Origin of the sequence: Halobellus ordinarius, from assembly GCF_031823395.1 — an archaeon.
Classification (GTDB): domain Archaea; phylum Halobacteriota; class Halobacteria; order Halobacteriales; family Haloferacaceae; genus Haloquadratum; species Haloquadratum ordinarius.
Genome location: NZ_JAVQKJ010000018.1, coordinates 1 through 55,881, shown reverse-complemented (window position 1 = coordinate 55,881; position 55,881 = coordinate 1). Strand labels below are relative to the sequence as shown.

Here is a 55,881-nt window from a genome sequence, read left to right as displayed (position 1 = left end):
TTTTTCTCTTGAAATCGAAAAATTTTCTTTTCTAATCTATACTCAATATCCACTCGTCATTGTACTAGACCATCCTCAATAGTTAGATTCGATATATTCGATTATTTCCCAAATCCTGAGGAAGCGCACGCGCCCCTCGTAGTACGTGTTGCCGATCACACCAGCTATTGCTCGTTCCGCGTTCCGGTCGTCGAGTAGTATCCCCACAGTGTCGTGAGCTGTCGAACCCAGAAGCATCACCGCGGCTGCAGGCAGTTCTGAGTCAGTTTTTCGTAGTTCGTCAGGGTTCGTCTTTTCAAACTCCGCCAATCGTTCGTGTACGCGGTCCATAATTTCGCCAGCGCGTGGGCCGTCGTGAACGCGTACACCCAGTTGCACAGTGTCGATGAGTGTGATCCACGGTGTCGTGTCTGCCCGATCGACCCAGTCGATGCTGAGGTACCCTCGTTGTTCTCGTAACTCCTCTACGACGCCGGGAGTCAGATATAACTCAACTCCCTGTTCCTTGACGTACTCGATGAACGTTTGGTACTGGGACGTGTCTGTCCCCCCGATCGTTCGGAGAAAACTCGTATCGAGAATCAGGGCGGTTGGAAGTGGCGAGGGATGCTCGTCACTCATCGATCAGTTGGTAGGGGCCCTGCTCAATCGCTCGCTCGTGAACATCAACATCGAACGCCTTGTCAACGAGTGTTGGATCGTACTGCTGAATCACAGCGACAATCCGTTCGATGGCTTGTGTGACAGCAATCGCTTCGACGGCTGGGATGCCGAGATCATCTGCTACACCGCGGCGTGTCGTCTCTCCGTGTAGATACTCCAGTGTCGAAATCACTGCGGATGCGAGTGAGGCCTGCCCGTGACGGTCAACAAAGAGTTTGAGATCCTCATCAACACTGACTGCCCCGTAGACGGCAATAATCGTAGGTCCGATTTCCAGAGTCATCTCACCGGTCCAGTCACCGCTCACAGGCTCAGCACGCCACCGTGCTGAGCCCTCATCATACTCGTCAAGTTCTTCCGCAATCCCGAGTTCAGCCAGCGTGTTGGCGTATTTGTACGCGGTGCTTTTCGAGAGGTGCTGTCGCTCCCGGACCGAAGGAATCGTCGTAGGGGAGTGAATCAACAGGTCAGTGTAGAACCGAGCGAGTTCGGGCGTACTCAACAGCTCCTGGACAGCGAAGAACTGGTGTGCCGTGTCTCCGGCATCCGGAGGGCGAACCGACGTCGGAGCGTTCGACATAGTCTATAGTACACAAACTATAAACTAAAGTGTTCTGGGAGTCACGCTTGATGGAGAGGACTCCTGATATTGATTCATCGAATTATCTGACGGCTGGTAATGCGGAGATATACTGCGATTGTGATTGTTGAGAAGAAGGATGTGTCAAAACGAACTTGACGGGATTTGAACCCGCTCTTCTCGGTTCTCGCTTGCTGCGCTTCCGACTACTGCGGAACCAGCCTGCATCGCATCTCGGGCCCTCATTAACTCGATTCCTTCGCCAGTGGTTCACGTAGGTGTTCGCTCACGTGTTGGCAAAAAGTGTCACCGATAGTGGGGTTTCGGAGCGGGCGTCGTTGCGTGGGACGGCAGGGATGTTCGTGAATCGTGAACACCGGAATGTTGTTGCAGGATTGGGGTGTGTTCGTGAAACAACCGGTGTTTTTTACCGCTGTTGTTGCAGGATTGGGATGTGTTCGTGAAACAGCGGTGTTTTTTACCGCTGTTGTTGCAGGATTGGGATGTGTTCGTGAAACAGCGGTGTTTTTTACCGCTGTTGTTGCAGGATTGGGGTGTGTTCGTGAAACAACGGTGTTTTTCACTGGGATGTTATTGCAACACCGGGTGTTCGTGATTCGTGGATCGTGAACATCTGGGTGTTATTGCAAGATCGGCGGGTGTTCGCGTTAACACCAGTGGGCGTGAACGTTAACATCCGGGTGTTTTCGGGCCCTGTCGTGAACGTTCAACGTTTTTGCTGCGAAAAAACGCGTGTTGATACCCGGGGTCACGCCGGGTCGGGTGCCGGGACAAGAGTAAGATCGGACCCGAGTCGCCCGCCGGTCAGTACGTGCTCGTACGCTTCACGCCGATCCAAAATCGTGCTCACCGTCGGGTGCGTCCAGGGCGTGTGCGTAGCGATCGATCGGATCGACTCATCACCCGCCGCGTTCAACACGCGTTCAACGGCGTCACGAACGTCGTCGTCGATTATCAGGTATTTGCCCGCCTCGTCGAACCGGAGACCGGCTGGCGTCGCGCCGTGGTAATACCCGGCATCGATCCGGGACTCAGTCTCCTCCCGGCTCTTAGCGATATATCGCTGTTGAGCTTCGTGCTCCGACGCGGCCTGGATTAGCTCCACGGCGACGCTCACTGGATCGTCTAGATCAAGTTGTTCACCCGTCGACGCGTCGTGGATCTCAACGCCCTGGGATCGGCACTTGAGGATTAACCGTGTGACTGAGTCAAAGTCCCGTGCGAACCGTCGCACGCCGTCTGCCTGGATCGCGTCGGTGATCCCAGCATCGATCCGTTCGATGAGACTCTGCCATTCGCTCCGATCGTCGTCGAACCCGCTCGACCACCTGCCGTCGTTGAAGATCGTGAGTTCCGGGTCGTCGAACGTCTCCTCGGCATACTCCCGGTTCCGTTCTTTCTGCCGTTCGATACTCCGATCCGATTCTTGCGATAAGCGTGTGTACACGTCAACGATCATCGGTCAGTCATTCACTGTGAGTTCGATTTTGTTGCTCGCGCTCCCGGCGGACCATTCGATCTCGTCCCCCTGGGAGAGGTCGAAGAACTCGGCCATTTGCTTCGGAACGGTGATGCGGTACTGTTTCGTCTGTCGGGTCTCCCCGTCGGCAGTCGTTACCTCTGATTCGGTGACTTGCACGGTTGTTGAGGGCATCTCTTAGTTAGTATAACGTGTTGTACTAACTATAGCGTTACGAACGGATGGTAAAGGAACACCCCTACCGTTACCGCTCACCGAGACGTGTACACGGGGTGTCCAGAACTACTCAGAGTGCGGTCACACTACTGTGCGCTTGGTCATTTTTTCAACCTGATCGCTGATTCCGTTACCCGACCATTAAATAATTTGTTTGTCACATCATAATAGATTGGTAGGTGTGAAACGAACGGTTATCAGCCTATTTGAACCAAAGACCGACCGCCGTCATTCGATTTCGTACTTTGTATGTAGGTGTGAAGCGGGAATCGGAGATATTCCGGTGCTGTACATCGATTTTCACACCTACCGTCTTGTGTGAAATTGATTTACTAGAAAATGATAAATTCGTGTGTTACTCATTATCAAGCAGGCTTACTTTTTTAAGTAACTGAGTATTTCCATTATCGTATGAAATACCGTCCACTTGACAACGGTTCCTGGCGTGTTCACTTCGACACCGCCGAGTACAACATTCTCCTGGACTCTGCTCCGCATCGAAGAGCCCGTATTGCGGAACGTGTGATGGCCCACTCACCCCGGGTCGGAACAGTGTCGGGAATCGCTCTCAACCAGTTCAGCAAAATACAGACACCACACGGTCCGATTTGGTTGCTTCACGTCGAAGCGAAAGATACGACTAACCGAGACGGTTCGCTCCTTCCACGTGAGGTGTGGATTTGTGAGCCTCTCATCCGAGAGATTGAGGACTTCACCGGCGTTGAGGATCTGGATGCCCATAATGAACCAACACCACTCTTCCGGGAGTCAAAACGAACTATCCAAAATTGGGTGACAGAGACAGCAGAGAATGCAGGAACCAAAACCGGTGACGAGGACTTCTTAAAGATCTCGTCACACGACTTCCGGCGCTATTTCGCGTCGCATATGCTGTATCGACACGGGGTCGATCCGGAGATCGTTCGCCAGCTCGGGGGGTGGCAGTCACCCAAATCAATGAAGGAGTATCTGCTACTCCCGAACGACGTGTTGGCCGAAGAACTCGGGGAAGTCGGTCTACTCGGAGCAGAAGCCGACAGGCGTCCAGCAAGGGGTACACCATATCGAGAAGGACTCGCGCTTCGAACGCTCGCCGCAGAGATTGAGGAGAGTGGCCACGAGGATCAGAAGCGTCTCGCAGAAGACATGGCGGAGCTATTCGATGACGTGAACGATGTGGATGTGGCAGTAGCGGGGTCAGCTGGAGCTGCAGAACGGGCGGCATCAACGATGGCTGATAATGCGCAATCTTCTTTTATGCAAATCGATGAATTACACTCCGACGAAAGCGGGACGATTGATCCGACAACGGTGGTTAAGACGGCCAAGGGGATGTATCTGACCGCCCTCTTTGGCGTATCCTGGACCATTTCCTTCGGCCCGATATTTTGATTACTGGTTTGCTCTTCCGTAGGTAATTATGAGGGTGTCATAGCACTATTCGCAGGACTTCTCTTCACACTGTTGAGTCTGAATCACCCATCGGAACGCGCTTGCGAATGTATCGTTGCAGACAACAACACCGCGTGTTGAAGAGAGCATAGTACACGTTCACTTCGCACTTAAAAAGCAGAGTGTATGTTGAAAACAACAACACCGCGTGTTGTTTTTGTGAGGAACGTGTGTTGACAAACTCGGTCACGTTGGGTCGAGTGCTGGGCTAAGAGTACGATCGGCCCCGAGTCGCCCGCCGGTCAGTCCGTGCTTGTAGGCTGCCCGGCGATCGATGATCGTGCTCACCGTCGGGAGCGTCCACGGCGTGTTGTCTGTGATCGCGCGGATCAACTCCTCATCCTCGGCGTTCAACACGCGTTCGACAGCGCCTCGCTCGCCCTCATCGATCACTAAGTACCGACCGTCGGCATCGAACCGGAGACCGGCGGGGGTCGCCCCGTGGTAATACCCGGCATCGATCCGGGACTCAGTCTCCTCTCGGCTCTTAACGACATAGACTGCTGAGGGGTCTGTGAGTCCGTGTGTCTACGAATCGACGGTCAGGCGTCCGCAAATTCAGTGAGCGAGTGGTTCGGACTGTCGCTGTTCCACTTACCGATCTGGATGAGCTCGAACGCTTCCAGAGGACCGTCGATCTCATCGGCTAGTTGGCTCTGAACTGCCGTGGAGAGACTCTCGACGGGGATGGCGGTGAGTGCGTGCTGGGTGAGGGCGTAACTGGTTGCGAGGCTCGTCGGGGCGACGACAATGACGTTCGACCCGTCAACCTCGTCCAGCGCGAGTTCTGCATCCCGATACTGGCGGACAGTCGCATCCAGGTCGTCGACAGGGAACAAGAAGCTAGCAGCCCCGTATTCGAGACTCGCTCCTGCCGACTCAAAATGTCCTTTGGGCATAATCAATTTAGAATATATGCTTTTCAGGCATTAGTTTTGTGGTGGAGAAGTATCCCTCTGTTTCACTGATTCATCCGCCGACTCGTATTTGCTTACGACACGACGGACAGAAGCCACAAGATCACTGCGACTCCTGTCGCCTCACCGCTTGCTCATTCTCGTTTGTGAAGAAGTCCGAATCCCCAAATGAGCGCGCTCCAGAGCGTCGTGATCTGTTGAAATTGGCAAGCCTGGACCGCTCAAGGCAGATTAGTAACCTATTACCACAGTCGCTGGACCGCTCTTGCTCTGAGTCGTTCGATCAGTACCCGTCGTAGCTGGTGCTGAGGTCACGCCGACCAATATCGATCGTAGCTGGAGATTGACTCGGTCGTTCGGTCTCTATCGGACGAACGTAGCCCACACGGAGATCGTCAGTCGCCTCTACCCAGAATTTCTCGACAGATGCTTGTCCGGCAAGAGGGAGTTCATTAAACGCAGTCCGTCGAGCCTGTGCGTGGAGATGGTCACCCGCCTCGTTCACCGGTCCTAACGCGATTTTGTAGTTCACGCTCCCTCGGACAACCGGGATCCTGTCCGTCGCCGCTCAGGATGAGGGTGACCCGCTCGACTCTACGGCGTCGGCGACGGTTTCCAACGCGTCGATCGCCGCTCGCACCGCTTCTCCGACGTCTGCATCGGGCTCCGACGCATTGTCCCCAGCGCCGTCCGCTGGGGCGGCCTTTGTCGGGGCCGCGTCACTCTCGTCCTCTCCGACCGCGTCGAGTCGCTGCTGGGTGTCGCGTCCGGGGATCGACTCACCGGCGCCGTCATCGTCACCGTCCACGTCACCGGTCGGTTCGCCAGCCGACGCTCGGTCCGTCTCCGTGGTCGTGTCGGGCCCCGCGTCCTCGGACGTCCCGGTACTGGTCGGGCGCCCACCCCGATTGGAGTACGCATCCGCAGGGAACCCGTACGCTCTGGCGCGTTTCTCCTTGTTGAACGTGGTACGGCGCGTGATGCCCAGCACCTCGGCGACGGTGCGGCGATCACACCCTCGGTCCAACGCTTGCCGGACTTGCTCGTCCTCCATTCGCTGCAGGAGTTCCTGCGGGTCCTCTGGGATGTGGCCGCGGGCCGAGGTTTCGATCTGCCCCACAAGCCCCCACTCGTTCGTTTCGACGTCCTTGTCGACGAGTTGCGTGTCGCGCTCATCGACGCGGTCGTCCAACCCCATCAGCACCCACAGACGCTCCCGCACCGACGAGACCGTTAACTCTCCGGTGACCGCCGCCGCCACATCGCCCGTTCGCGCCGGGCCGTCCTCCGCTAACACCCGGAGGATGTCGATGTCCTGCGGGAGCAACGCACTCACGTCCGCCTCCGACAGCTCAACCGGGGCGTCCTCGCGCGTCGCTTGCTGGTGATGCCAGATGTGACACGCCCGGCACAGCACTGTCAAATTCGCCGGGTCGTGCTCGTCGACATCCGTCCGCTCCCGATCGATGTGGTGAACCTGCAGCGTCGCTAACCCACCGGCCTCCGGGCCGCGCCGCCCACACACCTGACATCGATAGCCCGCGTCCACTAGCATTTCCTCCCGCGTCTCCTGCGGTAACGCCGACGCATCCGACTCCTGTGCGTTCTCGTCGGGGTCGGCCTCGGCATCGCGCTCCGGCTCCCGATCCGTCGCGCCCGTCGTCTGCGTGTCCGCATCCGCGTCCGATTCCGTCTTCGTGGTCGACGCCGACTCGTCGTCCGTGTTTGCGTTCGCGTCCGCATCGGTGTCTGTCTCCGCGTCGGGTGGTGACTGTTCAACTGGATCGTGGTCGTCGTTCGAGTGTGGTTGTTCCATTCGCTGGAGCAGTCGCTGAGTACTCGGTCGTTCACTCCGCCCGGCCCGCTCTTGCCTGTTCGAACCGCCGGTCACCCGGGTTCCAGCGACTCCGCCCAGCCACGCAGCTTCACTACGACCCCCGCAGGACGGCGGCCCGGCCCGACCGCGGCCACGCCGCTGTCGGTCATAATGTCGTGCCGTCTCATTCGGACCCCCCGCCCGACGAACTCGATTCACTGACACCGTTGCGCGCCGGGACGCGATCCGCATCCGGCGGTCGAACCCGGAACTCCCCGAACCCGAACCGTGAATGCGTGCCGATCCGCGTCACGCCGTTTTTCGCCGTTTCGACGATCCGGTCGGGATCCCCGGCGAACCCGACGCGTTGCCCGTGATCCAACACGTCCAGGTCGTACGTGGTGTCGTCAGCGACGAGGCGTGCCGCCCGCCGCCGCATCCCCGTCGCTTGCGAGTAGTTCCCCGGTCCCGACTGGTCGGAGGCGTCCCACCACCACGGTACCGGCTGGGAGTCCGCGTCCGGGTAGTCGGACTGGGCGACGTACGGCGTCACCAGTTCGATCCGGCAGGGGGCCGCGTCTCCCGCTGCCTCTCGTAGCCGGGTGTAGTCCAACTCGTCCAGCTCCACTACCTGAGAATCGACGAGGTCGAACAGCCCGAACCCGTAGTTCCGCGCCCCGCCCAGTCGGAGCCCGTCCAAGACCACCTCGTTAACGGGCAGGACCTCGTCGCGTGTCCCCTCCGGGACGTGCAGGTAGCACTGCACGTACCAGTCCACGGTGCGGCGCCGGTGCCGCTGCCCGTCGGGTCGCCCGAACGTCGTCGTCGGCGCCATCACCACCCGGTCCCCGTACGTTTGCAGCGGGACCGCGTTGTGCGCATCCCGAGGCCGAGAGTCCAGCAACCACCGCTGGGCCGCGTCCCGGAACACGAACAGATCCGCGTACTGCTCGACAGCCGGGAGCGACCCGCCTTGCTTGCCCGCGTATCCTGAGTCGGAATGGGACTCCGGGAACGACGCGTACTCCTCCGGGACGAACTGCCCGTGACTCACGTGCAGGTGCTTTCGAGTCTGGTCGTCCGCTCGTCGCGCGATCGCGTGATACAGGGCGTTCCCCGTCACGAAGTACGGATGCCCATAGTACGGTGTCTCCACAGCGAACAGGACCTGTTGGAGCGTCGTCACCGCCCGTCACCTCCCTTCTGGGTGTCCGCGCCCCACCCGCGCCACCGGTGGAAGTCTTCGATGTACTGGAGGGCTGTGGAGACCGCGCGGATCCGGCGCAGCTGCGCATCCAGGACCCGGGTCGCGTGCGTCGAGACATCCAGTGGGTGTTCGGGAAGGCGCCCCCACACGTCCGCACAGCACCGCGCCGGGGCCGCCCCCAGTCGGGCCGCCGGGCCCGACGGGTCACCCGTGACCGTCACGACCACGTCGGGTGTGGCGAGCACCGTTCGAATCGGTGTCACCACGTCGGCTCGGGCGAGCGTGCCCGGCGCCGGACACACCGCATCGATCCCGTCGCCAGGCTGGACCTCCAGGAACAACTCCGAGAAGTCGTAGCCTGCCCGGTAATTATCGAGCAGCGCCGCCGTCAGCAACGTGTGGATCTTCGCTGAGGTGTACGGATAGAACGGTGATTCCGAACAGCGACTCGCCGCCGCCGAGGCGAGCCACCGGCGATGCAGCACCTCGGGGTCCGTCGGCGTCACCAGCGGCGCGAGTTCTGCTTGGGAGAGCGTCCCTGAATCGCCAGCGAACTCGCCTGTCAAGAGGGACACGCGCCGCGGCCCCGCGTACCGGTCCAGGGTTTGTTCGGGCTCGCCCCGCGGGCGACTCAGCAACGCCGCATCCCGATCCGCATTTCGTGGCACGGGTTCGTTCACCGGGACGCCGCAGGCCTCGTCGTGGGCGTGGGTGTGCGTCCGGCCCCGCAGCTTGTGGACGTCGTGGCGGTACGCCGCCACCAGGGGCGGTGCGTTTAGGTCCGTATCAGTCGCCGGGTCCGAGGCCGTCGCGTCAGCGTCAGCGACAGTGTCAGTCACGCCTTCTCACCTCCCGCGTCGGTGTCGTCGTCGGGCTCGTCCGTCGGCAGCGTCGGGTCGGTCCCGGTCCGCGCAGCGATGCGGGCTCGCAGTGCGTCGGTGACCGCTGGCCGCACCGACTCGCGCCACCGTCGATCCTTCTCGTCCATCGCTTGGGTCGCGCCCTGCGCCCGGTTGAACACGCGGCGGACCTCTCGTTCTTCGTAGAGTGGGTTGATCACCCACACGTCAGCGATCCCTGCTCCGAAATTCCGCGCCCCACCAACCTGGAACGGGAACGCGTCACTATGGCTATCCAGGAACGCCGTCGCTTCCACGAGCAGCCCGACGAATTCGGGTTTGAGCGTGCGGCACGTGAGTTTCCACGTCCCCTCTATGTTGCCGAGGACGTCCCGCTCGGCGTGGCGTAACGGCTTTCCGCCGTCTTGGTCATTCCGGGACCGCACCTGATTCGACACTTGCCGGTAATGGGCTTCGGCCTCTCCCGACAGGACATCGACGTTCCGTCGAATCGGTGAGAACGACACCGGGCGGCGCAGCAGCTTCCCAGGGTTATCACCGAACCCGCCGAACACCTCGTACACGACGCATCCCTGGTCGTGGTCCTCGGTGCACGCGCCTTTCTCGTGATACCCCGCATCGAGATCCCGCTCATACACGGATTCGCGCATATAGTCCGCGTTCGGCTCGCCCGGATGACACACCGACACGCCGCCCGCACGAAGCGTCGCTTCACAGCCGTGGCGGAGCCACCCCGACAACGTGAACGGCGAAATCTGCCCTTCAATCTGATTCATCGGGTCGTCTGCTTCATAGTTGTCCGCCGAGGCGTGGTGTCTGTCCGTGACGACGCCGTCGCCCGGTGCGAGTAAGTCGATCTCCAGGCCGACGTACACGTCCGGCAGGTGCGTGTTCGTAACGTCGAGTGTGTCATCGATTTCTTCTTTCACGTCCGCTGGGAGTGCGCTCCAATCCCACTCGAACTCCGCTGTCATCGTGACTGCCCTCCCGTCACCGGTGTCGCGTCGTGTGTCGCATCAGCTCCAAACACCGGGTGGGTCTCCAGCGCCGCCCGCGCAATCGGACACTCCGTGACATCAGTAATGGTTACCCCCGGACGTGTCCGCACGCGGGCCGTAGTCGCTGGTGAGACCTCCTGGACTTCCGGTGCGAGTAGCACCGGCCACGACCGTTGTGACGCTTGGTCGCTGCACGTCCCTACCCGGCCCGTGACAACGACTTCACGGACCCCCAATGACGCGAGCGACGCAAGATCGGGTGGGTGCTCGGCGCACCGGCACTGCCCGACCAGCCACACCGCGTGCGGGCACCGGCGATACACGTACGCAACGACCGTCTCGCCTTCCCTAAGGGGAGACCCGCAAACCTGACACGTTGCGGCCCCTGCCCCGAGCGAAATCTCATTTATATGATATATGTCTTCAACTACTGTTCTGCCGCTGCCTTCTTGTGCTTCGGAATTTGATCTTTCCATGGGTTCTCCGAGCGTTATGGAACCCAGCCTGGGTGCTGCAACACCCGGGCACTTCGGCACCACAGTGCCCGTCGGCCCGGTTCCTACCCATTAGTCATACGTCTATGGGTAAAAGCCTTTGGACACTCGACTAATGGAATCCGACCCAGTAGTCATTTGTGAAATGGGACTAACGACTCTACTATGGCCGACCGGGACCGTGACGAAAAAAGCGGAAAATTTACCGAAGAGTATCCGCCTCAAGACTTTCTGGAAGCCTTATCTGAAAAAGGTCCGAGTGGGACTTCGGATATCTCGAATTATGTTGGTTGTGATCGTCGCACCGCCTACCTCAAATTGAAAGCGCTTGAGGAGGATGGAAAAATTAGAAGTCAGAAAGTAGGTAATTCGCTACTCTGGGAACTAAATGAGTAGTCATCTACCTATCGAAGTATAGTTAGTGTTCCTGCTGATTTATACTATCACCACTAAACAACTGGAGCCGGGTTATTATTCGAGAACTGATCCCAACACGTTAGACAATTCTTCATCGAGTTCACCGGCTTGTAGTATTGTGATTGGCTGCTCTTTTTGTTGATCGATAGATAGCGTTTCCCTTTCTAAGTCCTGTACAACTAGCAACCCGTTCCATCCGGATCCAAAACACGACGTTGAAGCAGCATCTTCTGTTCCGAATACATACTCCTCGTTCACACGGAGGAAGGCAAGATATTCTAACGTCTCTTTGATCCCTGTCCGAATGGTCTCTTCCCGAGTACTGTGCTTGACTTCAGCGATCAGATACTCGTATTCTATCGGATCATTAGATTGTACTTCAAGGATAATGACGTCTGGTCGGCCAGTATGATTCTGGAATTCCTTCTCGAAGTATGCGCTTGCAACGTTACGGGCCGATCGTTGGACCTGCTCTGATCGAGTGAGCTCACGATCTGTCGGATCCACGTCGGTCCTAAATGATAAGCCACGGTCTGAAGCTGACATATCGTGATAGAGGACGATATCTTGCCTCCCGTTGATGCGAGCGACTTCTTGCCGACCTGATTTGATCGTCTTGAAGACTGGCTGTGCTTCTTGGAGTTCCTCAAGGGTCGAGACGAAACGAAATAGAACGTATAGCTCGAAGAGTCGGGCCTGGTTGTCAGGTGTGATCGCAGTTTGGTTAAGGAGTGAGCGTAGCTCGTCGGGATGGCCGTCGAAGAGACGTTGTCGGGTTCGAAGTAACATTGCGGCATCTCGGTATATTGCTTGCCGTGAGTTTTCCGCAACCGTCAGCATCCTCTCGGTCGGTTCATAAGTTTCTGGAGAGCGGATCCGGCGGACGTGGACATTTCGATCCATAATTCGTTGGAGATCGTCGATCAAGTCCTCGTTGTTGCGCCATCGGTTAGTGACCCACTCGTAATCGTTTTTCAGGTACTCTTCCGAGTCTTGGAGTGTTGTGTATATAACCGAAAGTAATTTTTTAAGAACGAGATTTTCCGGAATATCGTACGTTTCTGATCTATTTTCGGTGACGAACAGCGATCGATCACGGGGGTTAGATACGTACCGTGTTTTGACGGTCGAGCCCCAGTTGATGTGTCCGTCGATTCCACCACGTTGTGTCCGAGCGGTGGTCTGCGTTTCCGTACGAATACTTCGGAGTCTTTGTGATAGTTGTTCGACGAAAGAGATGACATCGGGTTTGAGGATAAAGTGAAGATCCAGTAGAAGTTCATACTCTTCAAAGCGATCGTCAAGGGCTTCAGGTTTGAGTGACTCAGCGAGATGGCGCTTCGGGAACCCACCGTGCATTACGTAGGTTAGGATATCCTCAGTTAATCCGTCAAGGAGTTCCTGACGGTTCATATATCTCCGTCAAGCGTGATTTGTAACATTTCACGCGCTGCGGTCTTCAATTGTTCTACGTCGACAGCGTCGACAGTAGCGATGTGGGAAACGATTTGGTTCCGTTCTGGGACGCCCTCCAGTTGCGGAAAAATGTAGCTGATTATGGCTTCAGTGAGGGGCTTTGACAAATGATGATCAGATGTACCACGCTCAGTGACGTATGACAGAATGTCTTTGACGATAGCCGGGCCAATAGCACGCTCAGCCACCGCTTGATTCGTATGTTTCCAGACACGTCCAACAGCACGAAGCTCATCTAATGTTGGATCAACGCTGTCCCACGCAGAGACATACTGCTGCAGTTCTTTCTCTAATTCACTGTACGCAGCGTCGTCGTCGCCCTCTGGAAGAGTTGGTGCAGGGATACGGATGAACGCAAACCGACGCATAAATGCGTAACTCATTTCGTATAATGAGGTTTTGTCGTATGTGTTCATCGTTGCAAAGAGTCGCCAAGACTTTGGAACGACGTACTGATGTGTAGCTGGCAATCCGTCTAGGTGCTGAATTGGGAGTAATTCGACCTCTTGGTTGTTCCGAGTGAACGGAAGTTGTACAGCGTGCCCGGATAGTAATGTGAACAGTTGGCCGAATCCTTTGTCAATATCGGCACGATTCAACTCATCAATGACAAGCGGTTCATTTGATTGTACCTCTGTCTGAGGGTTCTTCAGCCGGTTCAAAACGATTCCAGGAGTAAACGCTAAGTCGGCCTGTGACTCACTCGCGTCGGTTTTTTCTGTTGGCATATACCCGCCGACAGTATCAAACGTAGACCAGTCAGCGGTAGCAGTCGTGAGTTCCGATCCAGAGAAGAGGTACGGGTACGTGTCGGCGAGGTAGGTAACAACCCGATTAGCGAGTTCGGTTTTCCCGGTTCCTGGGGGACCGGTCAAAATAATGTGGTCACCGGCCCGGAGAGCTGCTTCGATCTGCCCAATAATATCTTCACCAGTTGTGCCGGGGAAGTATAGGCCATCCAGAATTTCATTTGCCTGGAGTATGCCGTCGAAGTTTTTCTCGTGATTAACCGGTGGGAGTTCAGTTAACTGCGGGGCTAACTCGCTAATAATGGCTCGTGGACGATCGAGATCTTGATTGCCGCTAGGCGTGCGGAACGTGACGAATGTGTTCTGTGTCGGGAATCCGATCCCAGTAGCGTCCGTACAAATTTCTTTTATTGTATCGATGGAGATGCCATTGGCCGTTAACGCCGTTAGTTCTTGATTTCGTTTATTGATTGATTTGGTGTGTGCGGGTGTGGCGAGATCAATCTCTTCAACCTCGCTGGTGACGAAAATCCGGTCGAACTCGATCGCACGTGTATATCGGTCGTCAGACTCGGGGCCGTCTGGTAACCAATATTCTGTATTATCGTGCTTGTCACCGAGAATAGCGACGCCAAACACAACACCCTGCTGTGTTTCCAGCTCAGAATGTGATGGGCTTTGCTGAGCGTGGAAGATGGCTATATCGCCAGGCGAAGTACCCTGCCATCCTTCTAAGTGGTCGTGTTCGACGAGAAGGGCACGGTACTCCAGTGCTTTTCGCCAATAATCCGGCGGAGCAGTAAGTTTGTAGACTGTCGGGTCGTGGTCATCAATATATGTGAGGACCGGATGTTCCTCAGGAAGCTCGGCTATATCCTCCCCAGATTTCTTCCCTTGTTTGAGGAGATAATCGCCTGCCTCCGCGCTCAAATTGAACAGATACTGTTGATTTATGCCACCAGGATTGACTGGGTAATATCGGTCTAAACGATACTCCCAGAGCTTTGGAAATACCTCAGGGAATGCAAGCGGCCTTTCGAACGGTGTGAACTCAGTTCCGACGCGATATCGTTCGACAGTATCGGAATCGCTATTTCCAGAATTTGCTTCATCTGCAGAGACTTCGACAATACGAGCGGGTTCAACAACTTCGTGATATCCAACGACTTCTGCGTCTCTATAACTGAACACGATATCCCCAACTACGAGTTTGGGAAGATCATACTGGAACCGCTTATCAGTGGGTGCTTGTAGATACTCTCCGTCAATTTCTTTTTGTCCTTGGTTTACCCAGTAGTACGGTGCCGTTTCTGAGATAGTTTCAAAATTAGTCGAATCGGTAGCCGAATATTCGCCTTTCTCTCCAGAATCGATAATCGATCGACCGGCTGTAGTGAGACTGTTGAGTCCGTCTTCACGTTCAACGAAGCCGAGGACCTGTAACCATTCCCGGTGTCGAATCGCCGGTCCTGACGTCGTCATTTCTGCCTCGGCGAACCTGCTCACAAGAACATCTTTGATTTCCTCGTCATTCAACGGACCTTCTTCAAGTGCGTGAAGTATTGTTTCGAATCCTTTGACACCGGTCGTAAGTGCCTCGTAGAGTGTTTCCGGATCTTGGTCTTCGAGCCATTCCTGACCGTATGTGTCGAGTGCGCAGTTAGTATCGGATAGTTCTATGAGATCGATCGAATCTAGGAAAGCAAGATGGTGACCGACAGCATCCGCACTTCCTGCCTGTGTATTCGAGATTATCCAGTCGATGAGTTGCTCCCGAGAAGGGTTCTCAGCCTGGATGAATTTAAACATCCCCCGAAGATTTTGGAGACGATTCGAGACACCGCCGTAGAAACGATCTGTAGTCATTCGACGGTCATCAGACATTAGGACCGCTTTCCAACGCCACCCTTGTAAACGTATTCAGCGGATGACCAGAATTGAGAATATTATTTCCAGTTATCTACCTTTCCAACGAAAGGAGTTACAAAATAAAATAGCTAAGATCAGCTAGACTCTCCGCAGTATCGTCCCGATGTTCGGTGGGGGAACGCAGTACGTCGACACGTTAGACGCAATCTTGGCGTTCGTCGACGCGCATCACCTGACGACGGATGAGCTCGTCGGCTGGCACCGAGGGCCTTCACAAACGTGTCGAGTCGAGAGTCGATTCTGCGGCGAGTCCGGTATCTGCAACAAGTTGGGTTCCTCACGCAATCGGAGGAGCACTGGGAACTCGGTACGGCGGGGCGGGAGTACGTCTCCAACGACGACACGGCGACGTTGCTTCGGATTATGTGTGAGCGGAACGTCGGGCTTCGCAGTCTCCTCTATGCGTTAGTGGCGGGGCCGATGACGATCGGGGAGGTGAGCACCCAACAGTTGGAAACGCATCCGGAGTTCGGGTGGAGCCACGGGGAGACGGATATGGCGAAACAACGCGTGAATTGGCTGCGGAGTCTCGGCCTCGTCGAGCAACACGGCGACGAGTACGCGCTCACCGAGGACGGACGCGAGTTCGTCGAGACCGCGGTAGCGGAGTGGGCGGACTCGGCGTGGTCCCCGTCCGAGGGTGAGTCGGAGTACACGGCGGGGACATACGAGACGACGGTTCACGCGCGGGCGGTGGATCCGGAGTTCCGCGCGACAGTGTTGTCCAGACACGACCGGACGTGCCCGGTGTCCGGTTCAGCGTCGGCTGACTCACCGGATTCTCGACGCCCAACGACTCCCGGATGTCAGGGTCGTTGATGACGCGGGCTACGCCCGACTGGTTGAGTGCCGAGAGGTCGAAGAACAGATACAGACGCGTTGCGTCCTCTCCGTCCAGATTCTCCGAGAGGTCGTTGTTTTCCCCTTTCGACCAGTAGTAGTGCCGAAGGTGGACCTTCCCGAGTGCTTTTGCGAGGCGGTGCTCGGGCGTCCCCAGTTCGTCGTACCGATCTCGTTCCACCACCACCGGTAGACGCGGTAGGCCTCTGATTTGATGGCTTCTCACAGCGGCGGGATGATGTTGTTAGCCGGATTTCGGGTCAGGAGCCCGGTGTTTGCCCAGGGATCATCCCGCGGGTCGTCGGGTAACTTTCTCCCGGCTTCTCTGAACCGGCTTGAAACCTCCGCCTTCTCCTGCCGCCGCTGTGGGGTTCACCCTTCGACTCGGGATTACGTTTAGCGTCCTCGTCTTTCTCCTTTGCCATTCTATGAGTACACCTAATAGCAGTGGTTTTACTCAGGTTCTATATCAATATGAGGCGGTATTTCATTATATAGCGCAAAATGAAACTCATCAAGATGATACCAAGTGAATTTCGGCCCGTATACTCGCTTAGTTTCTAGAATCGATTCTGCTTGATCTGGATTGTTTGTTATTGAGAGTTCCGTAACTGCATCTAATCCCTTCTGTACGAACTCCTGATATACTGATTCAGGGTTTTCCTCTGTGAAGGTGACACCAATTCCTTCAACGTGACCAACCTCATTCCTCTTATATCGAGAGTCATCACCGGAGACTAGCGAAAATTCTCCTTCCCCCCACTTTTCGTCAACTTCTAGGATTATACCCCCCATCTTTAGTTGAAGCTCTTCGTGCTCGATTGACTGATAATTCCCTTCGTCATCGATACTATCGGGGTTTAGTATTGAGATCGTTGGGATAGTGACTACTGTTTCGTCCGTGAGTTCCGAAATACCGTCCAATAGCTCCTTTGCAACATCTCTAGTGAGATCACGTTCCTGTCGATAGTATTCAACAACTTGGGGAATACGCACAGGCCAATAGTATGGCACCCAAATTTCAGCATCGGCAGCTCGTCCCACATTTCGCATAAATTGAAGTAAATCTGGGAACTCTGGTTCAGGCAGTGAAGGAAGAGATATAGGTGTATCAGTATGTCGCGTTTCGGACTCTCCTGTACTGACAAACTCTAAGGTAACACTCTGGACGGGTTCTATCTCCGATAGAGATAGGAACTCTAGATACTGCCAGAGAGGTAGTTCATACAACTTGAAGGAGAAGTCCTGGGTTATTTTTATTCCTTGTAGGTGATCGGAATCGCCTTGCATTTCCGCATCCACTAGCAGAGGATACTCATAGGAAGGGCTGTGATCACCTTCCGTTTTTACCACCATCTCTCCTCCTTGTTCATATATTCCTACTGCAACCTCCCCACTAATGGGAAGTTCGTATTGATCAATACTCTCTGACAACACCTCTTCTGGAAGCCAAATAGTAGCATCTGGATTCTCTATACTTTTTAACGAAAACTGGCTCCCACCTCCAGAGGAATTCGATATTCCGTAGAAGTTAGGGTCTAAATTCACTTTTTCCCCTGTACGCTGGGATTCTTTCACTTTCTGTCTGATATCGTATATTTGTGTGTAGATGTTTCTTGTCAGTTTGACAATTGCGGTAGCTTGCTCCCGAAGTGTCCGAACTGGCACAGTGAATGTGTAGAGTTCACCCCCGCGGCGAGATCCAGTGGTTTTACAGAGAAATGATACATACTTCTCATCTATTTCTACTTCGATTTCTCCATCCGGCCCCTCAACTGTGAAGCTATGATTTGTTAATGGAGTAACGCGATTTCCATGTTTGATCGCGTTATATGGCTCTTCGAACCGGAGAAAGAATTCTGCAATCTCTCGTAGATGGGTTTTGATGGTTTCCAACGACACAGTAATCGCTTCATCTATGTTGTCGATCTCAGAGCTCAGTTCGTTCTCCTTATCAACTATATCTTCAAGTGAGACTTCATCAGTGCTTTCCTCTATTTTATCATACCCAAGTTCCTGTTTCAACCACTCATCAGCATCGACATCTTGATACTCTTCTATGATTCGATCAAGTTTCCCATCACGAATTGCTTCAAAATTTTCTTTTACTTGTTTTGGGCGTGTACCTGTGATAGCTTCAACAAAATCCACATCGGGATCTAGTCTGCTATAAAAGTAGATGCCGAATTCCTCAATATACTGCATTACCTCCCGAAAAACAGTAACATTGGCATAAATCTCTGCTTCATCTTGTTTTTCTTCATCAAACTTGTCTAGACCCGCCTCTAAACTTGCCAGAGATTTTTCAATATGGGTGTAACTCAATGAGGGCGTGTGGATCGACTCAAAGTGCTCACTGGGAGAAAGCTCGCCGTCATCGCCGATAAATTCTGACTGGTCAAACCCATCTGCCATATTCGTACAACTGAAAGGCATTCAATTTATATTCTGCCCAGGTAGGTGACCGAATCCGTATCTTCAAATTATTTGTTTTCGCAGACAGGCTCTTGAAGATCCTCAAGTAGGTCTTCTCGGTGCTCAGCCAGAATCTCGGCATCCACACCAACGTTTTCGACTTTCGCTTCAATGACGGTGACCGGAGTTGATGCAGCTTCAGCATTCAATACTTTGAGCGTAGGCATCCCGACGCCGAGGAGATCCGGCTCACCGTCAGTGAGCCGAATAGTGTTGAATGGTGCGAGGCGATGACGGAGCTCGTCAGGAATCTCCCACCCGCCCCACGACGGCGTCGTGAACTGCGTTTCCGTGACGGCGTACTGCGCTGGACTCGCGTTAAGATCGGTACTGACCGATTCTTGATCGGCTGTGGGAACTCTTGTATGACTCCCTCTGAATACAACTAGATTCTATCCAAAGGAAGTCTGTCAGACTTTCACCAAGAAGTATTAATCAAGGGCTCAGATTGATGTTTATGAAGCGGAGAACGTTCGTCGCAACATCTGGAACTGCATTACTTGCTGGGTGTAACAGCGGAGGAAACGAGGCACCAGAGGGCACCCCTGCCACAGAAGTGACCGATTCGACAAGCGTGAACGAACAGACAACGTCTAGTGGTGAAGTGGGGAAAATCGACATAGTCGAGACCAACTGGGTTACCGAGAGTGAATCGGCTGAGTTTTTGATTCAGAATATCGGTGAGGGTCCAACTGGCTCATTAACCTTGGTCGCCCGATGGTATGATGACGAAGGAATTTATATCGGGAACGACCAGATCTCGTTACCGACGCTTCATAGTGGAAAGAGCTGGTCCATCAGGGTGGAGAATACGGTTCCTTTTAAGGTAGCTGATTACGATGCATACGTAGATTACGAGTCTCAATATACCTACGACGAACTCGACACCCGCTCTGTAGACATAGATGAGGAGATTCCCGCCATTACCGGAATTGTCAGTCACGAACAGGAGGGAGAAACAGCCATCAATATCCTGGCTGTGACGTACAATTCAGGTTGGATCACTCATATTGGATCAGTCACCGATACCAGAATCCCTGATCCAGATTGGCGTTTTTATATACCGCTGAGCCAAGTAGGGGTTTACGAAGATAGCGTTGGCGACGAACTAGAACTGATGTTCACGGTAGGTTGACTCGGTGTAGTGATGTATTCCTGTTTTGCTGGTGGAAGGGTTTTATGACACCCTCGTACGGTCGCTGAAAAAGAGAATGTCAGTCTGAATCCTCCTCTATCAGCTCTCCTGAATAGTGACCACTCTGATCACAGCCGTTCGTTGTACCACGCGAGCGTTTCGCCGTAGCGGAGTCCATCAGCCGGTGTATCGATCGTAATCGTGGCGTCAGCGTCGTTCAGAAGTGGGATGAGTTCGTCGTAGTAATCGCGTCCAGCGTGGAACACGAGCCGTGTGCCGTCTGTGAGCACCCCGTTGTCGTGGAGTTGCGTGGAGACGCGTCGGGACCACTCTCGTTTCCGTTCGACTGACGCACCGCTTAGCGTCTCGTCATACGGCTCGATCGGGTCGCCGTCTGGGGCGAGCACTCCGTGTTTGGCGGACAGGATGTACCACGCTTCGTGATTTTCCTCAACGTACGCTCGGGCCTTCCTGAACAGTGCTGACTCGTCGTACAGGTCCTTCGGTGGGGCCGCCTGATCCCGTTTGCTCTTCGTACAACTCACGAGGCCGATGTCCATACCCGAACCGAGAGCGCTGGACGGACATAGATCTAGGTGGTGACAGAGCTTGAGTACCAGAGTAACACCAGTTGGGCAAGCAAGGAGTTTCCAAGCTAACTGCTGGGGTTCTTTTTTGTTAGCGTCGCGTAGCCGACGTATGGATGTACACCAGTACGTCCGTGAACAGGAACAGCCCGAACTCCCGTCGGAATCGATGCGAGAAACATTTGAGCTGTGGGATACCGAATACACCGTCGAAGCACTAACGAACCTGAGTAGTTCGCAACTCGACGCAAAGAAAGCGGACTTCGAAGGTGAGGTACAGGTACTCTTAGCTGAACATCGTCCAGGACGGCTCATTGCTAACCGTCCTGCACTCGCGTCGGCCAGTGGGAAGCCACCGTACACGGCTGCGGAATGGCGTCGGGCACGGGAGATGATTCGAACCGAGGCGAAGAAGATTCGGTTCCGGTTTGACCAGGCAGCTGGGAAAGTGGCTGAACACGAAACAGACGCGAAACGAACGTGGATTGCGGAACTCGTTGAGGCGCTCCCGACACCAGTCAGTATTCGACTGTAAGAGACCCGCTGAGGGTGTCTTTGAACGATTGATAAGTAATTACGTTCACGGATGAACTAGGCGTCACTGCCGGTAGATTGACCAACGTATCAATCGGGGGTACGCCTCAACAGTAGTGCGAGCCCTGTAAGTGATACCGATATCCCAAGGAGAATGAGACCAAGATATGCGATGGCTATTGACCCGAGATCCTGAATGGCTGAATGATACTGGTTGGTCGTATGCGAGAACAGCAACAGTGTTCCGACGATACTGATGAGAAGTCCGACCGCGTTCGCCCACAGTCCTGCCTTTGGCATACTATCTCCTCGTAGTCTGTTGTCTACAGTGGGGAGGTGTGGCAAATTTAACGCTTTGTCTCGTGTCTGTGATCCACTGTACGGTCTTATTCGATTTGATGACCACACTCCCTGTAGTGGACGGGAGAAGTACAAAATTAGCAATCGCAGAGAATATCAACTGTAATATGTGTTCTTATTCCAACCAGTAAACGAACGACATAAAGTTTATAATACTTCAAAATATGCGTTATTATGTTACAGACCGTTCCTTTGTGGGCAGCAGTCTTGCAGTAGTCGCTACTACGTAGTGATGAGACGATCGGATGGCAAGACTGCTACAAATCGATAGCTGACCGCCAGACGAACTCCAGGTAAGCATATGACGCTAAAAACAACGATTTCGGTTGAAGGTACAGAAATCGAAGTAGACCTTGATGAACTCACTCGTTATGGGGCATACTTCATCGATTCAGACCGAGGCCTCATAATCAGAGCTAGCGTGTACACGTGTGGGACGAAAGACAGTCGCACAGTCCGAGAGACAGAAGTTGGGACAGGATACACGTTCCGTCCGGTTGAGGTTGACACGACTAAACTCCAAGAAACACTTGAAGACTCCTTAGACATCGAAATAACTGATTCCGAAGCCGATCGAATCGCGTCCTATTACGGAACAGAGGGAGTTGAGGTGATCGGTCACTGGACAGGAGACTTCGATGGTGACCGGATACTCAGTCGAGCATCCGGGAAGTACATCTCGACTGACATTGAGGAACCACTTCTCGGTTGGGACCATGAATTTGAAGCGCTAATAGACCGCGTGACTACAGCGACCGATCACACCCGTCGGGAAGTTATGTGGGCATTGTTGAACGCTGCGCAGGATGCGACACCTGGAAACGCGGAGTACACCGCGCAGGTTAAATTGAAAAATGAGAAAGAGTCAGCAATGCCTCACTCGTAAGCAGTCCACGTGAGTGGAGTTAGCGCTCACCACTCCGATTTCATTTTTGTGTGACGTCCGTGTTTTGCGGACAGGATGTACCACGCATCGTGATTCTTCGCAACGTACGCTCGGGCTTTCCTGAACAGTGCTGATTCGTCGAACAGATCTGAACTAACCGATCTGACTCACTGAACTGTACCCCAGTGCCTGTAATTTACCCGTATGGCGGGACGAGTTGGGTATACCTCGGTTCATATGAAGTCAATAAATAGCACTCACCAATCTCCGGATGGTGTTCACACTCCGGCTATCCAGTGTGATGCGTGCGAGTCCGCTCTCAATTCTCAGGGCGACCACGAGATCACCGTGCTACTACTGGATCACCTCACCGTGCCCGTTGTCGGTTGCGACGATCATATTGAGCGATTCTCAACTGTGTGCGGGTACACGACTGAAGAGTCAGCTACACTCTTGGACCACCGGCCAGCTGGTGGGATCCGTTGTCCAAGCTGTCAACTCTCGGTGTACAATGCAGAACAGCCTGTCGTTCCGGTCCAAGACGGAGCCGTTGCCATCCTTGCGTGTCCCGAACATCAAGCAGAGGTCGTCACTCGGTTTCAGACAGGACTCAACACGCAGTCCCAGTTAACAGCGCCTCTCGATATGTCATAGTAGGGTGTGAGCCCCCTTACAGAACTTCGTTCCGCGTGGGTAGAACAGTCCCGGCACGACCGGACGTGCCCGATCTCCGGCGTGGATCATCCGCGGCTGTTGGACGTCGCACACGTCTTATCGTGGCGTGATTACCCGGATCGCCCCGGCGGATCTTACGAATGTGCTCGCGCTCAGTAAAACGCATCACGCGGCGTTCGACCGGGAACTGTTCACGATCGACCGGGACTACCGGATACGTGTGAACCCTGCGTTCGACACGCACAGCGACGTGTTACACCGGACGATCATCGACCTCGTGCTCTAGGTTCGCGTTGGCGTACTCCTCGGCCCCCACAGAAGAGGTACGATAGCGGGTAGATACTTTTGTTACTCGCGTCCATCGGCACACATAGTACGGATACAATAATGGGACGACAAAAAATTGTTCAGCATATCGAGGCAGAGCTGTCGGGGCGTTCGGACGAAACCACCGAACCACAGGAAATTACCGAAACGTTGTGCCAGAACTGCGGGTTCGTGATCGAGACAGAGGGAAAACAGCCGGACGACTATGTCGTCCACGGTATTCCCTCACACGGCGGATCGGGCCAGAGTTTCGTGTTCTATTGCAGCCCAGATTGCTTCCAAGACGCGATGGACGAACTCCTAGACGTGTAGCCGCTGGCAGTCGTCTCTATCGGTAGAGTTGGAGGGCCAGCGGTGACGCGCAGTAGTGGTTCGCAGGGGTTCGGAAGACGATTTTCACGTACGGTCCTTTGCTCACGTTCGGGTCGTTTTCGATGGCAGTGACGATACGCTCCAGACGGTCACGGCGGTCGCCGAAGTTGCCCTTGCTCAGTCCTTGAAGAGCCTGTCCCCGCGGAACGTTCCGTGCGTTGGCCACGACCGCTCGGATAGCGGGGTCCTGCTGTGTGTGTTGGGCCACCTTTTGGAGTTCCTGATTGACCATCTGAGAGACGCCCTGTCCGTTGACGACACCTTTCTGGCCGTGGATGAGGTACGTACTCGGTCCCTGCTTGTACTTTTGAACCATCCCCATCTCACTATGCAGGCGCTCGATGCGGTGGTACGACGCTTCGGGGCACTGGGTCTTCAGGTCTGGTGTCTTGATGGTCGTGTTGGTGTCCGTGTAACCGTTCGTGATGAGGAACTCGACGATATCCGTGAGTTCCGTCGCAGTTCGTAGATTCGTTTGTGCTCGTTGTTCGATACCGCTCTTCAGTTGATTTCTCGTCATATTGTGATGTTTCTCAGAAACATCTCGCCCGTCACAATCGAAGCAGATATAGGAGAGCGAGTATAACGCCGAAGTGACGCAACCCAACCACCCTGCGCTTCGCGTGCGGGGATAGGAATTCGGCCGTCCAAGCGGCCGAAAACCCCGATTCTCCACTATGCTCATACAGATTGTTTAGTTGCTTCTCCTACTGTACACAAGGGGATATGAGCACTTAAAATGTGGATTTATTGATACGATTGATTGGACTGAGCTGGTTCTAGCGAGCAGATGGATCTATCAGATAAAAAGAACTCAGTAAATTAAACCGGTTTAATATTTCATTCAATCGGTCTCAGGTTGATGCTTAGTACCTCTTTCAACCAGTCACTATTTTAATGTTACCTATTTACACTCTTATTGTGACAGATATTCCCCGCCGCGTTCATATTGCTCCCCAGGGATTCGAAGATGAGCGGATCTACCGCCCGGCTATTGAGCGGGAGGCAGACATCGTCATCCTAATCGGCCATAATGAACCGGACGATACTGCCGAACGGTGTCGGGAACGGATTGTCGACGTGCTCAAAGAACACAGAATCACCGTCCAAGACGATGTGACGTGTGATTTGTTCGAATTAGCTGACGCCTTGGAGACAATATTAGCGGTCATTCGTGATCGGAATCCTGATGACATTATCCGAGTGAACATTTCTGCTGGCTCGAAGATCACGGCGATCGCCGGTATGCTCGCTTGTATGTTCACTGCTGCAGATCCTTACTACGTCGTGCCAGAGGGTTACAATGAATCTGCTGAGGGGTCAGAGTACGAGACGGTCAGCCACGGAATGAACGATATCAAACCGTTGCCCGCGTATCCTGTGACAGAGCCCGATCTGCAACTCATTGAGGTACTCTCGTTTATTCAAGAAGAACAGCCCGAGAGTGGGCCAGATGGTGTTATTCTCAGAGATATCGGCCAATATCTGCTTGAGCACGATCTACCGGTCGTCCAGGCCAGCGACAAAAAGCCAGAGGAGGTCGACGATATCTATCCGATGATAAACGAGATCGTCGATCCTCTGATGCAACGCGGGTTTGTCAGCAAGAAGCGGTTTGACGGCGGAACGCACGTTAGAACCACATCTGAAGGAGAGGAAATGCTATCGTTAGCGAAGAGTCTGAACAGTAGGTAACTGGGTGAGAATATCTAAGTGAGCGTGTCATAGAACGCTCAGAAACTCTGTTGTGGTCATCTGTGGACGTTCAATACAGACCACGTTTTGCCGATCGGATTTGAGTCACGGCTTCGTCACGCTCGAACCGCTCCCGGCAAAAAATTTGGCGAAAAATACTGACCGAGGCCGGAGACCGAGTTCAGGGAACCGTGCTCTCTCCGATCACACGGAGGGTAGCGGTCACTCCGTAGTCTGTATTGAGCGATCTTAGCGCGAAATACAGGGGTGCTGCCAATTCTTAGATAACCCACAGGTGTAGCCGAAGCCCCCGATCTTCTCACCTCGGCACCACTTGCCGTACTTTCAAACACGTCCCCGTTGAAACGCCGTCGTAATGGACGAATCGGCGGTGTTCGAACAGGTCATCGACGAGCTGGAAGACCGTTCGTACCAGCCGCTCGTCCACGTGCCGGGCGCACACGAGGCGACGTATGCGGACGTGCTGGAGCGGTGTGAGTCCCATCGCATCACGATCGGGGGTCGGTACCCGGACGTGCTGGGCTTTACGAACACGGATCGAGTCTTTGCAGTGGAAGTCAAGGGGTCGACGGGGCTGCTCCGCGGGATCGGCCAAGCACTCACGTACCAGCAAGGGGCGCACGTGTCGTTCTTGGCGGCTGCCGAGGAGACGGTCCAGCAACACGCGGATCTACTACAGGCGAAAGGGGTCGGAGTGATCGGGGCGACAGACACCGGCGTCGGGACGTGGGCGTCGCCCCCGACCTCGGAATCGCACGAACAGGTCGTGGATATCGAAGGGCAGCTGTCGGTGCGGCTCCGGCACAGCGACATCAGCGGCGACATCGCAACGCTATCGCTCGCCCAACCCCTGAATTACCTCGCGCCGGTCGTGGCGATCGATCAGCACGGCCCGCTTGCCAGTGATGAACTCGTGGACGTCTTGGCCGCAGAATACGCGTTCGGCGCCGGTGACAGCGCTCGGCAGAGCGCGGTGGCGCTAGGCTTACTCCAAGGAGATGACCGCTATACGTTGACCGAGCAAGGCGAGTTGGCGGCGACGGTCCTCCACGGGTACGGCGTGGCGACGCTGGCGGAGCTCGACGCTGTCAAGGACGACGTCGGACGGGCGACAGTGTTCGAGACGCACCAGCCGCTGGCGATTCTGCTCCGGAACTGCTACGAGCGCCACCCGGAGTTCCGGTTGTTGTTGGATGCGTTGCGGAAGGAAGGCCCGCGGATCCGGTTCCCGGATCTGCTTCGCCGCCTGGTGCACGAGTACCCGAACGTGTTCCTCAACACGTTCTGTACGCGATCCGGGCGATCAAAGGCCCGGGAGTTGATCGAACGCGGGCAAACTGCGCGACTCTATGATGAGGTGGCCGTCTGGAAGGACGTGATCCGGACGAACGTCCTGTTCAACTTCGTCCAACAGTTGAAGCATATTGGCGTCTTAGCTGGGGAGACACGGAGTCACAGCGGCGCGATCAGCGAGTACGACCCCGACGCGAAACCGTGGGTGATGCGAGACGCGTGACCAAGTAATGGAAGGTTTTTAGGTTGTTTATGACGCTTGACAAAAATCTGCAGCTCTATGCTTTGTATAGCGGAACGTTCAATCCGGCGTACTGGGAGTTCGGTCTGTGGATCGCACAGTAGATGGTGAAGAATGGGTGGAGCGAGGGTGGGTTCGTGTCGTTGAGTTTCTCTACAATAATGACGTCACCACGGAATTAAACATCGTTAGTGTACCAGGAGAGATCTCTGGGAATGGGTATGAAGGATACGAGAGACTCGGCTCTCAATCCCGATTTCTTGAAGAGACTGGACTGACCGAAGACCAGGCGATGCTCGAACTGGAGTATCTCCGAAAACAAAATCTTGTAGACCTGTTCCAACCATTTGAGGAAAGCGAGTTTGGCGTGAACCGATTGACGTCGGACGGTTTCTCTGTCGCACACGATATTCAGCGTACGAAACGGGAGGAGCAATGGCGTAATCAGAACTCGTTCATTAATCTGGTTCTGACCGTCGCCACGGGTGTTCTTGCCGCGTCAGCAATTGTACAAGGAATTCTCGCATATTATGATTCGACGGGCGTCACTCAACAGTTGATTTTCGTTACGTACGCCGCTATTTCGATCGTCTTAGCGCTTTTGATGCTTGGTCGTCGGGGATATGCGGGGCCGGATTTGTGGGGATAACAGTTGTTTCTATGGCTGGGACCACCAGAACGATAACCGTCGCTCGTAGACGTGGTTGTACACGAAATGATGGGGCGGAAACAGACGTTTGAGGCGCATTTTTTGAACGTGGGTCACGGGGATTGTACAGTTCTTCACCATCCGGGTGATGAGAGACATCCTGAAGGACGGGTTTCGGTGGTCGACATCCACGAACGAAAAGACAGAGAATCAGACGTGGCTGGACTGTCCGTGTTTCTGAAGGATGTGTTCGGATCCTCGCATCCGGAGTCGGAAGAAGAGTATGCGAGACGGCATCTGAACGACCCGGTCAAGTACGTCGATAACAATATCGATGACGGCGGTCGTGGTGTGTGGCGGTTCGTAGCGACCCATCCGGATATGGATCATCTTTCGGGGTTGGCCCGGTTGGATGATGAGATCGGCATCGAAGTGTTCTGGGATACGTTTCACGCGAAGACGTTGAGTGCGGATCAAGACGAGTGGCCCGAGCGGTTCGATCCGACAGATTGGGTGCGATACGAAAAGATCCGGCACGGAAAGACGGATCACCACTACATCCAACCGACGAAAGGAACGAAGACATCAACGTGGGCGGATGACGACATCGATATTTTCCACCCGTCACCGGCGTATATCCAGCAGTTGAATGCGAAGCACGAAGATACGTCGACAGCGAACTATAATGACCTGAGTTACGTGCTGAAGGTGAACACACCAGCTGGTGGGATTCTTCTGCCCGGTGATCTGGAAAGTGCGGACGCGTGGGAGCGTGTGCTCGACTATGCGGAGGAAGAGTTAACTGATGTTCGCGTGCTCAAAGCAGCACACCACGGACGGGAGAACGGATTCAACGCGGAGGCAGTCAGGCAAATCGATCCTGAGTACGTAATCGTAAGCGTCGGGAAGAAAACCGGACAGGATGCCCTTGCGAAGTACAATCGGATGTGTGGTCCTGAGACTGAGATCTACTCGACCCGACAACACGGACGACTCAAAGTGACCGTCACAGAAGATGGTGAACTCGATCTTGAAGCCGAGGATCCTGAAGGCATTTTCCAGCTACCGGAGTAAACAGCATTTCTATTATTTCCCCTGCGCACGCTATGTGACATAACATAATATCAGGAGAATAATTCAGACTCCGGTCATCCTCTAACGGTCGTCAGAGAGTTTCAAGAAGAGTGATTATGACCCTCGCTCCACGCCACTGTTGAGTTCCTGAACTTGATCGGAGTAGAAGTCCGCAATCGCGTACTGGATGAATCGGTTGTTCATTTTGGTTTTTCGTCGTTTGAAGACCCATATTCCGGCGAGACTCCCTGTAAGTACTAAGCCAAGAACGGGCCACGATCGGACAGCGATCCACCCAGTACATTTCAACAGCATACTACTGAGGGTCAGAACAGCGGCGACGTAGCCGACAGCCCACATACTCCGGTGAAACGAGTGCAGTGCTTGAAACCGAAGAGCGCGGGTCGCCGGGGTCGTTTCGATATAACTTAAGAGCAGACGAAACAACGTCCCGTAATCATCGAAATCGTCTGGTAACGAGAATTTCCGTTGCATCAGCGGCCAAATAGCCTCTTCGACGTGCGTCACCGCAATTGGGAGTTCGTCGGTGTTCCCATCGCGTGTGGCTTGAATCACGTCTCCAAACAAGGTCGGCGTTCCGTCGAGTGCGCTGGCGATCAGTTGAATAATATGGCCGCACACGAGCGCAGCAACGAGGAACGTCCCTGTAGCGATCGCCCCGGTTGAAAATTGGAGATATGTCTCAACGCGGAAGATCGCACTGAGTGCCAGCAGGACGACTGCGCCGGGCACTAAGTTGGCCAGCACATCATACAGCTCTAAAGCGCGGAAGCTTCGTGCAACAGACATTCACGACCTGCCTCAGGTTAGATTCGTATACCGTTTGGAGGCTGCCTGCTCGGTTGTGTAGTCACGACCGTATACGGAAACCTCCCAGTCGTCCGGGTCAGAGGCTTCGATGCGGATCCGTCCGTCGTTCCGAGTTGTAACTACGTACCGCGTCTCCGTGTTCCCAGTGTCCTCGTGCGTAACAGACACTCCGGATGCGTGCTCTCGGTAGGCGTCTGTGGCCGAGTTCCCCTCATCTGCTTTGTCGGAAAACACGACGAGATCCGGGTTGATGTGGTCGATCAATTCCTCGTCGTAACTACTCTCCCGCCCGTGATGTGGAGCGACCAGTACCTCTGAGTCTTCGATGGCTGACCACGCGCTGGCGTTGTTTTTCAGCTTAGTGGTTCCCTGATCCAGTAAATCACCCACTGTCACATACTGGAACCCATACGAGTTGACGACCGTGACGCGACTCAAATTATTCAGCTTCTCGAAACGATCACTCCCGAGGGTGGCGTCGCTAGTCCCGTAGCTGTGGAACGTGACACCGTCAGTCGGCACTCCGCCATCCGCTCTAGCCCGTCCTAACTCCGGATCGTCCAACGCCCAGGTTGGGTCAGAGGGAGAGGTCTCGACATCGCCATCATACTCATCAAGCTTGTTCAGGTAGTATTCTGCGTCTTCAATATAAGCGTCGTCGTCGTTCTCTCGTGCTTCTTCGAGCCCCGCTTCAACCAAGTCGGTTGCTGATTTCGGACGCAGAAAGATAGACGGGGCTAGCTCAAGCTCTTTCATCACGTCGAGATCTTCAATATGGTCCTCGTGTGGATGACTGATGATTAAATAGTCGATACTGTTGATGCCGAACCGGCTCCCGTTGATCCATCGCAGTGGCGAAAACTCCGGGTCGCCGGTGTTCTTTCCGCAGTCGATAACGACATCTTTGTTGCCAGCACTCAGATAAGCCGCACTCCCGTGCTCGACATCCCAGACTCGAATATCGAGTACGTGGTGGCTCTTCTTAGCCATCTCTCGTCGGCCGTTGTGTATGTCGAATGAAAAGTGTCCGCCAACCGGGGTGAAAGTGAAACCCAGGAGAGAGAGTCTAATCGGGATCAACTACGTCACTACGGTCGCCAGATTCAGAATATAGTCGAAGCCGATGGCTTCAAAACCACCGTAGGGCGGTTAATCGCTGTTCTCGAAGATGTCCGATGGAAGCCGAGGCCAAATCAGGCTATTTGCGAGTGCTTGGACTGGCGCTAATACAGTGGTAATGACACCGGTAATGAATGATCCGGTGGCCAATAAGAGGTAGGTGATCAGTGGTAGTCCCGGGTCTTGCGAACTCAACGTAAATCCTATGTAGATACTCCCCAGTACGATGGCAGCGGCGAACAGGAGAAATCCGATGATTGCGTACGTCCCGGGAGCGGTACTGGAGTGGGCTTTCAGCACGCTCCACAGATCTCGATAAAATCCACGTACGGCGTGGGTAGTTTCGGTCGATGCGGGGTTGTGAGCCTCTGTGTTCCAGACGATGGTCATCTGCTCGGTACTCTTGGAGATCCACGCCTCTTCTCCTGCAGCCATCTCGTCAAGCAGCTGACTGACCCGGGTGGCTGAAACGTCGACGGCATCCGCAAGTTCGTCGAGTGTGTATTGGTGTCCGTGATTCGTATACAGGAGTTCGGCGATGTCGAAGAACGTGTCTCCTTTCTCTTCGAACTCAGCTTGGAATTGGTTCGGGACGTTCGCCATACCCACATATCATAGGGGCATCAATTAAATCAGTTCAGCCAGGGATTGATCACGATCAAGGCCCCTCTTGATCACCGTAAACCCCCAAAATCAAGCAGTAAAACGTCTCACACTCTTTTGGAGTCTGCAACCCTCGCTTGAACTGTCGATGTCAACAGACAAAGACCACACTAGCGACGAACGAGCGAATCGGATACGAAACCACGTGCTCATCATCATTGGCACACTTCCAGTGCTCCTGACAGTCCTCCACTTTGGGCTGCCTGAGTCGACTCATCAAGCACTCGTCTTCGATCATTCATCGTTCCCGAGTTATACCGTGTTCACTGGGGCGTTCGTCCACGCCTCAAATATGCATCTGTACGGCAATCTCGCTGGATATGCGATGACGATCGTATACGCTTACGCCTTAACGTCCAATAGCGATGGCCTCCGTTGGTTCCGCCGGACCCTCCTTATCTCCGTTTTTGCCCTGCCGGTGTTGACGAACCTGACGAGCTACGCGGTAATATCCTGGCAATACCCCAGTGCTGCTCCGGTATCCCGTGGCTTTTCAGGGGTTGTCGGTGGCTTCGGTGGAGTGTTGCTAGTGGCACTATACCGTACGCTCCGAGTCAAATACAACAGTGCCGTTGCGTGGACGGTCGGTCTCTGCTTGTTTTTGATCCTGATGCAACTGATTGATATCCAGTACACCGGCGGACTCCGACTTGCTGTCACTGGCCTAGTGGGAGCGAGTATCGTACTTTTGACCGGGCTGTATGTGTACGAAGATGGCATCTCCACGGACCCGGTTGATATCCAACGAGTGGGATTCGGGGGGTTGTTAGTCGGACTGGTTGCAGTGGTCCTGTCCGTACTCGTACTGGCGCTGTTTCCGACGGCGAGTACCCTTGTTGACGATGGGACATTTACGAATATCTTTGCCCACGCCGCGGGCTTTTTGTGGGGTATAATACTCTCTGGTGGGTTACTGGTTGAGGATGAAGAGCTGTCTTTACGAAAGCTCGTACGGTACTCATCTCGAAGATTAGGCCTCAGAAATTAGCTATCGCTCTTGTGACGGAAATTGTTGATACAGTCGGAGAATCTCACATAAGCTTCCTTCTAATGTAGGGGTGAAATAACAAATTATTCAGATGTAGGAGCGAAAATGAGGCTTGCTAAACCGCCGACTCCAATCAGAATTAAACTAATATATAAGCCATCTACAAGCACGATACTAATCAACGAATCAAGTGGAACAGAATTTCCATACATAGTAGTTAATGCGTTAAAAATCGACCATCGATATGTTATTGCCAGAAATAGTGAAACTGTACTCATAACAATGACTAGAGCAAATTTTGGTTTAGATGATTCATCGGAAGCGTGCAAATTTTCTATTCCTTCCGCTGATCTCTTTGAAATGAGAGCGAATATGAATACTGCCACCGGTGCAAGTGGGCCAACTGTAGTGATTCGTCCTACAGTCCCAAATAGAGTATTTGAGGAAGTAAGATATACCACGCCCCACGCGATTGAAAAGTAAATAGACCAGCCCGCTAACCCAATAAACCCGATATAGAGCGCAGTTCTTGAAATGGCATACCAATTCCTTTCAACTAAATCTTCATAGCCATCTCGAATAAGTGGTATATTGAATATTTCTACCACAATCCGTTTCAAAGGAGTGACTACGCCCTGATTGTCTTGATTCTCATCCAACTCTTCTGTGGATTCCTTCTCTGAGTTTGATGTAGATTCTTCACTCGTCATTCTAAACCAAATCCACAATATTACGAAGTACGCTAACGCCAATAGCGAGCAAAACTGCCAGTATTATGATCTGTGGAGCAATATCCAGCAATAATGATGGATCTGATCCAGTAAAGGTGAGAAATAGAATACCACCGATAAGTAGAGCCACTACCGCTTCAATAATGTCCTCAGCGGCCATACAGAAAGTTTTCTTGGACGAATTATAATATTGTGGGGCCTTGGAATAAGCCAGCGAGAAGTTGTACCGTATTCTTCACCAGCCACCGAACTGACCAATCCATAGTCATCCTGTCTTGAGCAGTTCATAGTACTCTGCGTGAGCGTATTAGCTCTTAGAGACTCGAAATGAAGATCATCTATCGACGGCTTCGTTCCGGTCGAATCCGTGCAGGCTGACGGCAAGCACGACCCCCCAGCCGAGCCCGGCGGCGTGGCCCACAAGATTCGTTGTCGGCCCGGTAGTAGCGAGCGCTGACAGTGGTGGGAAGAAATCCCAGAGCAGCGTACCGAAGACGACGCCAGTAAGGCCAAAGACGACTGTTTCTGTCACCCACGCGAGTCGAGTGCGGGCATCCGACTGCGAGCGTGCGGCGGTGAGGAACCAGCCACCGGCGACGACGAGCCCGGCACGGAGGCCGACAGTCCCAGTAACGGCGGCGCTTGCGGTCCCGGTGAGGCGAATCCCGATAACAGCGACGGCGAGCGCGCCGCCGGTACAACTGACCGCCCACGCGACGGTGGGACTGTGGCGGGCCTGTACGTAGCGTCCGACGGCGACGATGAGGACGCCCGCAAAACCAGCAACGACGTCGGAAAACCCGTACGTGACAGGGGTCACGTCCGGGTACAGGACTGGCAGCAGCGCGTAGCTTGTGAGGCTCGTGAGGATCGGAAGTACGAACAGCAGGGCAAGTGTGGTTTGCCAGAACCAGCGTCGCCCATCGGATGCTACACTGTACAGGTACGGGAACCCGACGATGCGGACGTACCCGTCTAAGTTCTGGAGGAGGTGCGGTTCGGAGGCGTGGACGTACGCTGCGGTGAGCAACGTATAGCCACGGAGCTGCCCGTGATCGAACACGAGTGCGTCCCGAACGGAGAGTGGTACGTAGGACTGGATCCCGGCGAGCACCAGCGCGATGCTCACAAGCCCGACGACGTCACAGGCGTACGTCGGGAGTCGGTCCGGAAGGAGTGTCATTGACGGTACTGCTGGATACCGATCCAACTCAGGGAAATGAGCCCGATGAGTGCCAACGAGACAGCAACGAAACTAGCTTGGGTGCCGAGAACGCTGGAGAGCCCGAGGAAGTTAGTCCGGTTGAAATACCCGACACCGAGGAAGACGCTGACGACAACGACGGCAGCACCGAGCCGCATCCCGACTTCTTTCAGAAAATTTCCGAAGGTAAAGTCACGAGCCATATCGCATTCCTCCAAAGATACTCACTTGGCGTTGGTGGAATTGTACCAGACGGACACGAAGGGTCTGAATATCCGAGGCGGGTTCTGCCGTCCTGAGCGTTCGAGTCCTGATTCACTAGCAAGGGGTCTAACTGAGGCGTCTGAATACCGCGCTGAAATGACGGTCAGTATCTTCGGGAAATCCCTCCGTTTCCGCAGCGAGCACTACCACGAAGAGGCACAGCGTCGATGAGACCCGCATTTTAGTTTCCGATGGGTTGAGGGAGGTATCCCACTGACGTCTGCGAACGCATATGAAGCGTCGGACTGCCGGGGTCTTGATGGGTATGCTAGCAGTGGTGTGTTTCGGGCTTGTCCTCTCTGCGGTGTATCCGTTCACGACGACCGAGCCACACGCAGCGAACGCTCCGAGCGAGCGATTCACCGTTGGTGAGACAGACGCGTTCAGCGCGACGGGGAGTCTCGTCGTGGACGGACAGGTGAGACTGGCATTCGACGGTGTCGTAACTGCTGATGGCGCCTGGTACCAGCGGGTTGTCGATGGCGGCGTTGTGTCAGCGGCCTACCAGCCCGACGCAACTGGACCGGTCTACCGCAAGCGAACGATTGCGGGGAGTGACAACGCCGAGCAGCAACGAGAACTGATTGCTGAAGATGAGGACCGCGTCCTCGTCGATGAAGACCGGGATGGGGACAACGTGACATTGGTCGTCAAAGAGAACGGCACCGGCGTCACGCAGCCGGTCTCGGGAACGGCATCGGTGTTCGTCAACAGTCTCGTTGTCGCCGGATACGAGGCCGACGGGTCTGATTCGTCGGACGAGACAGTCTATACGCCACGGGCAGGATGGTACGACAGACGGGAACCGTACCGCATTACAGATGCCTCGGGTGCGGTACGGACTGACGCTAACTCGCACGTAGTCACAGCGGCGAACGTCTCCTGGGACACGACAGAACCTGCGGGAACGTACATGGAGTACCTGCTGGTCCGGTCGTTCAGCGACGAACCGACAACATACCGGATCACGTTCGAGTTCGAATCAGGCGACGCCGAGCTTGAGCGACCATCGTGGGTAAGATCAGATCTCTCTCACTCACAGGGCGTCATAGAAGACTTGTCACGGGAGTATTTCACGACTTCACAGCCGAAGCAACCGTAGGGCCCTGCCTGCTAATAGAACGGTAGATTCACAACGCTTCCAAGTGCCGCCTCAGATGTGAGATCACAGTACGTTGTAGTTGGCGTATTTGCCCTCATATTTGGAGTTATAATGCTAATCTGGCCTGAGAAGGTTGCACGCTGGAGAAATAGTGGAGCAGTAGATTCCGAGCCGACTCCCGAGCTGGTCAAATTAACTCAGTATTTTGGCGGCCCTGCACTCGTTATTCTCGGCTTCATCCTAGTAGAGTCAGCACTCTAGAACTCGTCTTGATCTGTCGGACGTTCAACTATACTCAGCGATTTCCCACTTTGATTTACGTCTGGTCACGACGAATCAGCCGTGAGATCTACCTGCGTATCGATCACGATTAGGTGTGAAATCTTTGATTGAACGACCGTCGAGTATCAATACACGTGGGCTACTCCGTAATATCTCTCGTTGTGTGCTCAGATTCCGCCAAGAGATAGCCACCAAAGGCGAGCAGCCAGAGAATGAGTGGGTAGACGACCCATCGCTCGATTCCGCCGCCCCCGAGGAATTCAAGCGGATGCGGACCACCGATGACCAATCCGAAGAAAAACACACTAACGAGAATCAGGAGTGAGAGGCCACCAAAGAGCCCACAAAGGAACGAAAACGGTCGGGAAACAACCCGTGCGGAGAGGAGGACTGTGATACCGCCCATAAAAAACGTGAGCAGGGCGAAAAGTCCATGCCACGGAGTCACGTTTCCCGGAAAGATCCCGACACCGAACGCGCCGAATCCAAAGACGGCCAATGCAATCGGGAACCCGCGACGATCCATAGCTTTGTAGAGAAGATATGCCGAGAGGATTACAATCACTCCAGTCAGGAGCATCGTGGAATTGAAGATCGTCGCCGAGGGTTCGTGTATCACTGGGTTGGGTGGCCGCGTCGATCCCAGGTCGCTGATATCCTGTCGGGTCGAATAGTTCGGATAGAGGACCTCCGCCGTCATAATCCCCATAAATCCGATGAAGCCCGATATACTGAGACCGAAACCCGCCATTGACCGATTCGAGAGGCCGAGTCGAGACTGGAGAGAGGGTGTTTGGCTCATCACCTGTAGATTCGTACGACAAAGACAAATAGTTATTCGCTTGATAGATGATGTCTCTGCTACGTATATCCTCTGTATCGCGTGAATAAGTGAGTGTATGACGGGTAACTGTACTGGAATGCGACCTCAATCACGTGTCGTCGTCGCGTGGCGGGCGGGATGACAGCCGATCGAACCGGTCTTGGGCTGCTTGGTTCCGGTCCTCGGTCCGGTCCGGCTCGTACTTCAGCCGAGTGATCTCGGTGTCCGTGATATCCACCGTAAGGATGGCGTCGGCGTGACGCGCCTCAACGGGCAGCGTGTCCGCATCGATAGTAGCGCTGCCGACCTCCTCGCCGTCCTGTTCGAAGAACACGGTGGCAAGGCCGTCGTCGATCGTATCGACAACCGCGGTGTACTCCCCGTCACGAAGCTCGTTGAGTCCGGTCATTCGTAGGTCTCCTCCACAACGACTGTGCCGTCGGGGGTGCGGACGATAACGGTGTCGCCGTCATTATTCCAGATCGGTGAGCCGGAGCCCCAGTACAGGTCGGTGTCGGTATCGGTGCCGCTGCCGGTGTGGAGTGTCACTGTCGCACCGGGGTCAAGCGTGGTACCGTCGGGGAAGGTGTAGGTCTGCCCGACCTCGTCTTCGACGGTCCACCCGGAGAGCTCAAGCGGGTCATCGCCGGTGTTCTCGAAAACGACGTACTCGTCGTTGAGGTTCTCCCGGTCGTCCCCGGCGGCATCAGCATTCACGTCGGCGACGGCTAATGCGGCGGGGTCAGCCGATGCAGTAGTCGTACCGCCGTCAGTCACAACTTGCTCGGTCTGGGTCGCCACGGAACCGCCGCCGAGGACGGTGCGTTCGGTCACGGCACCGCCGCTCCCGACTGTTGCAGGGTCGGCATCACGAAGTGCGAGCGGATCGGTCGGGGCGGCGTGTTGGGTGCGGATGGACACGGCGCTGCCGTCGCTGACGAGGACGATGTCGCCGTGCGTGCCAGTCCAGTACGCCGGGAGCGATCGGTCAGCGAGTCGCTGCAGTACCTCAGGAGTCGGGTGGTCGTACTGGTTGTCATACCCGCTGGAAATCACGACTGCGGCAGGCGCGACCGCATCCAAGAACCTGCCGCTGGAGGAACTTGAAGCTCCGTGATGCCCGGCTTTCAGGACTGTGGAGTCGAGTTGTGAGCCGTACTGCTCGACCAGGTACGCTTCTTGATCGTCTTCGGCATCTCCTGACAGGAGGAAACTTGTCTGCCCGTGGGTGAGTTTCAATACGATGCTGTTCTCGTTGCGGGCTTCGTTTTCAAGATACGGCTCCGGCGGCCCAAGCACCTGAACGTCCACGCCTTCGAAAGCGATCCGGTCGCCTTCCCGCGTCTCGTACAGTGTTACGTCGTGTGCTTCGACTGCGTCGAGATACGCGGCGTACGTTTGGGTACTGGCTGCGATCCCTGGGTCGTAGACGGCGCCGATCCCGTCCGCGGACGTTTCGTAATACTCGATGATCGCCGCGTTCCCACCGATGTGGTCCGCGTCGTTGTGCGAGACGACGAGGTGATCGATCCGGTCGATCCCGTGCGCCTGCAGGTACTGCAGTACGTACTCGCCGTCATCCCGGTAATGGCCCGTGTCGACGAGCATCGTCTCGCCGCTCGGACTCACGATCAGCGTACTCACCGACTGGCCAACGTTGATGAAGTGCAGCTCGACGGTCCCGTTCGTCGCCGGGGCTGGCGCCGTCGCCGTCGTCGTGGCGGGGGCTGTGCCACTCGCCTGCGGTGTCGTCGGTTCAGGCGTCGGTGTCCCGCCCGGGTCGGCACCGCTGCACCCGGCGAGGAGAAGCATCGTGACAGCAACCACGATGAGTAGTGATCGAGACCGCCGGGGCCGTGACATACGACAGTCGTAGCGCGCTGGGCGGTAAAAAGCTGCTTGGACGGGGGGTCCGCAATTCAGCGGCAGGATGTCTCTTCCCGTCAGAAGACGCCTTCGCAGTAGTCGCCGTAGCGATACCGGAAGATCGGGTAGACATCCACGGAGCGCGACTACGCGAGTGTCACGTCTGCTGTGGGACGACGAGAGTCTGGGTTCGTGTTCCCGCACTAGAATTTAAGACGTTACTCGAAGACCTCCGTACAGACTGCGATGAGCTTTCGTGTTGAGGAATCACGGGTCGTGTCCGACACGACTCCCGTGGAATACCGCGTGAGTGAGTCGTTTCACCGTGTCCTCAACACACTCCCTGACGATGCGGTTCCGAAAGGACTGGTGATGGTGGGCGTGTTGACGGAGCAACTCCACCCGATTGACGGAGAGGCAGCACAACACGTCGAACACGTCGAAGCCAGTGTGACGACAGCCTCAGCTGCGGTGGTCCCAGGACAAACAGTAGACGCGATTTTGTGGTTGCTACAGCAGGTGTCGAGCTCACTCAGCGAGGACCGGAAAGAACTCGTTGGGGACGTGATCGCCGCAACCGGGTTGAACGAACGAGGGGCGGGAGCACTCGACGAGGAGTCACGAACTGGGCGTACAGCTGAACAGGCGCACCCAACAGTAGCTGCGGTTGCGAATGAGAGTCACTTCGCGTGTGAGTTCTGTGCGCAGCCGTTCGAGTTCGAAGGGCAACTCACGTCACACTGGGCGCAGTGTGACGATCGTCCGAGCGGAGAGTACTTCGAGTGCCCGAACTGTCACAACAAGTTCATCGCCGAGTATGCACGAACGCAGCATCTGCAGTCGTGTAACGCGACGCCCCCGGACTCGACGAACACGTCCACCACGGACGAGACGGACTATACTTGCAGTTCCTGCGGCGAGGCATTCGATTCCCGGCGCAAACTTCAAGCCCACGAGTTCCACTGTGCAACACCGAACACGGAATCACAATCTGAATCCACGACTGAGTCAGACGTCCTTGTTCGTGACGCGATCGGGACTGTCACCCACTATTCAAGCGACGGGTACGGATTCATTTCCACGACCGCCCTCGCCGATGTCGACCATCCGGACGCAGATGTATCCGAAGATGTGTTCTTCCATATCAGCGAGTATCCCGGACACGACGCCACCGAAGGCGACCTGCTTACGTTCAACGTGATCGAGACTGAGGAAGGTTTCAACGCCACCGAGATCTCGAAACGACAGCCACAGCAACAAGAGAACCGGGATGACACATTTGCGAGTACCCGCCCGCAATGGTCGAAAGATACGTGACTCCGAGTTCAGACGAACTCTTCTCTGAACAATGTCCGGTCAGGTCATCACGCTGGGGCGAACTTCTATCGAAGGTGTTCGAGAATCTGTAGAATCCGAAAACCGAGTTCGCCGTAGTCTTTCTCGGTCTGCCCTGCTTTCTCGCGCAGTGCGGTTATGCGCTCGGTGTATTCCTCGTTAATCACTAGTTCGAGTTCCGCCCCGGTTTCTTCCTCAAACTGGTCGGCCATCTCGTATAGTCCGCCCAACAGATAGTTTTCATCTCGGTTCCCTCGGACCACTGGACTCCACAATTGGAACACGTAGGAATCAGCGGAATCGAACAGCTCCAGAACATAGTCTCTATCCGCGTTGAATTTCCGCCAAAGACGGTCAATTGTGTGCTGATAGCCGTCATTCCCGTATTCAGCCCATCGGTCAGTATCAGGTGTTCCGGGGTAGAGCAATCCGTCAATATGGGTCACGACCTCACAAGTGTACACTACTTGAGTACCTTCGTCCGTGTTGTCTACTCCGATGACGTCAATTTCGATTTGATTGCCTTCTTCGTTGGACCGCTGATTGTAGGTGACTAACTCGCATTCTTCTATCAGTCGAAGATACGACCCAACGAGAAGTTCGCCTGATTCGGGCTGTTCGGTCATACGCTCACGCCGTATGGCTTCGTGAAAAGCGTTCGGCGCAGAGGATTCTACTCGATTCTACTCGCCGGTCGTGTCGATACCGAGAGTTTCGTTCAGTCCACAGAAACAGGTCACGGCGTTGAACCCGAATCCCAGCGCACCACCGAGAGCCAGCAGGCCGGTCTTGCGCTTGCCATTTCGGAGCGTGCTGACAGCCACGACAGTCAGAAGAGCTGCGAGTAGTCCGCGGAGGAGTCGATCACGGCCACCGACGTTCTTTTCGGTCATATCAGGCTGGTAGGCCGCGTCGGACTTGGGTTTTTTCTCACCCCTATTTCGCAATAACCGATAGTCTTGTGCCTTCTCCTCCACCATTCAGGGAGAGTATGCCGTCAGAGGCTCTAATTTCGGTGATCGAACCCCCGCTCTTGCGGTACCGATGTGTGCCAGGCTTCTATCCGAGTTATTTCCTGTATTCGCCGCCGAGCGTTGCGAAGTGCTCGACGAGCGTGTCGACGGCGGCTTCGATATCAGCGCGTGAGCTGACGTGGTTGTAGAAGACCTTGTTCGAGTCGTACGGATTGTCGGAGGTCTTGACGGCCCAATCACCGGTACGAGTCTGTTCAACAACACGCGTATCCTTGTCAGCGGCAGCGTTCTTGATTTTGTAGCCGAATGCGCGTAACGCGCCATCGATGTCGGTCCGGTCGTATTCCGTCGGCGGCATCCAGTACAGGTGCACGTTCAATTTCTGATTCCCGCTCGGGGCAGCAGGTCCCTCCATTCGATGGTTAATGCGGTGGTTCGCTAATCCGCTGCCGGGGCTTTCACTTGTCTTCACGCTTGGGTTCAGTCCCGGTTCGAAAAGGTCGGGCTGGGCGTCCACCATTCGCTGGTCGAACTGTCGAAGGATCGCTGCGATCTCGGCTTGAAACTGGTCGGTCAGCCGGAGTGCTTTCAGGTAACGATCCTGCGTGAGGCCGTTGGTGAGGAAGTCGTCTGTCATCGATCGTGTTATTGTTGGAGGTACGTTAGTTGTCGATCGAGCGTGTCGGTGAGCTGGTGCGGGCGGAGTGCTTCGACGACGTTCGCTGGTGAGGCGTACCGTTTTACGTCGGGTTCGGACGCGAAGTTCAACAGCTGTTGTTCCGCTACTGCGCAGAACAGGTACGCATTCGCTGCCCAGTGGTCGTCTACGATCTCCCCGGCGCGCAGGAGCCGACGGAGTGTCGCTGTGACGTCTCGCCAGTAGCGGACGTCAACCGGTCCTGGATCGGTCCACGGAATCCGGTACTGACCCGCCGGTGTCTGTTCGACCCCGGGAGCGACAATCGTGTCGAGCCGGTCGCGTTTCTGTTCCGGGAGGAGCAACACGTGCGTCCACGCCCGGTCGGGGTAATGGTGTTCAACGAGTGCGGCTGTCTCGGCAGTTTTTCCGTAGTTCTCGTCGTCGAGTTTCACTTCGATCGAGATGCCGTAGTCGCCGTGGCGGATCAGCAGGTCCGCGCGGCGTGTCCCACCATCCGGGTTCGAGAGGCGAACTTCCCGATCCACCTCGTCCGGCGGACCCTCTACTGGGATGTCGAAGAGGGCAGCGATGAGTACACCGCTTGGCCGCAGGAGTTGGGCGAGCCATCGGGACCACGCGACCTCGTTGGAAGGGTGATACGGGCCGCGTTGAGCTGGACGATCGCTCACGTCGGTCGCAAGCGGATCCGTATCGAACGGGGCGTCAGAAGCGGCCCAGCGCGCGTTGGACTGCGCAAGCACCTCCCCGAGCTGAACTGCCGCATCAGTACCGGTTTCTGCGTACGACGCCCACCAGTCGTCGAGACCCGCCCATACGTCTGGCGGGTGTGTCTCGGGGAATACCTGCGACGAGGCAGCGTCGGCTGTTGGTCCGAAACGTCGAGCCGAGGTGTACCACCACGAATCTACGTCGGTCCACCAATCGTTGATCCGGTCGAGTTCCACGACTCTAGTACCGTCGGACTGCGAGAGGAGGTGGTGTGACTGCGTCGCCGTATCCCACCACGGATCAAGCTCCACCCAATCAGCAGGCTGTACATCTCGATTCACGACGGAGGGGTACGTGGCCAGCAACAAAGGTGCTGTGCGGCAAGTGCTGGTCAGAGATGAAGGCCGACCACAATAAGTGCGAACTATGGGGGCGGTATCCCGCTGACTTCGCTTTGCTCTTGACCTACGAGGAGGGTGTCACAGGATGATCCTCTTCATTCCAATCTTCACGGGCGGAATCGGTCAGTGTAGGCGATTGATCCAGGGGTTCACTCTCTGAACAATCGGAACGAACAATTATAGATATTCATTGAAACACTGGGGTATGAAGCGACGAGCGTTTCTCGCTTCGGGGGTTGCGGGAGTGGGACTGCTCGCTGGGTGTAGTGGAGAATCAGGCTCCGATCAACAAACAGCGTCCGACACGACGGTAGGGACGCGGACAGACAGTGCCACAGCAACTACATCACAGACCCCACGCGAAAGTCCAACCACGATTTTTGTCGCGCCAGATGGATCTGACAACGCTCCTGGGACGCGGGAAGAGCCACTCAAGACGATCCCGGGAGCGCTAATCAGAGCCCAACCAGGCGAAACAGTTCACGCTCTTCCAGGACGATACAAACGCCCAGTAGAGACAGTTCGTAGCGGGACTGCAGATGAACCGATAACCGTCACAGGACCACCGGACGCGATATTCAACGCCGATGGTCCGTTTGAGATCAATCACGACCACGTCCACATACAGGGATTAACCTTTGATGGCCTTCACACACCAACCGCCCCCGAGGACCCGGATTCATACGCGGAGTCGTTGTTGCAGGTCAACGAACGCTTCTACGAGACGATCAAAAACGGGGAGCGCGGGGACGACCCTGTCCCGGACGACAAGTACCTTACTGGCGTCAAGGTGAAACCACACGCAGTGGGCAACTGTCGCGCTGATTTCATCAAGGTCCACTGGTCGAAGAACATCGAGATTGGAGAGTTCCGGATCATCGGGCCTGCAGGCGTCAAGTTTCTCAAAGGCGATGCGACCGGACATAACAGCGAAATCATTTATCTCGGAAACGCGCCGAGCAAGGGGTATCCCCCGGATCAAACACGGAACATTCATATTCACCATATCGACAACAGCGAAGGATACGTCCACTCGGAGCTGGTTGATTGTAAGACCGGAACCTCAAACGTCACTATCGAGTACTGTACCGGTGCTGGCGGATCAGCCGAAGCGATAACCGACGAGGGGACCGAGAGTGCGCTCCACATCGGTGGGTCTGATATCACCGTCCGATGGAATATTCTGTCGGGGGGTGCAGAGGCTGGGATCGAGATCGACTCGGATATTGCAGCAACTGAGAATCCACCAGAGAGCTATGCAGCTGGTGGAACAAATAACGCGATTTACGGAAATCGTCTCCTCAATAACGATGGGTTGGCACTCCGATTCGCGTATCCTGACACCCAAGGACAGGACGCACAGCGGATTATCTGTGGGAACGAGTACAACGGACAGACGCACGGAGAGCCTGATCGGAGCTGCCCTAATGAGATACCGGCAGGCGATGGCGTGGGCCATACCGGCGGTGAGAGTCCGTGGACATAACCAGAACGGACTGATGCGAACTGGCCAACGTACGTGAAACGCGGCACATTTTTCACAAGTTCCGAAGATCCGGCGATGATCGGAAGATCCCTCGGTGGTCAATACGCACACGCGATTTGATCGCTAATTCAGTAGATCTCGGTTGACAATATCGAACGAGAACTGTTCAGTACGGTGTATTGACCTCACAAATCTTCAAGAACGCTGAATCCCTCGCGCACAATACTCCCTCGTGGGGGAAACGAGACCGATCGGTGAGGATAGTCCGATTGGTGATCCGATGTGAGGCTATACACCCTAAACGCGGAGCAGGCCGAGTGCCTCGGGGCTTGCCCCGAGGCGATTCATATTGAACGATTCCTGATTATTGCGCTCAGAAAACTTGGGTCACTGGTTTGTTGCAACCTGGAGGGAATACGCAATACACACTAACCCAACGAGCTGGGTCAGTCTGACAAGCAGACGGACAGCATTCTGGAGGGAGATGGGAATCACACGGAATGCAAGCAATCCCTGTCCGGTGACCGCAAGCAGGTACGTCAGCCCGAACAGCAGTATCATCCCGACTGAGAGCCAGCGCATTGACCGTTCGTCGTTGCGTCGAAGCCCACGGTACGCTTGATAGCCAATATAGAGTCCCACCACTGCCGAGGCAGTCGCCAAGACCCCAGCAAGTAGGCCGAGGGGGGACCCGAATCCAACAACTGACATCAGAATTTCCCCCACAGACGCGTCAGTTGATCGGCGACATCGTCGCTCCCGCGGTCAATATCCCACGTTAATTCGCCGTCGTGGACCATCAGCTCAAATCGGTCGAGTCGAGACACGTACACCGTCTCGTGGTGGCCGTCGGATCGTGGTCGCGTCCGTTCGCCAACAAGGTCGGCTGCGGTCAGCCGATCCAATCGCCGGTAGATTGAGGACGTAGAGATACCACAGTACTCGCTCAATTCATTGGCCGACAGCGGCGTTTCGCTGGTTGCAGTCAGAATCGACCGGACGTGTTCGTCGTCCAGCAGCGAGACGACTGTTTCGAGTTCCACGTCGGCCATCTCTTCCTTAGATGTCATCCGGGACGTACAAATATTCTCGATTTCATCTCCGATCACCTCTCGTGACAGCCACTGTCCGTTCCGAATAGTTGGCCAGTGAACAGCAACCTCAGTCATCGGCCCCTCCGTGTAGCTCTAACTCGAAAAGCACGTGAAAGTGGGTCCCACCGATCGAGTACACGAGACTGACGCTCGTCGCGTTCGGGTAGTCGCCAAGATCAATCGTGGCCTCCGTACCGGACGAAACTGTGTCCCGGTCCGACCAGAGAGGCTGTGTCTCGATTTCCCCGACGTCGTCGGGGCTGTCCACATCGTAGTAGAGCCTGGCTGCGGGGACCGACTCGCCAGCCTCGTGTCGGAACGTGACACTCGTATCCGCCTGGTCGTACTGTCCGCCCCACGTCACCTGCGGAAGGTCGTACTGCGGGGATATTTCGCGTTCTCCCGTGAATGGAACTCGTGTTTCAACCGTTGCAAGCTGATCAGCTAGTTGTACGTCGAACGTTTCGGCTTCTGACGTGTACCGGTAGTCATCTTTTTGTAGCGCTTTCTGCAGCGCCGATTTTGTCGGCACGCGGTCGTTCGCGTAGTGGTAGTAGACGACCTGATAGGCTGCATCGTCGTCGAATCTGAACGTGTCGGCGATCATCGCCGGTCGCCCCGTCGGATCACGGATGTCCGTGTTGACGAGGAGTTGTCCGTTTCCACCAGCTGCTGTTGTGAGTCGATCGAAGCGTGTGTTCTGTTCGTGATAGCGCGGGCGGTCGCCTGCACCCGCATCAACGAGCGCCTCCAGATGCGGTCGGTCGTGGATGTATGCATTCGTCCACGCGAGGATCCCCTCGCCGACAGCAACACGACGCGGCACGTCCGATCGAGCGTAGACGACGTACCCTCGGTAGTCACCAGCGCGTTCATACCCGCTGTTGGTAAGCGTCTGGACGACATCGGTGCGATCGAAGGTTGCCTTGATGACGGTGCCGACGGTCGAGTCAACGAACCACTCATAATTCTCGAAGCCGATCCCGAAGTAGTCGGTATCCGCCTTGCTGTGGGCTCGTCGCGCAATAAATACTTCAGGGGCGTCAGGGCGAGCGCCGGTCGGGCGCATCGCAGTGAATGCGTACTGCTCTACCGGTGGATCAATCGTCGTCGGTGCAGGGAGCCACTGTCGGTAACTGGGATCACCCCCACCTGGAGCGCTTAGACGACCATAGCGCTGATTACCGCCAAGCGGAGGGAGACTAGAGAGACACCCAGCAGTCAGTACTGATAGTGACGTTGCGAGTGTCGCACCACCCTTGGCGAGTGCCTGACGACGGGTATGCTCGTGGGAGGACCGATGTTGTCGGGGGGACATACAGCGGTCCAATTTCTGCGTGGGACTGGTGTATAATTGGAGTATCGCCCCCGAGCACGCGCAGGTCGGCGATGGATTTTTATATCCGATTTAGTTGATCTATCGATGTCGGGGTCGTACTTAGTGGCTCTTTGAGGAGCCGTGCTTCCACAGGTATTGAGGTGGGTACACAAATTCACTCAGAATCTGTCCCTGAGGTGTTGCAGACCCAGTCGAGCCACGAGATGTGCTGGTCCTCGTTTCGGGAGGTCACGAGCGGTGCGAAGATGGCTTGGTGGGTGACTCCCGCTGATATCTATCTCCCAACCAATTTCGTCACTAAACCGTTCGATAGCGGCGGTTGCGCGTTCACACACGGGATCAGGATTCATTGATCGGACCTCGTTGTCGTGCATCAATACCTCACCGTCAACGATCGTTGACGCAACGTCGTCAGCCGTCGCAGTGTTCGCAACGAGTGCTGGAATGTTCGTCTGCGGTGCGAATTTCGGATCTGACAAGTCCAATATGACAAGATCAGCACGTTTGCCGGGTTCGATACTACCGAGTTCATCGCCGACGCCAAGCGCTCTTGCACCCTCAATAGTGAGCATCCGGACCAGTTCCATCGAGTGAAACTGGTTCGTTCCAAACGAGAGGTTGGCTGCCAACCGTGCCTGTCGGGCCTCGCTCAACAGATCGCTGGAGTCGTGCCAGTAGTGATCGTCGAGACCGAGTCCGACCGTCGTCTCTGCCTCTCGTAACGCGGGAACTGGTGTCCACTCCGTCTCACCGTCTGGCTCCCAGTAACAGAAGACCGAGGGGCAGTGAGCGACGGACGCGCCGTGTGCCGCCATCCGTTCGATGTCCTCTTCGTCAGCAACGCGGAAATGTGCGGCGACGAGTCGTTCATCCAAGAGACCGACTTCGTCCAGCAGCGCAAGCGAATCATCGGCGTCGTTCGCCCGCGCCATCGTATTACTCGCGTCCAGTTCAAGCAGATGTGTGTGGACCGGCAGGTCGGGATACTCCGCCGCCAACTCTGCAGTCCGTTCCCAGACGTCCCGAGAACACGACCAGTCGTCGTGTGGACACACCGTAGCCTGTACTCGCCCATCGTAGCTGTCGTGATACTGCTCGATAAATGACCGAGCGCGCTCGAATTGCTCGTCTTCGGGGAGATCCCAGAACAAGTCACTGATCCACGGGCCGAAGAAGCCTCGGAGTCCAGCCTCACCGAAAGCTTCAGCCCCGTGACTCGGCAGGGCGTCCATCGCATTCGTTGTCGTGATCCCGCTCCGGATGAAATTCAACGCGGCGAGCTCGCAGCCTGCCTTGACGAGATACTCGTATTGGCCACGACCGAGCTGTTCACAGAGGGCAGTCATCTCGGTGACCAACTCACCGACACCCATCTCGCTGAACGCACCGATGAGCGCCGTGAGTTCCAGATGCGCGTGAGCGTTGATCAACCCGGGCATCACGAGGCTGTCGCTGCCATCGATGACGGTCTCGGCAGTTGCATCGGCATCGTCCGATTCGGACGGTCGTACGTCTCGAATCATCCCACTGTCGATGACGACCGTCCCGTTTCGATACAGTTGGTTGTGCTCGTTGACTGTCAGCACAGTCGCGTCGTGGATCAAGATATCCGGTGACATACCTAACCTACTCGTAGAGTTCGATCTCAATCGGGTCGCCGGGTTTGAGGTTCGTACTGGCAATCAAATCTGGGTTGGGATCGGACGCAAGCTCGAACGTGTATGGGTCGAGAATCGTGGCGAGGATCGTCTTCATTTCCATCCGTGCAAATCGCATCCCGATACAGTGCCGAGGACCGCCGCCGAACGGAAAATATGCATACTCCGGGCGGTCAGGATCGCCAGCGAACCGGTCTGGACGGAACACTTCCGGATCGTCCCACCACGCCGGATCACGGTGGACGGCCCACTGCGGTAAGACCAGTGTAGTCCCTTCCGGAATCGTATAGCCCTGTAACTGCACATCACGCGCTGCTTCCCGGAAGAACATATACACAGGTGGATACAGGCGTAATGCCTCGTCGATCGCGTGTTCCATCCGTTCGAGTTGCGGGAGATCGTCCGCAGTCACACTCCCATCACAGACGGCGTCAACTTCCGCCCGGAGCGCAGCCTGTTCGTCCGGGTGCTGTGCGAGACACAGGAGCGTGTAGGTCAGCCCCAGGGAAGTCGTCTCGTGGCCTGCGAAGAGGAACGTGACCATATTATCACGGAACTCCTCTTGGGAGAGGTCACTCGCTTCGACGAACCCCACGAGGATCGACAGCAGGTCGTCACCGCGGTTCTCGGGCTGCCGCTCTCGCCGTTGTTGAGCGAGTTCGTCGACGAACTGTTGGAGTTCACTGAGTTTCTGTCTGTACCGTCGATTCGTCGGCGTCGGGAGACGATCCGGGAGGAACGACCAGAATCGGCTCGTATCGAACCGAGCGAGCATCGCATTCGATGCCTCTGAAATGATCGGATGGTCCGTCACGTCTACGCCGAACAGCGTCCGTCCCAGCACGCCCATCGTTGTCGCCGTCATCACGTCGTTGACATCGACGACCATCCCATCGTGCCACTGTTCGACTGTCTCTTCTGCGGTGGCGCGCATCTCTGGGACGTACGTGGTCAACCGTTCCCGGTAGAACGCTGGCTGCACCTGCGACCGTTGGTTCCGCCACTGCTCGCCACCACTAACGAACAGTCCTTCGCCCATCGCATCGGCGAGATTCCGTGTCAACACCTCGCCTTTCTCGAACGCCTCGTGATTATCCAGGAGCACCTGCTGGATCGCATCCGGATGGGCGATCATACACGCGTCAGTGCCGAAGACATCATAGCTTGCGACGCGACCGTACTCGTCACGCAACTCCTCAAAAAACGCGAAAATGTCACGACTCAACGCGACCGTATTACCGATGACGGGGAGTCCGCGCGGGCCCGGAGGGTACTCTTCTGCTGTGCTCATACATACCCGTAAGCGACACGTGGTCTCCTGTGTTCTGTCGGACAGGTCCGCCCATTTTTACGTTCCTCGGCTTTTTGCTGTCGCTAATGCGATACCTGCAACTACAGATCCAGTTCCCATCGGAGGCGAGACATCCAATGCACCAGTTTCTCGTTGAACACGACTCGATTCGGCAAGCGTCCCTCCGGCACTGGAACTTCTCGAACCCTGAGTACGTCACGACCCTGTTCCATATCGTCGGACACACTACGGACGGACGCGACGAGTACCTCTCAGCGCTTGATAGTGTCGACACGATCTACGAGTACGACGTAACACCGATTCATAATCGTAGTTTCTACGTCTACATTCGAGAGGCAGCGCAGGGGTTCGCCAGTCGGCTCCGTGCTCTCCTCGCCGATACGGAACTCCTCGTTGTCCCACCGATTGAATACGGCAGCGACGGTGCGATGTGGTTTGAGATCGCTGGCGACCACGACGCCCTTCAGCGCCTGGTCGATGACCTTCCCGACCACCTCTCTGTGACAATCAACCGTCTCGGAGAATACGACGCCTACCGAGAACCGCAAGCCGCAGCGCTGACCGACCGCCAAAGAGAAGTGCTTGACGTTGCACGCGAACAGGGATATTACGAGGTCCCGCGGCAGACAAGCGTCCGAGAGATTGCCGATGAGATAGGGTGCTCAAAAAGCACCGTCGCAGACCACTTGCGGAAGGCAGAGGCGCGACTTGTATCACTCTATGGAGATTAGCTGATGGCGTTGTGACGCGGTCGACGAAACTTGTTCCCCCGAGTCAGTGGAATATCGTAGTACAGGCGTGGGAAACTCACAGTGTATATTCTCCTGTATCTCGCCCTTGGCGGTGGTGAATACTACGTTCGGACGAACGAAACGGTGGAGTTCGATCAGTAGCCAGACTCCGCTACTGACAGCTCTTCCTTGCCGATGAAATTGCGTACCTTTGCGATGACGCGATCAGGTGCTTCCGTCGGACCACCGTGACCGACGTCATCGAATTCGACGAACTGACTGTTCGAAAGGGCGGCATCCACTGCACGGATGCCGTCTCGTAGATGCGGCGGTCCCTCAGTCCCGGTCAGTAAGAGGACTGGCGCGTCGATCTCAAGTGCGTCCGGAAGCTGGTACTGCTCGATAGTGCGATTGATTCGCGCGATGTTTTCGGTCAGGGCAACGATATCGGGCCACGGCGGCCACTCAGCGAGCCAGCCGTCGAGATCATCGATCTCACCACCGTGCATCACCTCTCGGATGTAGAACTTCATCGCCTCGCGTCGATCGCCGTCGTCGATTCGTTTCTGCATCTGTGCTGCGAGAGCCGCCTGCTCTCGATAGTCGTCGACGAGAACTGCTGGCTCATACGCGATAAGCTTCTTTACCGAAGCATGTCGAGCGGCTTCCAAAGCTAACAGACCGCCGAACGAGTGCCCGAATACGACTGGCGCTCCATTAACTGCATCGATGACTGCTCGAACGTCCTCAACACCACGTTCGAGACGATACTCGTCAGAGTCACCGCTTTCCCCAACGCCGCGTCGATGGGGAACAACGACGGTGTAGTCCTCAACGAAGTGAGGAACGATCGGCTTCCAGTACTCGGGAGACGACCCGCCGTGAAGGAGAACGAGCGGGGGGCCTTCGCCGTGCTGTTCATATGCGATACTGGTCCCATCCGCTGAAATCACAGTCTGCATTGATGCCTTGTATCGTTGGAGTGAAACCGAAGAATGAGTGACTCCCAGTTGTCCGGCCCTTTAAAAGGATATAGTAGGTTGGCGGTGAGTCAGATCGTGCTTTCCCGACGAACATCGCAACTCGATTCATCGGGAAATCAGCGTCTTGTCGAACGTTCCCGTCTCCATACTGTTAACTAGCGTGATACCGGAGACAGCAGCCGCAGCCAGCACTGACTGGCAATACACCCATCCACGAAAGTCGTGTCAATTACTATCACTCGGGGAGTGGCGGCCACGTCGTCGCCACAGTCTCCTCAATGAGTTGGGTTTGCGCCCGGCGCAATCGTTCAGAGACTGATGACGGAGTAATATCAAGTTCTGTGGCGACTTCTTCCAAGGATGCCTGTCGTGGAATGTCGAAATAGCCCAGTTCGTAGGCGATTCGGAGTGCCTCGCGTTGACGATCGGTTAGCCCATCGCCCGGTGGTTCGGTCTCCCCGTCCTGGGTGAGACGGTGCAACCGGAACTCAGCATTCCGTTGCCAGAACGAGGAAAACTTACTGAACGCGTCCCGGTCAGCGAACCACCCGGTCTGTCGCCATCCGTCCGGTATTACATCAATCCGTTCGATGATAGCATCAGCCGTCGCAAGCGCTTCAAGGCCTGCAAGGTCGTCAAGATGTTCACCGAGTTGCTCCTCCAAACTGAGGGCTGGGAGCACCTGGTATCGACGGGTCTCGTCAGCTTGCCCCACAAGCGTCCATTCTCCAACGTCGTATGCTTCCGTGAAGGCGTTCTCAATTCTCGATGAAGAACCGCCCCGTACAGTGACGAGAAACAAAGGTCGATTCCCGTGATTGAACTGCATACTCAGTATTATTGTTGCGTCGGGAGCAGCAACCGCAACTCCAGTGAGCGGTAACGCCTCGCAATCAATATCGAACTCTGCAACCAGTCCCATATTTGATTGTGTCTCCTAGTTTTGGGTTCCCTCCCCCACGACTGAAGTCGTTAAGGTTCACAGGATCACGGACCGTAATTCGCTACGACCCACGTTTTCCGATCTCGTCGTGGTTCGGTATTGAGCCATTCAGTACGACTCCCGACGAAGACAACGGGTTTGGGTGCCTTGTCCTTGTCTCGATACTCACCTTGAGAACTACCAGTATTTTGAATTTTGCGCTGGCTTTCAACTACATCCCACCTAAGACCGGTGGGCTTTCACTCCGCTTCCGCTGAGATTCTCCGAGAACATTATCACATTTTGAGCACAGTCTATATGGGTAGGAACCCGAGGGTAACAAGTTGCCAACTGAATCCGAGTCCAAGAAGCACCAGTAGTGTGTGATGAATTCGAGCAGGCAGTGACCAGTAGCGGTACCGCCACGCCAGTACTGCGCCAGCAGTGGCCCCGAGTGTGAAGACCTCGATAAGATACGGGAGTGCGAGCGCGAGTTGCATCGGGAGCGGTCGTGTGAGCAGTGTGAGTTCGCCACCTCGCTCAATAATGAATCCCACAAGCAGGACGAATCCGAGAGAGGCACTACTCAATCCGATACCTGTCGCACGAACCAGCCACGCAAGGCTAAGTCTCCGATGGATGAAGTCACGTGTGAACCCGTTACTGTCGTTGTGTGCAGTGGAGTCCCCCGACTGTTGGTGGGAGATATGTCGAGATCGGTCTGTCATTCTGTGCTCCCCATTTCTGTATCCGAATCTTCGTCCGTTCGATACTGAGTCCACTGTCGCCAAGCAGCCTGGCCACCCCATCCGGCAAGGGAAAGACCGAATCCGGTTAGCGTCCCACCCAAGACACTCCCGGTGACGAGTTGACGTTCGTGAGACGGGACCGGCTGGTAGACGCCTGTCGGCTCGCTTGCCAGATACATTCCTTCAATAGCACCGTCAGTAACCTCAAATGCAAGAACATCGTGCCCATTCACTGCTTGATAGACGTACGGCTCAGTCTCAACCCAATATCGCGTATGACCGTCAAGTGTCGTCGTTCGGAGCCGACTGTCGGCTGCAGGTTCGACGGAGACGTGTTCCAACAGGTCTACCACTTGCAGCGGGCCACTCCGTGGCAGGCTGGTAAGGCTATACTCACCAGCAACTTCCGTAGCGCGTTCGTGACTCTCTGGTTCAGTTATTGGTGTTGGTTCAGTCGGCGGTGATTGAAGTCCATATTCTGTGAGGATGTCGTCAATTACGGTTGCTGGCGGCGGGTAGTCGTTGTTATTGCTGTTGTAGTTCACGAAGATCCCAACATCGGACGCAGGGAGAAGAACGAGATGACTCGAAAAGTGGACCGTCGCTCCTGAATGACCGATTACACCACTCCCCGGATTCCCGTACTCGTGGAACCCATACCGCCAATTGGTGACAGCTGGATGTCGCACGTGATGTCGCTCACGCATCCGTCGTGCTGTGCCTGCCTGCAAGATCTGCGTATTGCCGACCGCCCCATTCCTGAGATGTGCGCGCATAAACCACGCTATATCCCGCGCCGTCGCTGTCATTGATCCTGCCGGACGCATATTGATGTACACTTCATCAGCAGTCCTGAACTCCTCCCCATCCTGTGAGTGCCCCGCGGCGAGACTCCCGGGATAGTCGTCCGAAACCGGCTGAGTGAACGTGGCGTGGGTCATACCGAGCGGTTCGAAAATCTCAGTCTGTACGTACTTCTCGAACGTGGTGTCGTGGACTTCTGCGACGATGTGCCCGGCGAGTGCCGCTCCGTAGTTTGAGTACCCGACCACTTCACCCGGTGGGCGGACGCGAGGCGGCATCTGCTCGACGAGCACTGTTTCCAGCGGCGTAATAGCGTCCGGGTCAGTGACCACCTCAGGATCAATAGCCGACTCGAACCCTGCCGTGTGTGTTCCGAGTTGCCGTAATGTAACCGGATCCTCGTAGGTCTCCGGAACAGAGACAGCAGAACCGTCGAGATAGTGATTAACATCCTCGTCAAGATTGAGGACACCTTGTTCGACACTCTGCATAACAGCCGTCCACGTTACCAGCTTGCCAACAGAACCGACACGAAACGCGGTCTCAAGGGCCTGAACCGGCGTTCCGGAGTCCACGTTAGCGTCGCCGTATCCTTTGATGAGGACAGGTCCGTCACTTCGAACAATTGCAACGGTCGCTCCGGGTGTTGCATCGCCGATTCGTCGTGCCAGTACCTTATCGACGAATGCTTCGAGATGACTGGCGGCAGGAAACTGGTGTTCTTGGTTTGAAGCCGTGTCATCCTTGGATGCAGTACTGGTTGCTGCGCTGCTGGCTGTCGTTCCGAGCCCAGAGATGGTTAGTGCGCCGAGTCCAGCGAGGACCCCGCGTCTGGTTGCACGCTTGCTACCGCTGTTTCGTGACGCTGGATTCTGCCCGGTCATTACGCTGTGGTGAGATGACTGGGGTCGGGGCGCTCACACACGATCCAGGTGATCCGACCGAGCTGTGCAGATTCTGCTTCATCGACGGATAATCCAGCTTGACGGACAACGGCGAGCGGGTTTTGCGTCAGCCGACAGCCGGACCGCTCGTAGTGGGCCTCGGCGCGCCACTCCTGGTACCGTGCGAGGAAGCTATTGTCGCTCCGACCGTGTTCGAGCAACAGGATCCGTCCGTTGGGGCGGCAGACGCGCGCCATTTCTTCCAGTGCGGCTACAGGATCAGGGAACGTACAGGTCGAGAACGACGAGATAACAGTGTCGAAACTATTGTCTGCGAAATTGAGATCTTGTGCGTCCATCCGTTCGACGGTCCCGTCCCGGTTGAGACGATCAAGTTCCGACTGGGCCCGTTCCACTAACGGATCACTGATGTCGATGCCCACGATTTCGGTCCGTTCTGGTAGATACTGGAAGTTTGTCCCCGCTCCGCACGCCACGTCAAGCACTCGCCCCTCGGCGTGAGAGAACTGACGGTGACGATAGCGTCCAGTGAGCAGGCGATTCAGCCATCCCAAGCGGTCGAACCATTTCGCATAGTCTGCGTAGGCATCTTGGATGTCTTGGACGGTTATCTGACTCGCATCCGAGGACTGTGTTCTGTGTTCTCCTGTGTTAGGGGGAGTCTCCGATACATCGATTGGGTCGTGTGTCTCGTTTTTGCGCATTAGTTGACCACCGTGTTCCGTGTGTGATAGAGGGAAGACTACCACATAAGAATTATCGAATAATTGATATATTACCAGGCTTGTTTCAAAATCACAATTAAGTGGCTACGCGTGCTCAAGAGGAAAAATCCGCCTTTAGTGAACTACTTCAGGAGACACAGCCCTGAACGGGTTAACAGCCGTTTTGAAAGATATATTATATGAACGCGTCAAGTGACGTTCCGACCGCGCACGCGCTCGGTCCGAATCGTCCGAGCAGCATCATCAAGGAACATTCGAAGCACCGCATCCTCGTGCTGCAACTCAACTCGATACTCGGCTGGATCAGTAGCGATCTGTTCAGCACTCCAGCGCTCGTCCCTGAGGTAGCGATGAAGCTCCCACCACCCAGTCTTCATAATATCGACACCGTGATCCCAATAAAACGCGATCGACGGGGTGCGAAACGCCGCGCTGAACGGTAGTGGTCCGCTATACCGTCGCAGACACGCCTGACACTCATCGATAGTAAAATACGAGACAGGCACCTCAGCAGGAACCGACTGTTCACTCGCATCGAGAACCATCGTCTGAATCTCTCCGCTACACTCGGGACAGATCCCTTCCTGTACGAGACCAAACTCGGTCGCTTGCTTGCGCTTGAGCGACTCCAGCAACGCCGATCCCGAATTCGCACGCGCCTGAGCTGGCGTCACGATATACCCCGTCACCGGCTGGTCACAGGACAGACACTGTACCATAAAGTACTGGTCATCTAACCCCGCCTCAAGCTGCGTTCCACCACAGAACAGGCACATCCCTTC

Annotated in this window: 61 protein-coding genes and 1 pseudogene; 19 read left to right on the top strand and 43 right to left on the bottom strand. The window is 55.4% G+C overall.

Going from position 1 to position 55,881, the window contains the following annotated elements; genetic code table 11:
- Positions 1-75: 75 nt before the first annotated feature.
- Entirely contained in the window at positions 76-621 is a 546-nt protein-coding gene (locus RJT48_RS20210; RefSeq protein WP_311174172.1) for a PIN domain-containing protein, read from the bottom strand.
- Entirely contained in the window at positions 614-1,243 is a 630-nt protein-coding gene (locus RJT48_RS20205) for a DUF7437 domain-containing protein (RefSeq protein WP_311174171.1), read from the bottom strand. The genes RJT48_RS20210 and RJT48_RS20205 overlap by 8 nt, the downstream gene beginning before the upstream one ends.
- Positions 1,244-1,612: 369 nt before the next feature.
- Between RJT48_RS20205 and RJT48_RS20200 the strand changes: the two genes are divergently transcribed.
- Positions 1,613-1,873 (top strand): hypothetical protein, encoded by a 261-nt coding sequence (locus tag RJT48_RS20200; RefSeq protein WP_311174170.1) that lies wholly within the window; start codon positions 1,613-1,615, stop codon positions 1,871-1,873.
- Positions 1,874-2,012: 139 nt separating this feature from the next.
- On the opposite strand, the gene RJT48_RS20195 is transcribed toward RJT48_RS20200, so the two are convergent.
- On the bottom strand, positions 2,013-2,723 hold the full coding sequence (locus RJT48_RS20195) for a recombinase family protein (protein WP_311174169.1): 711 nt from the start codon (positions 2,721-2,723) through the stop codon (positions 2,013-2,015).
- A 3-nt stretch (positions 2,724-2,726) separates the two neighbouring features.
- Complete coding sequence (locus tag RJT48_RS20190; RefSeq protein ID WP_311174168.1) at positions 2,727-2,918, bottom strand: AbrB/MazE/SpoVT family DNA-binding domain-containing protein; 192 nt, start codon at positions 2,916-2,918, stop codon at positions 2,727-2,729.
- 453 nt (positions 2,919-3,371) lie between these two features.
- On the opposite strand from RJT48_RS20190, the gene RJT48_RS20185 reads away from it, so the two are divergent.
- The gene (locus RJT48_RS20185; RefSeq protein ID WP_311174167.1) at positions 3,372-4,352 is read left to right on the top strand and encodes a site-specific integrase; all 981 of its coding nucleotides are present in this window, start codon (positions 3,372-3,374) and stop codon (positions 4,350-4,352) included.
- Positions 4,353-4,598: 246 nt separating this feature from the next.
- On the opposite strand, the gene RJT48_RS20180 is transcribed toward RJT48_RS20185, so the two are convergent.
- The 7 genes from RJT48_RS20180 to RJT48_RS20890 form a co-directional block, all read right to left on the bottom strand.
- Entirely contained in the window at positions 4,599-4,805 is a 207-nt protein-coding gene (locus RJT48_RS20180) for a hypothetical protein (RefSeq protein ID WP_311174166.1), read from the bottom strand.
- A gap of 149 nt (positions 4,806-4,954) precedes the next feature.
- The gene (locus RJT48_RS20175; protein WP_311174165.1) at positions 4,955-5,311 is read right to left on the bottom strand and encodes a DUF8165 family protein; all 357 of its coding nucleotides are present in this window, start codon (positions 5,309-5,311) and stop codon (positions 4,955-4,957) included.
- A gap of 586 nt (positions 5,312-5,897) precedes the next feature.
- Positions 5,898-7,145: an HNH endonuclease gene (locus tag RJT48_RS20170; protein ID WP_311174164.1), complete on the bottom strand. Its 1,248-nt coding sequence runs from the start codon at positions 7,143-7,145 to the stop codon at positions 5,898-5,900.
- Between the two features lie 184 nt (positions 7,146-7,329).
- Entirely contained in the window at positions 7,330-8,331 is a 1,002-nt protein-coding gene (locus tag RJT48_RS20165; RefSeq protein WP_311174163.1) for a hypothetical protein, read from the bottom strand.
- Positions 8,328-9,191: a DUF8168 family protein gene (locus RJT48_RS20160; RefSeq protein ID WP_311174162.1), complete on the bottom strand. Its 864-nt coding sequence runs from the start codon at positions 9,189-9,191 to the stop codon at positions 8,328-8,330. The genes RJT48_RS20165 and RJT48_RS20160 overlap by 4 nt, the downstream gene beginning before the upstream one ends.
- Positions 9,188-10,186, bottom strand: coding sequence for a hypothetical protein (locus tag RJT48_RS20155; protein WP_311174161.1), 999 nt, complete (start codon positions 10,184-10,186; stop codon positions 9,188-9,190). The genes RJT48_RS20160 and RJT48_RS20155 overlap by 4 nt, the downstream gene beginning before the upstream one ends.
- A complete protein-coding gene (locus RJT48_RS20890; protein WP_486617184.1) occupies positions 10,183-10,686 on the bottom strand; it encodes a DUF8112 family protein in 504 nt (167 codons plus the stop codon). Before RJT48_RS20890 ends, RJT48_RS20155 begins: the two co-directional genes overlap by 4 nt.
- Positions 10,687-10,869: 183 nt before the next feature.
- Between RJT48_RS20890 and RJT48_RS20150 the strand changes: the two genes are divergently transcribed.
- Positions 10,870-11,100: a transcriptional regulator gene (locus tag RJT48_RS20150; RefSeq protein WP_311174160.1), complete on the top strand. Its 231-nt coding sequence runs from the start codon at positions 10,870-10,872 to the stop codon at positions 11,098-11,100.
- Between the two features lie 75 nt (positions 11,101-11,175).
- Here RJT48_RS20150 and RJT48_RS20145 read toward each other — a convergent pair whose 3' ends face one another.
- Positions 11,176-12,534, bottom strand: coding sequence for a hypothetical protein (locus RJT48_RS20145; protein ID WP_311174159.1), 1,359 nt, complete (start codon positions 12,532-12,534; stop codon positions 11,176-11,178).
- Complete coding sequence (locus RJT48_RS20140; RefSeq protein WP_311174158.1) at positions 12,531-15,230, bottom strand: AAA family ATPase; 2,700 nt, start codon at positions 15,228-15,230, stop codon at positions 12,531-12,533. The genes RJT48_RS20145 and RJT48_RS20140 overlap by 4 nt, the downstream gene beginning before the upstream one ends.
- A 264-nt stretch (positions 15,231-15,494) precedes the next feature.
- Between RJT48_RS20140 and RJT48_RS20135 the strand changes: the two genes are divergently transcribed.
- Positions 15,495-16,094, top strand: coding sequence for a hypothetical protein (locus RJT48_RS20135; RefSeq protein WP_311174157.1), 600 nt, complete (start codon positions 15,495-15,497; stop codon positions 16,092-16,094).
- Positions 16,095-16,568: 474 nt separating this feature from the next.
- On the opposite strand, the gene RJT48_RS20130 is transcribed toward RJT48_RS20135, so the two are convergent.
- Entirely contained in the window at positions 16,569-18,530 is a 1,962-nt protein-coding gene (locus RJT48_RS20130) for a hypothetical protein (RefSeq protein WP_311174156.1), read from the bottom strand.
- A 68-nt stretch (positions 18,531-18,598) separates the two neighbouring features.
- Entirely contained in the window at positions 18,599-18,757 is a 159-nt protein-coding gene (locus tag RJT48_RS20125; protein WP_311174155.1) for a hypothetical protein, read from the bottom strand.
- A 290-nt stretch (positions 18,758-19,047) separates the two neighbouring features.
- On the opposite strand from RJT48_RS20125, the gene RJT48_RS20120 reads away from it, so the two are divergent.
- Complete coding sequence (locus tag RJT48_RS20120; protein ID WP_311174154.1) at positions 19,048-19,725, top strand: FxLYD domain-containing protein; 678 nt, start codon at positions 19,048-19,050, stop codon at positions 19,723-19,725.
- A gap of 128 nt (positions 19,726-19,853) precedes the next feature.
- On the opposite strand, the gene RJT48_RS20115 is transcribed toward RJT48_RS20120, so the two are convergent.
- Complete coding sequence (locus tag RJT48_RS20115; protein WP_311174153.1) at positions 19,854-20,285, bottom strand: DUF6884 domain-containing protein; 432 nt, start codon at positions 20,283-20,285, stop codon at positions 19,854-19,856.
- A gap of 139 nt (positions 20,286-20,424) precedes the next feature.
- Between RJT48_RS20115 and RJT48_RS20110 the strand changes: the two genes are divergently transcribed.
- Entirely contained in the window at positions 20,425-20,847 is a 423-nt protein-coding gene (locus RJT48_RS20110; protein WP_311174152.1) for a hypothetical protein, read from the top strand.
- A gap of 89 nt (positions 20,848-20,936) precedes the next feature.
- On the opposite strand, the gene RJT48_RS20105 is transcribed toward RJT48_RS20110, so the two are convergent.
- Positions 20,937-21,146, bottom strand: a complete 210-nt coding sequence (locus tag RJT48_RS20105; protein WP_311174150.1) for a hypothetical protein — start codon at positions 21,144-21,146, stop codon at positions 20,937-20,939.
- 361 nt (positions 21,147-21,507) lie between these two features.
- Between RJT48_RS20105 and RJT48_RS20100 the strand changes: the two genes are divergently transcribed.
- Positions 21,508-22,092, top strand: a complete 585-nt coding sequence (locus tag RJT48_RS20100; protein ID WP_311174148.1) for a hypothetical protein — start codon at positions 21,508-21,510, stop codon at positions 22,090-22,092.
- A gap of 26 nt (positions 22,093-22,118) precedes the next feature.
- Here the strand turns inward: RJT48_RS20100 and RJT48_RS20695 are convergent, their stop codons facing one another.
- Positions 22,119-22,238: a DUF6884 domain-containing protein gene (locus RJT48_RS20695; RefSeq protein WP_345784773.1), complete on the bottom strand. Its 120-nt coding sequence runs from the start codon at positions 22,236-22,238 to the stop codon at positions 22,119-22,121.
- A gap of 556 nt (positions 22,239-22,794) precedes the next feature.
- Between RJT48_RS20695 and RJT48_RS20690 the strand changes: the two are divergent.
- Positions 22,795-23,041 (top strand): annotated as a pseudogene (locus RJT48_RS20690) (HNH endonuclease); the annotation flags it as partial.
- A gap of 113 nt (positions 23,042-23,154) precedes the next feature.
- Complete coding sequence (locus RJT48_RS20090; protein WP_311174146.1) at positions 23,155-23,406, top strand: hypothetical protein; 252 nt, start codon at positions 23,155-23,157, stop codon at positions 23,404-23,406.
- Between the two features lie 16 nt (positions 23,407-23,422).
- Here the strand turns inward: RJT48_RS20090 and RJT48_RS20085 are convergent, their stop codons facing one another.
- Positions 23,423-23,986 (bottom strand): hypothetical protein, encoded by a 564-nt coding sequence (locus tag RJT48_RS20085; RefSeq protein WP_311174145.1) that lies wholly within the window; start codon positions 23,984-23,986, stop codon positions 23,423-23,425.
- Positions 23,987-24,387: 401 nt separating this feature from the next.
- Here RJT48_RS20085 and RJT48_RS20080 point away from each other — a divergent pair, with 401 nt between their 5' ends.
- From RJT48_RS20080 to RJT48_RS20065, 4 genes are all read left to right on the top strand, one after another.
- On the top strand, positions 24,388-25,161 hold the full coding sequence (locus RJT48_RS20080; RefSeq protein WP_311174144.1) for an HFX_2341 family transcriptional regulator domain-containing protein: 774 nt from the start codon (positions 24,388-24,390) through the stop codon (positions 25,159-25,161).
- A 376-nt stretch (positions 25,162-25,537) separates the two neighbouring features.
- Complete coding sequence (locus tag RJT48_RS20075) at positions 25,538-26,698, top strand: hypothetical protein (RefSeq protein WP_311174143.1); 1,161 nt, start codon at positions 25,538-25,540, stop codon at positions 26,696-26,698.
- A 106-nt stretch (positions 26,699-26,804) separates the two neighbouring features.
- Entirely contained in the window at positions 26,805-27,365 is a 561-nt protein-coding gene (locus RJT48_RS20070) for a hypothetical protein (protein ID WP_311174142.1), read from the top strand.
- 69 nt (positions 27,366-27,434) lie between these two features.
- Entirely contained in the window at positions 27,435-28,439 is a 1,005-nt protein-coding gene (locus RJT48_RS20065) for a ComEC/Rec2 family competence protein (RefSeq protein WP_311174141.1), read from the top strand.
- 114 nt (positions 28,440-28,553) lie between these two features.
- On the opposite strand, the gene RJT48_RS20060 is transcribed toward RJT48_RS20065, so the two are convergent.
- The 3 genes from RJT48_RS20060 to RJT48_RS20050 form a co-directional block, all read right to left on the bottom strand.
- A complete protein-coding gene (locus tag RJT48_RS20060; protein ID WP_311174140.1) occupies positions 28,554-29,249 on the bottom strand; it encodes a hypothetical protein in 696 nt (231 codons plus the stop codon).
- 12 nt (positions 29,250-29,261) lie between these two features.
- On the bottom strand, positions 29,262-30,260 hold the full coding sequence (locus RJT48_RS20055) for an MBL fold metallo-hydrolase (protein WP_311174139.1): 999 nt from the start codon (positions 30,258-30,260) through the stop codon (positions 29,262-29,264).
- A 159-nt stretch (positions 30,261-30,419) separates the two neighbouring features.
- A complete protein-coding gene (locus tag RJT48_RS20050; protein ID WP_311174138.1) occupies positions 30,420-30,992 on the bottom strand; it encodes a hypothetical protein in 573 nt (190 codons plus the stop codon).
- A 148-nt stretch (positions 30,993-31,140) separates the two neighbouring features.
- Here RJT48_RS20050 and RJT48_RS20045 point away from each other — a divergent pair, with 148 nt between their 5' ends.
- On the top strand, positions 31,141-32,040 hold the full coding sequence (locus RJT48_RS20045; protein WP_311174137.1) for a hypothetical protein: 900 nt from the start codon (positions 31,141-31,143) through the stop codon (positions 32,038-32,040).
- Between the two features lie 83 nt (positions 32,041-32,123).
- Here RJT48_RS20045 and RJT48_RS20040 read toward each other — a convergent pair whose 3' ends face one another.
- From RJT48_RS20040 to RJT48_RS20025, 4 genes are all read right to left on the bottom strand, one after another.
- Entirely contained in the window at positions 32,124-32,750 is a 627-nt protein-coding gene (locus tag RJT48_RS20040; protein ID WP_311174136.1) for a hypothetical protein, read from the bottom strand.
- Between the two features lies 1 nt (position 32,751).
- Positions 32,752-32,931, bottom strand: coding sequence for a hypothetical protein (locus tag RJT48_RS20035; protein ID WP_311174135.1), 180 nt, complete (start codon positions 32,929-32,931; stop codon positions 32,752-32,754).
- A gap of 174 nt (positions 32,932-33,105) precedes the next feature.
- Positions 33,106-33,954 (bottom strand): hypothetical protein, encoded by an 849-nt coding sequence (locus tag RJT48_RS20030; protein ID WP_311174134.1) that lies wholly within the window; start codon positions 33,952-33,954, stop codon positions 33,106-33,108.
- Entirely contained in the window at positions 33,951-34,178 is a 228-nt protein-coding gene (locus RJT48_RS20025; RefSeq protein ID WP_311174133.1) for a hypothetical protein, read from the bottom strand. The genes RJT48_RS20030 and RJT48_RS20025 overlap by 4 nt, the downstream gene beginning before the upstream one ends.
- 320 nt (positions 34,179-34,498) lie before the next feature.
- On the opposite strand from RJT48_RS20025, the gene RJT48_RS20020 reads away from it, so the two are divergent.
- Both RJT48_RS20020 and RJT48_RS20015 read left to right on the top strand, forming a co-directional pair.
- Positions 34,499-35,341, top strand: a complete 843-nt coding sequence (locus RJT48_RS20020; RefSeq protein WP_311174132.1) for a hypothetical protein — start codon at positions 34,499-34,501, stop codon at positions 35,339-35,341.
- 57 nt (positions 35,342-35,398) lie between these two features.
- Complete coding sequence (locus RJT48_RS20015; RefSeq protein WP_311174131.1) at positions 35,399-35,602, top strand: DUF6199 family natural product biosynthesis protein; 204 nt, start codon at positions 35,399-35,401, stop codon at positions 35,600-35,602.
- A gap of 160 nt (positions 35,603-35,762) precedes the next feature.
- Here the strand turns inward: RJT48_RS20015 and RJT48_RS20010 are convergent, their stop codons facing one another.
- The 3 genes from RJT48_RS20010 to RJT48_RS20000 form a co-directional block, all read right to left on the bottom strand.
- Positions 35,763-36,425, bottom strand: a complete 663-nt coding sequence (locus tag RJT48_RS20010) for a DUF998 domain-containing protein (RefSeq protein WP_311174130.1) — start codon at positions 36,423-36,425, stop codon at positions 35,763-35,765.
- Positions 36,426-36,555: 130 nt separating this feature from the next.
- Positions 36,556-36,855 (bottom strand): DUF3006 family protein, encoded by a 300-nt coding sequence (locus tag RJT48_RS20005; protein ID WP_311174129.1) that lies wholly within the window; start codon positions 36,853-36,855, stop codon positions 36,556-36,558.
- Entirely contained in the window at positions 36,852-38,309 is a 1,458-nt protein-coding gene (locus RJT48_RS20000; protein WP_311174128.1) for a lamin tail domain-containing protein, read from the bottom strand. Before RJT48_RS20000 ends, RJT48_RS20005 begins: the two co-directional genes overlap by 4 nt.
- 249 nt (positions 38,310-38,558) lie before the next feature.
- Between RJT48_RS20000 and RJT48_RS19995 the strand changes: the two genes are divergently transcribed.
- Positions 38,559-39,629 (top strand): cold shock domain-containing protein, encoded by a 1,071-nt coding sequence (locus tag RJT48_RS19995; protein WP_311174127.1) that lies wholly within the window; start codon positions 38,559-38,561, stop codon positions 39,627-39,629.
- Positions 39,630-39,694: 65 nt separating this feature from the next.
- Here RJT48_RS19995 and RJT48_RS19990 read toward each other — a convergent pair whose 3' ends face one another.
- The 4 genes from RJT48_RS19990 to RJT48_RS19975 all read right to left on the bottom strand — a co-directional run bounded on the left by RJT48_RS19990 (position 39,695) and on the right by RJT48_RS19975 (position 42,331).
- Positions 39,695-40,273: a hypothetical protein gene (locus RJT48_RS19990; RefSeq protein WP_311174126.1), complete on the bottom strand. Its 579-nt coding sequence runs from the start codon at positions 40,271-40,273 to the stop codon at positions 39,695-39,697.
- Between the two features lie 57 nt (positions 40,274-40,330).
- On the bottom strand, positions 40,331-40,540 hold the full coding sequence (locus tag RJT48_RS19985) for a YgaP-like transmembrane domain (protein WP_311174125.1): 210 nt from the start codon (positions 40,538-40,540) through the stop codon (positions 40,331-40,333).
- A gap of 175 nt (positions 40,541-40,715) precedes the next feature.
- Positions 40,716-41,258: a hypothetical protein gene (locus RJT48_RS19980; protein ID WP_311174124.1), complete on the bottom strand. Its 543-nt coding sequence runs from the start codon at positions 41,256-41,258 to the stop codon at positions 40,716-40,718.
- Between the two features lie 8 nt (positions 41,259-41,266).
- Complete coding sequence (locus RJT48_RS19975) at positions 41,267-42,331, bottom strand: hypothetical protein (RefSeq protein WP_311174123.1); 1,065 nt, start codon at positions 42,329-42,331, stop codon at positions 41,267-41,269.
- Positions 42,332-42,596: 265 nt separating this feature from the next.
- Between RJT48_RS19975 and RJT48_RS19970 the strand changes: the two genes are divergently transcribed.
- Positions 42,597-43,877, top strand: coding sequence for a DUF1565 domain-containing protein (locus RJT48_RS19970; RefSeq protein WP_311174122.1), 1,281 nt, complete (start codon positions 42,597-42,599; stop codon positions 43,875-43,877).
- Positions 43,878-44,264: 387 nt separating this feature from the next.
- On the opposite strand, the gene RJT48_RS19965 is transcribed toward RJT48_RS19970, so the two are convergent.
- The 5 genes from RJT48_RS19965 to RJT48_RS19945 all read right to left on the bottom strand — a co-directional run bounded on the left by RJT48_RS19965 (position 44,265) and on the right by RJT48_RS19945 (position 49,259).
- Positions 44,265-44,588, bottom strand: a complete 324-nt coding sequence (locus tag RJT48_RS19965) for a DUF7521 family protein (protein ID WP_311174121.1) — start codon at positions 44,586-44,588, stop codon at positions 44,265-44,267.
- On the bottom strand, positions 44,588-44,929 hold the full coding sequence (locus RJT48_RS19960; RefSeq protein ID WP_311174120.1) for a helix-turn-helix domain-containing protein: 342 nt from the start codon (positions 44,927-44,929) through the stop codon (positions 44,588-44,590). Before RJT48_RS19960 ends, RJT48_RS19965 begins: the two co-directional genes overlap by 1 nt.
- A gap of 109 nt (positions 44,930-45,038) precedes the next feature.
- Positions 45,039-46,040 (bottom strand): hypothetical protein, encoded by a 1,002-nt coding sequence (locus RJT48_RS19955; RefSeq protein WP_311174119.1) that lies wholly within the window; start codon positions 46,038-46,040, stop codon positions 45,039-45,041.
- A 428-nt stretch (positions 46,041-46,468) separates the two neighbouring features.
- The gene (locus RJT48_RS19950) at positions 46,469-47,929 is read right to left on the bottom strand and encodes an amidohydrolase family protein (protein WP_311174118.1); all 1,461 of its coding nucleotides are present in this window, start codon (positions 47,927-47,929) and stop codon (positions 46,469-46,471) included.
- Between the two features lie 7 nt (positions 47,930-47,936).
- On the bottom strand, positions 47,937-49,259 hold the full coding sequence (locus tag RJT48_RS19945) for a cytochrome P450 (RefSeq protein ID WP_311174117.1): 1,323 nt from the start codon (positions 49,257-49,259) through the stop codon (positions 47,937-47,939).
- 86 nt (positions 49,260-49,345) lie between these two features.
- On the opposite strand from RJT48_RS19945, the gene RJT48_RS19940 reads away from it, so the two are divergent.
- Positions 49,346-50,011, top strand: a complete 666-nt coding sequence (locus RJT48_RS19940) for a helix-turn-helix domain-containing protein (protein ID WP_311174116.1) — start codon at positions 49,346-49,348, stop codon at positions 50,009-50,011.
- A gap of 155 nt (positions 50,012-50,166) precedes the next feature.
- On the opposite strand, the gene RJT48_RS19935 is transcribed toward RJT48_RS19940, so the two are convergent.
- The 5 genes from RJT48_RS19935 to RJT48_RS19915 all read right to left on the bottom strand — a co-directional run.
- Entirely contained in the window at positions 50,167-50,973 is an 807-nt protein-coding gene (locus tag RJT48_RS19935; protein WP_311174115.1) for an alpha/beta fold hydrolase, read from the bottom strand.
- A gap of 256 nt (positions 50,974-51,229) precedes the next feature.
- On the bottom strand, positions 51,230-51,916 hold the full coding sequence (locus RJT48_RS19930; protein WP_311174114.1) for a helix-turn-helix domain-containing protein: 687 nt from the start codon (positions 51,914-51,916) through the stop codon (positions 51,230-51,232).
- Between the two features lie 724 nt (positions 51,917-52,640).
- Positions 52,641-54,353, bottom strand: a complete 1,713-nt coding sequence (locus RJT48_RS19925) for a serine hydrolase domain-containing protein (RefSeq protein ID WP_311174113.1) — start codon at positions 54,351-54,353, stop codon at positions 52,641-52,643.
- The gene (locus RJT48_RS19920; protein WP_425604748.1) at positions 54,353-54,928 is read right to left on the bottom strand and encodes a class I SAM-dependent methyltransferase; all 576 of its coding nucleotides are present in this window, start codon (positions 54,926-54,928) and stop codon (positions 54,353-54,355) included. Before RJT48_RS19920 ends, RJT48_RS19925 begins: the two co-directional genes overlap by 1 nt.
- Positions 54,929-55,287: 359 nt before the next feature.
- Positions 55,288-55,881 (bottom strand): DUF7351 domain-containing protein (locus RJT48_RS19915; RefSeq protein ID WP_311174111.1); only part of this gene is annotated, 594 nt, incomplete at its 5' end.

Excerpts from the sequence above, each read along its gene's own strand:
- RJT48_RS19945 (WP_311174117.1), bottom strand. The coding sequence starts at position 49,259 with ATGAGCACAGCAGAAGAGTACCCTCCGGGCCCGCGCGGACTCCCCGTC.
- RJT48_RS19955 (WP_311174119.1), bottom strand. The coding sequence starts at position 46,040 with ATGCGCCCGACCGGCGCTCGCCCTGACGCCCCTGAAGTATTTATTGCG.
- RJT48_RS20005 (WP_311174129.1), bottom strand. The coding sequence starts at position 36,855 with ATGACCGGACTCAACGAGCTTCGTGACGGGGAGTACACCGCGGTTGTC.
- RJT48_RS19990 (WP_311174126.1), bottom strand. The coding sequence starts at position 40,273 with ATGACCGAACAGCCCGAATCAGGCGAACTTCTCGTTGGGTCGTATCTT.
- RJT48_RS20185 (WP_311174167.1), top strand. The coding sequence starts at position 3,372 with ATGAAATACCGTCCACTTGACAACGGTTCCTGGCGTGTTCACTTCGAC.
- RJT48_RS20145 (WP_311174159.1), bottom strand. The coding sequence starts at position 12,534 with ATGAACCGTCAGGAACTCCTTGACGGATTAACTGAGGATATCCTAACC.
- RJT48_RS20195 (WP_311174169.1), bottom strand. The coding sequence starts at position 2,723 with ATGATCGTTGACGTGTACACACGCTTATCGCAAGAATCGGATCGGAGT.
- RJT48_RS19935 (WP_311174115.1), bottom strand. The coding sequence starts at position 50,973 with ATGCAGACTGTGATTTCAGCGGATGGGACCAGTATCGCATATGAACAG.
- RJT48_RS19925 (WP_311174113.1), bottom strand. The coding sequence starts at position 54,353 with ATGACCGGGCAGAATCCAGCGTCACGAAACAGCGGTAGCAAGCGTGCA.
- RJT48_RS20155 (WP_311174161.1), bottom strand. The coding sequence starts at position 10,186 with ATGACAGCGGAGTTCGAGTGGGATTGGAGCGCACTCCCAGCGGACGTG.
- RJT48_RS19940 (WP_311174116.1), top strand. The coding sequence starts at position 49,346 with ATGCGATACCTGCAACTACAGATCCAGTTCCCATCGGAGGCGAGACAT.
- RJT48_RS20205 (WP_311174171.1), bottom strand. The coding sequence starts at position 1,243 with ATGTCGAACGCTCCGACGTCGGTTCGCCCTCCGGATGCCGGAGACACG.
- RJT48_RS20115 (WP_311174153.1), bottom strand. The coding sequence starts at position 20,285 with ATGGACATCGGCCTCGTGAGTTGTACGAAGAGCAAACGGGATCAGGCG.
- RJT48_RS20130 (WP_311174156.1), bottom strand. The coding sequence starts at position 18,530 with ATGGCAGATGGGTTTGACCAGTCAGAATTTATCGGCGATGACGGCGAG.
- RJT48_RS20175 (WP_311174165.1), bottom strand. The coding sequence starts at position 5,311 with ATGCCCAAAGGACATTTTGAGTCGGCAGGAGCGAGTCTCGAATACGGG.
- RJT48_RS20210 (WP_311174172.1), bottom strand. The coding sequence starts at position 621 with ATGAGTGACGAGCATCCCTCGCCACTTCCAACCGCCCTGATTCTCGAT.
- RJT48_RS20120 (WP_311174154.1), top strand. The coding sequence starts at position 19,048 with ATGAAGCGGAGAACGTTCGTCGCAACATCTGGAACTGCATTACTTGCT.
- RJT48_RS20035 (WP_311174135.1), bottom strand. The coding sequence starts at position 32,931 with ATGGCCGCTGAGGACATTATTGAAGCGGTAGTGGCTCTACTTATCGGT.
- RJT48_RS19965 (WP_311174121.1), bottom strand. The coding sequence starts at position 44,588 with ATGTCAGTTGTTGGATTCGGGTCCCCCCTCGGCCTACTTGCTGGGGTC.
- RJT48_RS19985 (WP_311174125.1), bottom strand. The coding sequence starts at position 40,540 with ATGACCGAAAAGAACGTCGGTGGCCGTGATCGACTCCTCCGCGGACTA.
- RJT48_RS20150 (WP_311174160.1), top strand. The coding sequence starts at position 10,870 with ATGGCCGACCGGGACCGTGACGAAAAAAGCGGAAAATTTACCGAAGAG.
- RJT48_RS19980 (WP_311174124.1), bottom strand. The coding sequence starts at position 41,258 with ATGACAGACGACTTCCTCACCAACGGCCTCACGCAGGATCGTTACCTG.
- RJT48_RS20090 (WP_311174146.1), top strand. The coding sequence starts at position 23,155 with ATGGGACGACAAAAAATTGTTCAGCATATCGAGGCAGAGCTGTCGGGG.
- RJT48_RS19960 (WP_311174120.1), bottom strand. The coding sequence starts at position 44,929 with ATGGCCGACGTGGAACTCGAAACAGTCGTCTCGCTGCTGGACGACGAA.
- RJT48_RS20890 (WP_486617184.1), bottom strand. The coding sequence starts at position 10,686 with ATGGAAAGATCAAATTCCGAAGCACAAGAAGGCAGCGGCAGAACAGTA.
- RJT48_RS20045 (WP_311174137.1), top strand. The coding sequence starts at position 31,141 with ATGTCAACAGACAAAGACCACACTAGCGACGAACGAGCGAATCGGATA.
- RJT48_RS20100 (WP_311174148.1), top strand. The coding sequence starts at position 21,508 with ATGACGCTAAAAACAACGATTTCGGTTGAAGGTACAGAAATCGAAGTA.
- RJT48_RS20085 (WP_311174145.1), bottom strand. The coding sequence starts at position 23,986 with ATGACGAGAAATCAACTGAAGAGCGGTATCGAACAACGAGCACAAACG.
- RJT48_RS20190 (WP_311174168.1), bottom strand. The coding sequence starts at position 2,918 with ATGCCCTCAACAACCGTGCAAGTCACCGAATCAGAGGTAACGACTGCC.
- RJT48_RS19930 (WP_311174114.1), bottom strand. The coding sequence starts at position 51,916 with ATGGGACTGGTTGCAGAGTTCGATATTGATTGCGAGGCGTTACCGCTC.
- RJT48_RS20105 (WP_311174150.1), bottom strand. The coding sequence starts at position 21,146 with ATGCCAAAGGCAGGACTGTGGGCGAACGCGGTCGGACTTCTCATCAGT.
- RJT48_RS20125 (WP_311174155.1), bottom strand. The coding sequence starts at position 18,757 with ATGCCTACGCTCAAAGTATTGAATGCTGAAGCTGCATCAACTCCGGTC.
- RJT48_RS20060 (WP_311174140.1), bottom strand. The coding sequence starts at position 29,249 with ATGTCTGTTGCACGAAGCTTCCGCGCTTTAGAGCTGTATGATGTGCTG.
- RJT48_RS20065 (WP_311174141.1), top strand. The coding sequence starts at position 27,435 with ATGGGGCGGAAACAGACGTTTGAGGCGCATTTTTTGAACGTGGGTCAC.
- RJT48_RS20170 (WP_311174164.1), bottom strand. The coding sequence starts at position 7,145 with ATGGAACAACCACACTCGAACGACGACCACGATCCAGTTGAACAGTCA.
- RJT48_RS20040 (WP_311174136.1), bottom strand. The coding sequence starts at position 32,750 with ATGACGAGTGAAGAATCTACATCAAACTCAGAGAAGGAATCCACAGAA.
- RJT48_RS20075 (WP_311174143.1), top strand. The coding sequence starts at position 25,538 with ATGGACGAATCGGCGGTGTTCGAACAGGTCATCGACGAGCTGGAAGAC.
- RJT48_RS19970 (WP_311174122.1), top strand. The coding sequence starts at position 42,597 with ATGAAGCGACGAGCGTTTCTCGCTTCGGGGGTTGCGGGAGTGGGACTG.
- RJT48_RS20140 (WP_311174158.1), bottom strand. The coding sequence starts at position 15,230 with ATGTCTGATGACCGTCGAATGACTACAGATCGTTTCTACGGCGGTGTC.
- RJT48_RS20010 (WP_311174130.1), bottom strand. The coding sequence starts at position 36,425 with ATGAGCCAAACACCCTCTCTCCAGTCTCGACTCGGCCTCTCGAATCGG.
- RJT48_RS20025 (WP_311174133.1), bottom strand. The coding sequence starts at position 34,178 with ATGGCTCGTGACTTTACCTTCGGAAATTTTCTGAAAGAAGTCGGGATG.
- RJT48_RS20050 (WP_311174138.1), bottom strand. The coding sequence starts at position 30,992 with ATGGCGAACGTCCCGAACCAATTCCAAGCTGAGTTCGAAGAGAAAGGA.
- RJT48_RS20030 (WP_311174134.1), bottom strand. The coding sequence starts at position 33,954 with ATGACACTCCTTCCGGACCGACTCCCGACGTACGCCTGTGACGTCGTC.
- RJT48_RS20000 (WP_311174128.1), bottom strand. The coding sequence starts at position 38,309 with ATGTCACGGCCCCGGCGGTCTCGATCACTACTCATCGTGGTTGCTGTC.
- RJT48_RS19995 (WP_311174127.1), top strand. The coding sequence starts at position 38,559 with ATGAGCTTTCGTGTTGAGGAATCACGGGTCGTGTCCGACACGACTCCC.
- RJT48_RS20020 (WP_311174132.1), top strand. The coding sequence starts at position 34,499 with ATGGGTATGCTAGCAGTGGTGTGTTTCGGGCTTGTCCTCTCTGCGGTG.
- RJT48_RS20055 (WP_311174139.1), bottom strand. The coding sequence starts at position 30,260 with ATGGCTAAGAAGAGCCACCACGTACTCGATATTCGAGTCTGGGATGTC.
- RJT48_RS20110 (WP_311174152.1), top strand. The coding sequence starts at position 20,425 with ATGGATGTACACCAGTACGTCCGTGAACAGGAACAGCCCGAACTCCCG.
- RJT48_RS19950 (WP_311174118.1), bottom strand. The coding sequence starts at position 47,929 with ATGTCACCGGATATCTTGATCCACGACGCGACTGTGCTGACAGTCAAC.